This is a genomic window from Scytonema sp. NUACC21 (assembly GCF_054684315.1).
In genome coordinates this window covers 57672-115342 of sequence record NZ_BAAFZH010000094.1, presented here as the reverse complement: position 1 = coordinate 115342, position 57671 = coordinate 57672, and the positions used below count along the sequence as shown (strand labels likewise).

Sequence of the window (57671 nt, the reverse complement as noted above, 5' to 3'; positions counted from 1 at the left end):
ATTTTCTTGAGTGCTTCCTTCAGTTCCAAGTCCATCTAGACTAATGAAAGCACAAGCAAAGTTTTCATTTTCTAGCTTTTTTCTAACTCGTACTTGTAAGCTGGACTTACCCATTTGCCGTGAGTTGAGTACATAACAAAATTTACCAGCTTTCAGTCCCTCATAAAGATTTTTGTCAGCTTGTCTTTCTATATAACTAGGCGCATCTGATTTTAAAGTTCCTCCAACTTGATAGTATTCCAGTTCTTGCTCCATTATTGATGTTCTCCTAGCAATTATTATCTTTAATACTAAAGCCCTTAGTCTTGAAGATACATACGGAAATACTGACGGTACAATTCGCAACGAGGTTTGGCAAAATGTCCGTGTAGCGTCACTAGTCCCAAACGTTGCAGAGATTTTACCTGCATTGGATTTAACTGAACCTGGTTTTCTTCGTCTGACTTGACAACTTTACTAAAGGCTGTTTTCAATTCTGAATTCTTTTCCAAATTTTTCCACAGTTCGCGCAAATGGTCGCTAAATATTCCTGATGCTGTAGGTGCAGCCTGTAATATTTCTTCAAGGGTTTTTTGTTGAAGCTTAATACTATCAAGAGCTATTCTGACCAAAAGAGGATGCCCTCCTACCACAGCCATTAGTTGTTCAACCCTATCTAACGTCCAATCCAGCCGATGACGTTTAACTAAACGCTGCACTTGGATAGGTGTAAATTCAGGTAAATCAATAACAACCCCAACATTAGCAAGAGGTGAACTATTAATATCTAGGGAGGCATAAACTTCGGTTGAATGAACAATTATCAGACGGAGTTTTTCCCAAACTATGCTATTTGAATCACCTCTTTTTGCTAAATCGTTCCAATTGCGGAGAAGTTTACAAAAGTCAGGAGCAATTTTTGGATGTTCAAAAACCAAATCAACGTTATCTAAGGCGAGTACTATGGGACTATTAATGTTTGGCAATAGGTATTTTTGAAAGTAGTACCTGCTGTTGTAGTTGCAACTCGCTTGATTGTCCCAATACTCATTTAACTTATTAGGTAAGCCTAGCTCATTACCGACAACAACACAAAATGACCGTAAAAATCTTTTTAAATCTGTTGTTACTGTACCATCTACTAAATTCTGACAGCTTAAAGTCAAGGTTTGATAGTTACAGCCTCTGGCATAGCGAAGAACCTTATTCATAAGTGATGTTTTGCCCATCTTCTCAGGCGCTTTAATCCGAATCAAGGCACCTTGCTGTTTAATTGCTTTGTAACAAAGTTGTTCGATAGGAGGACGTTCAATATAGAAATCAGTGGCTGCTTTGTCTGCTTTTTTACGGATAATGGGGATTAGGTTTTCTGAAAGACCTTGCAACTGAGTTTCCACACACCCAAACTCATAAGCCTCCTCAATTGAGCGATTTGCCCCTAATGCTTTGTAAAAACCAACAGCAAAAGCAATTGCTGCTCGATCTTCAATTTCTTTCCTCATGCCAATGATAAAGGGTATATGCTTGACAATAGCCTTTGCTTGAGCATCTGAATAACAGGCATTTAAAATTACGCAACGCACACTATCAGCTACTAATTCAAACAAAGCAGCAAGAGCTTTAGGTTCTACAGGATGGGCTTGACCGAATTCATTTTCAAAGCACAGCTCGCCATGACTTGTACCATGCCCGGAAAAATGTACAATCTGGGGAGTAAAATTTAGTATCGCTTGGCTGATATCTCCAGGACGTGCAGAGAAGCTATACTCAAGCAGAAATCTATCCCGCAGGTTAGCTTGTTGAATTTTTTCTTTGATATCTCGCAACTCCTGTGTTACGCGGAGGCAACTAGTGTCGTTTGGTTCGGCTGTCAAAAACAGAATTCTAATATTGTCATTCTTCATTTAGAATTACTCCATACGCTAGATGACTGACAGCGTTTTCCAAAAAATATTTAGTACCGATCGCACTTAATTATCAGGTCACTAACAGCAAAATTCTGCAAATGAATCTAAGTAAAAATATTTACTAGCTAAGTAGATACACGGAGATACAAAAGTATTTCTCCTTAATCTAACGACTTTCCGGATACAAATCAAATCGTTTCTGCATTTACCCAAGCTTACTATCGCATCATGGCTCAACTGCAACGCATCGCGATCGCACTCTCCCAACTCCAAGAAAATCGAATTTTGCTCACACCCCAACAACAACATTACTTGGGGCGTGTTTTGCGTTTGCGTCAGGGCGATCGCTTTATTGCAATGGATGGTATGGGACAATGGTGGCTGGCGCAGTTAGAAGGAGAAAACGCGCAGGTTTTAGAGCGGATAGAGGTACAAACCGAGTTACCCGCATCCATAACACTAATGCTCGCCTTACCTAAAGGAAATGCATTTGATGATGTGGTACGCAGTTGTACTGAGTTAGGAGTCGCTGTTATTGCTCCGGTAGTGAGCGAGCGTACCTTACTCAAGCCCAGCCCTCAAAAACTCGAACGATGGCAGCGAATTGCACAAGAAGCCGCAGAACAATCTGAGCGTTCCTTTGTTCCAACTCTTTTACAACCTGTTTCTTTTACTACAGGTTTGTCATCAATTGTGGATCGCTCTGTTAACAATCAGCAATATATTTGTGTTGCCCGTGGTGATTCTCCCCATTTACGAGATTGTTTGCAAAACAAGGAACAATTAACACATGACACCGGACAAAAAACAATTGTCGTTGCTGTAGGACCAGAGGGGGGATGGACAGAAAAAGAAGTGGAGTGTGCAGTTAATGCAGGGTTTCAACCAGTTTCCCTCGGACGCCGCATTCTAAGAGCAGTGACAGCGCCGATTGTAGCCTTGTCTATTTTGGCGGCTGAGTTAGAATCGAGTGACTTCCGCTCACGCAAAGACGCAAAGGGGCAAAGCAATTTTTAGCGTGTTTGTGGGCAACGTATTACTAGAGAAGTCATAAATATTTGATATTGAGCCATGCTTGAGCAAGTTGCTGCCGCCCTAGAGCACAAAGATTACCCCACCGCTGCTAAATTTCTCAAACAGCTACTGAAAGAATCGCCAGACAATCCTTGGGTGCAATTTTATCTGGGACGGCTATATGAAGGCACCGGAAAGCATCAGGAAGCAGAAAAAATTTATCGGCGTTTGTTACGCGATACGACGAATTCTAAGTTATTAACGCAGGCACGCCAAGGTTTGCAGCGCTTGGAAGATATTGTAAAACAGGAAAGACAGCAGGCGATCGCTCAAGCAACAGCAGACCCCGGCAATACTGAACTTGGCGTTTTGATTTTAGAACCTCTGAGCAATGAGTTCAAAACTCAAGCAGCACAAAAATTTGCTCAGATTATGCATCTCGATCCCTACAATGCAAGATTATTGTTACCAAGCCGTGGTTGGCGATTATACCGTGCTGGGGCAGTAGGAGAACTCAAATATTACGGTGAACAGTTACGCAACGCTGCAATTCCTTGTTTTTGGACAACTCTCGCTGAAATTAAAAAAATTCAAGTTTTTCAAGTCAGTCATTTCCTAGAATCTACTTCAGGTGCAACTGCTGTTTGCAGAAATGATGCAAATCAACTTGGTTCTCTCAACTTTGACTGGTCAGAAGTGAAAGGGCGCGTGCAGGGTTTGCTACCTATATTTGAACAAGTTGTAGATCGGGATGCACGGCGCAAGCTAGAACGTAAAATACAAACACAGGACTACTTTCAATTTTGCGATTTACACTTACCAAGCAGAGGCTGCATTCTGCGACTGTATGATAACGGCTATCAATTTCAGCAAGGAACAGAAATTGCGGATAACGCCAGTCAAAATACAATCAGAATCAATTGGAATAGCTTGCTCAGTTGGATGGATCGGAAACTTCCACAAGTTGGGGTTTCCTCTGACTTTGCACATTTTGTAGAAACAGCTTTAGATCGGACAGACCTACTGAGTCAAATTCAATCTCACATGCAGTTATTTCGCAGAGAACCCAGTTATTGGGACCAAGCTTTTCATTTATATAGTAGTCTGGTTTTCGTGCAAAACCTTAAAAATTGAAGATGGCAGATGGCATTCCTTCTGCCGTCTGCCCTCGTAGTTCTGCCTTTTCTTAAACGGTTGGTTCCTGGTATTTGACTCCTCGTTTTTTATGGCGGTACTCAGCAACAACAGGATAAACTACGCCGCGTAACCGATTTATTGCACCGACAGGACGATGTACTGCTAGACCATTCCAAGGGGAGAGGCGAAGATTTTCCCCAAAGTCATCTTCTAGGGGAGAACGAACGTTTTGATGCTCAACTGTCAGACGCCCAACTGTAAAGAAGGGTGCTTTCTCTTCATCCCAAGCAGTCGTGGTATCATCAATGGACATTTCCGGGCTAGTTTGAAATTGAATTTGAAAGTCCCAACAGTATTTAGCATCGGGCTTTGCTAGAGATTGAATTATATCCTCTCGGTAGTAATTGTCCGCTGTACCTGAAGCTTTGGCACGCTGAAGATCGCTTTCTGGTCTGGGCTGAAATGGAAGTTCTTGATGAGGTGGTTGACTGGAAATCGGAGTAAAACCATATTTAATCACAGCCGGATATTCCACAGGAACTCGACCTGGTTGAGATGGGTCAAAATCAGATTTGAGCCCCATAGAATAGGCTGAAGCACTCCAATAGCGTTGTGTGAGCAAACTCTTGGGAACCCGTTTGAAACCGTATTTGAGAAATGAGCGTTCCTGGGGATGCAACAGTAGCCATAAAACCGGGGACAGCTTCAGGAATGGAGACAGTCCCGATTGATAAACCGCCGAAAAAAAGCTGTAGAACCCTTTAATGGTTTTAACAAAAAAGATTTCGGTATTGTGTACGATAATGTCGTGGGTTTTTAATTCGTGACTTTGCGGTAGTCGTTCTCCTTCCACCCCATAACCGCCAGTCATTTTCACGCCGACGGGGTCTTGTATCAGATTTTTTTAGAGCCTTGGTATTATTCATAATATAAAAATTATATTAATTTTTACAATAGCAAAGGTAGACCCTATTCAATGTAGTGTTTTCTTTTCTACCACAACACCATGCCAGAGATTGAAACTTGCTCTTGTGGTGCGGGCTTCTAGAGAGCCAATTGTAAAGAACGGTAATACATCGTTAGAGAGCGATACCTATAGCAATGGCGCTTCGCGATCGCGTTTTAGAGTCTGCACTCAAAGCATCTCGGCAATCTTCTCGTTAAGAAACCGTGTATTTGCTCAGATAATACGATCTACGATTAAAGATAGAGAGATGATAACCTATGGTTCAAACAGTTGGGATTACCAAAGCGATTACTAACCTGAACGAGGCGCACGCAAAGTTCAATTTAAGCCAGACTGGTGAAAGCGAATTTTTCACAGAATGGTTTGAGGATTTACCAGAACTGACTGATAGTGAAAAAGCATTTTTGGATCGGCTGAAGAGACGCTACCTCTACTATGCAGGAGATGGTTCAATAACAGAAGGAACTGTAAATATTATTATGCGATCGCCACTGCTAGAATTAATGGATTTGTGCGATTGAAAAGCGTGCAACCCAACAATTCTCGCGATCGCCAATGCATTGCGTAGGTTGGGTTGAGGAACGAAACCCAACTTAAGATAATTTTTGTTTGTTGCGAGCTTGCTTTTCGATTACAGTAGTCATCCCGATCGCACTTTTGCTAAGAGTCAAACAATTGTTGCTTGGATTGATGACAAACCTTAAGAACGTGATAAAGAAGCGATTACGGAGTACAGCCGTATCGCGCTTTGTGTAAAGTTAAGAATATTTGATTTCTAAGTATTGCGCTCCTCCTAAAACAAATGTCGCAGGCAATAATGGTAGTAGCTCTACCAAATCATCTATGAAACAAAACTGGTTGCAAGAAACTTATATCAAAGCCTATAGATTTGCAGCACTTGCACACTTGGGTCAAAAAGTACCGGGTACAGAAATCTCATACATTCAACACCTAAGTTTTGTGAGTATGGAAATCATTGCTGCTTTGAATGTAGAAACAGAACGGGACGGGAATTTAGCCGTGCAATGTGCCCTTTTGCACGATATTATTGAAGATACAAATGTGACTTTTGAGCAAATAGAGTCTAAATTTGGCTTAAGAGTAGCGAATGGTGTCCTTGCACTTACAAAAAATTCAAGCTTAGAAAAATCTCTGCAAATGTTGGATAGTTTGCAGAGGATAAAAGAGCAACCCCCAGAAATTTGGATGGTCAAGTTAGCAGATAGAATTAGCAATCTACTACCACCACCACACCATTGGACTCAAGAGAAAATTATTCGATATCGAGAGGAAGCTATTGTCATTCATGAAGCTTTAAAAGATGCAAGCCCTTTTTTAGGTTCACGACTAGCTGATAAAATTGAAAACTACAAAGCGTTTATTTGTTAGGTGGTTACACGACCGATTGTTGCAGCGTTTAATATTTAGAATCTTTGCACGGATGCAGCTTTATGACCGCAAATTTACAAGCAGGAGATCGCTTTATAGATGCCGAACTGCCGAATCACAAAAATGAACTGGTAAAGCTACACCTGAAGTCAAACAAGTCCGCATTCCCCAGCAAGAATGGTTGAATGGTGGGCCACCATTGGGAGCTAATGGAAGAACTGTGGTGCAAGGAACTGTACGTTGGTTCGATCTCAAAACGGGGAATGGTGCAATTGCCAGAAATGACGGTGGTGAGGATGTCTTCTTCAACTTCACTGCTATTCCAGGAGAAGGTTACCGCACTTTGAGCGCTGGTACGCCTGTCAAATTTGAGTTAGTTCAAAGCAAGTTTGGTTGGGTAGCTCGTAATGTGCGATCGATGTAGAGTATGGCTTGACTGAGAAAAGGAAATCCCATTCATGGTGCGGTGCGATAAGGCAGTAAGCGCCGTAATCGCTCGCTTATCGTGTTGATAGAGTTGCAACAGGCACGCAAATCATAAGTTGGTATAGTTGCGGCGGCGCAGCCAAAGACAAGCTCCAGCAAGAGCACCAACGATCGCTGTGGTAGCGCCTTGTTCTGGAACTAATCTTGGAATAACTTGAAACGAGCCGATGACTGTAGCTCGACTGTTTATAGGAGCAGTCGGGTCAGAGTTAAATGTATTATTCTCAACGAAAGTCAGTATGCCTGTAGCATCTGAAAATCTTCCTTCTCCACCCGTAATAGTGATATTTCCAGAAATGTTGCCGACAGATGCTTGAAAATCAAGTACACCAGAGCCACTAATAGTTCCAAATAGGCGATCTAGACCGTTTCCAAAAAATACCGCTTCGCCAATTGGCAATCCTTTCAAACCAAATGTTGCTGCGTCTGGGCTAAATCTAATTGCACCAGTATTGGGGTCAAGCTCGCCATAGTTAGTGTTTATCAGTTGAGTAAGACCGTATGGTGCATCAACACTTATACCTATATTAGTAACCTTGGAAATGTTTCCTTCAATAGGTACTAAAGTCGTTTTATATTCTTGAACGGTTTCAAATGGGAATTCTGGAAGTGCAAAAGCTTTTGCATCAAGCATAAAACCTGAAAGTGTCACAACTACTGGAGCCAACCATAGAGCAGAGATACGTTTGAGCATACCCGAAAAAACCCTTGTCTATAATGAAAATCATTGTGAATAGTTTACTAGAAATATTAAAGATTGTAAAAATGATGTTTTTGATTAAGTGCCTTTAAGGGAAATACGCAACTGAAATAAGAAAACTCACTTTCACACTATGGCAACCGCTCCACTATGGCGGGCGATCGCATAAATATCCCTCCACAGTTTTTATATATTTATCTGGGAAAGGCATGAGGCATACTGGGAGTGCAGAAGGGAAGAATAAGTCTTGAAGGTAACAATTACTACCCTCTGTTCCGTCTGCTCTCTAGTCTTTTATACCGTTCTCATGACTAACTTAGCCGGAAAATCCGTTTACTTAAATCACAATCTGTCTATCTTATCACTCTTGTATGAGATTTTTACTTAAATTGCATCCAGACATTTGAGCAACTGTTTTTCCCGAAAAACCTCAGGAGCGTTCCCGATCTTCTACTTACTGCCACCAACTGCTTCCATACAATTTGGCGCGTGAAGCGCTCAAACCCTTACCTGAACTTACATTCTACTCTTTGATTTCATGTATCAATTTCTACATTTTTCTGAGCGATTTTGAGATTTTTTTCATCTTTTGTACTATACAATTTGAAAAATTTAGTAATTTTGTACTGATTTCACTGCCATTGTTGCTTCCTTTTTCTGTATGCAAGCAACGCCAAATCGCCTGAATGCTCAATGATATCAAGCTCACAAACCATTGCTAGATCGGGGAAACCCCTATTTGTCTATCTCTTACATACTTACTGCCATTTTGCTGCTTCCATTCTTATACTTACTGCCATCAACTGTTTCCGTGATTGTCACAATTGCCTAAGAAGGCTCAACCTCATCATCAGCATTTCAATCTTTTTTACTGCCATCAACTGCTTCCACTTTACTGCCATCGCCTGGGTAAAGTGACATACGTCCCCGGAACTTACTCTTTGTTTCCATTAATTCGCCTCCACAAAATTAGTGGAGACATAAACAAAAGTGTTATAGCAAGATTGAGTTCTGTTTCCATTAATTCGCCTCCACAAAATTAGTGGAGACTTCAATTTTCTCCCACCAATTTAATATCTGAAGCCCAGTTTCCATTAATTCGCCTCCACAAAATTAGCGGAGACTGACCGCTTCCGAGTTCCCTCTGGTCAAAGAGAGTTTCCATTAATTCGCCTCCACAAAATTAGCGGAGACAGGAGTCAGTCTGGCTCTGTATGTATCTTGTTCTTGTTTCCATTAATTCGCCTCCACAAAATTAGCGGAGACTCCTAAGGTCTAGAAGCCTTGAAATTCAGGTATCCTAAGATTCGATTCCGCGAACCTATAGTAAAAGTACTGTTTCAGCATCTGCTTGTCAAGTTGCCCGTTCAACAAAATTGCCTCAAAACTTTATCTGGTAAGGTTTTCAGACTTTTCGCGGATGCCCTTTTCGCTCAAAATGCCTCAAAACCAATATAGGTAAGGTTTCCAGGCTTTCAAAAGCACTGTTGTTCAAAAACAGCTAGGGGCTGGAAACTGTAAGCTAATTCTTGCCCATCTTTACCCATAGCTACTCATTTTTGGGGAAGTCTGAAATAAGTTGGTCAACAAACTCTCTGAGCCGTTCTTGCCAGTCGGGGACGGCTTTAAGCTTTTCCTTCTGTCCCTCGTACCCTTTAAAAGCGATTACTTCCTTATCCAAAGGACGCTTTAGTCGTTTCTTAGCTCCTAGTTGGTTCCCTTTCTGAAAAGGCATTGACAATCCTTGTGTGTGTAAGTTAACTTACATACAAAGCATAGCATAAGGTCGAATCAATGCTTTTAGGATTCAAAACCGAACTCAAGCTTAACAATTACCACAGGACGCAACTAGCCAAACATTGTGGGGTAGCACGCCACGCTTGGAACTGGGGACTGGCTTTAACTAAGCAGATTTTGGAGCACAACGCTCGCCATCCTGATTCCAAGATGAAATTTCCCACTGCCATTGACTTGCATAAATGGTTAGTGGCACTAGTGAAATCAGAACATGAATGGTACTACGAATGCTCTAAATCTACTCCGCAACAAGCGTTAATGGCTCTGCGTGAATCCTGGAAGCGTTGTTTCAACAAAACGGCTGGTGTACCGCGTTTTAAGAAAAAAGGTAAGCGAGATTCTTTCACGCTCGAAGGTTCTGTAAAAATCCAAGGTAACAACAAGATTCAAGTACCTGTAATTGGGATTCTTAAGACTTATGAGCGACTTCCTCAAGTATTAATAAAGTCCTGTACAATCTCTCGTCAAGCTGATAGATGGTTTATCAGTTTCAGATTTGATGTAGAACAACAAAACTTAAGCAATACAAGCATTGTAGGAGTTGACCTTGGTGTCAAAAACCTGGCTACATTATCGACTGGCGAGGTGATAGCAGGTGCGAAGTCTTACAAAAAGTACGAAGCAAAACTGTCCAGAATGCAATGGTTGAATCGTCATAAAATCATCGGTTCAGCTAACTGGAAGAAAGCGCAAATGCAGATAGCTAGACTGCATAGAAAGATTGCCAACATCAGAAAAGATACGTTACACAAACTCACAACACTACTAGCCAAGAACCACGGCACAGTAGTGATTGAAGACCTCAGCGTATCTGGAATGATGGCGAATCATAAACTGGCTAAAGCTATTGCTGATATGGGATTTTACGAATTTCGTAGGCAGTTGACTTATAAATGTGAACTGTATGGTTCTAAGCTCGTTGTAGTTGACCGTTGGTTTCCTTCCAGTAAGACCTGTTCTCACTGTGGAACCAAAAAAGAAGCACTCACCTTGGATGAGCGAGTGTTTGAGTGCGACCATTGCGGTTTCGCCATTGACCGCGATTTGAATGCAGCACTCAATCTTAGTTTGTACGCATCCGGCAGTTAGTCGGTGAGAGCCTGTGGACTGGTGAGTCCAGTCCTGAAGGCGGGTTTCCCGCCGTAGGGAACTGGCGAACCCGTAAGGGTTGAAGCCGACTTCTCCAGAATGAAGCAGGAATTAAACGCCAAAGTCCAAAGATGTATATCTGTGGGTAGCTTTGGGTAAGTTTTATATAACGGTTCGCGCAACTACTCTTATTTTGAGCAGTTTATGACTCTTCTATTATCGCTTGTGGAATTTTTCTTAGCTAGTACTTTTACTCCAAGTAAATATATTTAGCTTCTTCAGAAATTACCTAAATCATTAAGCTCCATAGACTTACTTTCATTATTTGGTAAAGTTTTCGTCATTCGCACCAAATCTATTGCATAGGCATAAGGTCACTATGTTAACTTAAATCAGCTTCTAGATTAAAGCTTGTAAGCAACCTCCGAATTTAATTCGGAGGCTTCAGCTAGACTCAGTTCTAACTTGTTGCCCAGCTTACCAGACTCCGTACCGTAAGGTACTACGTTATCAGCAAGCGTTGAAGTTCTCACTCCGGGATGTGTGATGCCAGTCCCGTGAACGCCAGTCGCCTCAAGTCGGGAAACCCGCCCACGGCGCTGGCTCCTCTGAAACCGAGCGATTAACCAGATGTAAGGGTTCTAAAGTCAGTGTCGCTTGGAAAGTACCGACTGATAACATTGTCGAGGCTCACATCACCCCAGAAATGGGAGGCTCATTTGAGCAAACATTATGCGTACAGGGTGAACGATATCAGCTCGTAATTGTCCGAGCGAGAGTGCATTACAAAAGTACACGGTATCAAGTAACCCCAAGGCGGTAATGAACACCAAGATATTTGGACTGCGCTTAAAAGCGCTTGTGTCGTGTTTCCTTCTTGGGCTAAAGCCACAAGGTTTCCACACTCCCAGAGGTTTTTAGATGAACTTTTACTACCGCAAACTGTATGCCCTACTGTCCTCTCCGGAGATTTTAGGGCAAGACAGTGCTATCAGCCAACAGTTGCAGAAGCTACATAGTTGGTGGCAACAAGAAGGGCATTTGTCAGAAGAAATTGCCAAATCCTCTGACGGAATGAACCTAACACTTAGTTCTCAAGCTAGCAGGAATCACAACGAGGTGGAAGTACGCCATCCTATTAGTGGTCAGTCTCAAAAGATATCACCCCCCACAAGCTTAGATATCGGTAACATTGCTCAAGAATGGGATGTGAAAAAAGTCTTTTTGTGGTTCTGGCGCTTTTATCCAGAATTACTGGCAAGACAACAATCCCAAGCACTGCTACAACCTGCCAATAAAATTATTCCAGATTGCCCGTTCCACAGCTACAAAAGCACGGTTTCGGCAATTGTCGGTGCTATGTTCCCTCAAGATTGGGAAGAAGGACAAGAGCACGAGCACCCTTATTTGCTTCTGTTCACCTTTTCGCCAGTACAGGAGTTTATCAAGTCTTCCCGCAAGTTCTTGGATTTTTGGGCGGCTTCGTATCTGTTGCACTATCTCAGTGCTAAACTCTGCTGGCACATTGCTCAAAAATATGGTCCTGATGCGGTCATTACTCCCTCTCTTTGGAGTCAGGAAATTATCGATGCGTTGATTGTCCAAGAATATGAAGATTTTGCTGTTTACTTTCCAGACAAGTTAGATCCAGTTGCTCGCTTTAAAGAAAAGACATCCACCAGTCTGAGTACAGCAGGGTTTCCCAATATCATTACTGTTCTGATACCTGAAAAAGCGGCAAAAAATTTGGGTCAGGAGTTGGCACAAGTACTGAAAGCAGAATGGGCAAAAATTGGGGTACAGGTGCGGGAAGATATTAAGAAACGGGTTATTGAATTACTCCAAAACTCGCCTGACAAGCTGAAAAAGTTGATTGAAGATGCTTTTCCTAAGAATACTGACCTTAATCCCTACTTTGAAGAATTAAATTATTTGTTACAGGGTGGCTGCTGGGAATGGAATAAACTCTGGGACGCTCAGTTAAACCATACTTGGGAATGTTACTGGACGGGTGTACCTTTAGGCAATCCAGAAAAAGCTTTAACCATTGAGGTGAACAACGCTGGCTTTACAGACTGGCAAGACGCTCAAAACAATGTATCTCAAAGCCGCGACCAAATTCCTTCGGAGCCAGAAAAATTTGCTTACTCCCTGTTTAATGTGGGGAGTTGGTGGGGTAGCCTGCAAAACCGCTTGGGTAGGTCAATTCAAGCAGTCAAAAATACCCGCACCTGGCTGATTCCACCTGCACCAGGGGAACGTTCGACGATTTCCGGTCAATTGAGCGCTGTCCATCCCCGACTGCATTACCAGGGAAAGTTAAAGGAAGGGGGCGGTTTGCCTGCTAGTTCGATGCGTTTGTTTTGGCTGGTTATGGCTGAAGCATACCCCGGACTTTTTAATGGTTCTGAGCGACTCAATGCTCTTGAACTGACGAAACGCATGGCTTGGGTTTATGGAGGTGTTGCTCAATCGCTTGGTCTTGAAGTAGACCCTGAAGACCCAGAGTTTGACTATGAGCTTTGGATTCGCTTTCCCAATTTAAGTTCTATTGCTGCTGCACGATTTGCTTGCGATCGCCACGACTTGGTTAAGAAATACTGGGAGACGTTAAACGATTTGGTTCACAATGCCGAACATACGTTTGATGGCGAACAACTCAAAGCTTTTCGTAAAAAAACACGGCGTCCTTTTCACGTTCCCAAAACCAATGGGGTAATACCGCACTATAACGGTGTGATGTTTTCCAGTAGGTGGCTAGCGGATGACATGAGCTTGCAAAGTTCAGATGCGATCGCAACTTTGTCAGGCTTAGTAGAAAAGGCTCACAAACATATAGGTTTTGGTGATGGTTCTCCGGCTGACTGGTGGGCAATTATTCTTGCTGATGGCGATGGTATGGGGAAATATGTTTCCGGGCAGAACTTAGACACATATTGCAGCTATATTGTCAAGGATTTTGTTGACGAAAGTATTCCAGGATTGGATGATTTGCTCAACAAGACCAGAAAGCGCATGGGACCAGCAACCCACGTAGGGCTTAACCGGGCTTTGTTGGATTTTTCCAATCGTCTCGTACCGCACCTTACCGAGGAACGTTTTTGCGGCAAAGTCATCTACAGCGGTGGTGATGACGTGATGGCTGTGCTACCACTAGAAGATTTGCCACAGTACCTGCTTTCGTTACGAGCCGCTTGGTGTGGTGGAGAAGACCCAAAAGGGGAATTTTACACTGAAGGGGGGTACTGGTATCGAAAATCAGATAAGTCTCGTCCCTACTTCACAATGGGTGCGGGCGCAACGATAAGCATGGGGATTGTTATTGCCCATAAAAGCGTACCACTCCCAACAGTCTTAGAGAAGTTGTGGGACGCGGAAAAGGAAGAGGCAAAAAAGTTAGATGGAAAAGATGGGTTGTGTTTCCGAATCGTTTATGGTTCGGGCAATACTTTGGAAGCAGTGATGAAAGGACATTTACTGGATGGGTGGTGGGAATTTATCAAACTCTACGAGCAACAAGATATCAGCCCGCTTTTGTATCGGTTAGCTGAGGAGTTACCCCGCCATGCTTGCGTGACGCCAAATTATCACCTGTTTAAGAAAGCAGCTAAAGTTGTGTTGAATTCACGAGACCAAAAACTAAAGAACCTGCAACCGTTATTAGATTGGCTTGAAGCTTGGGAAAGTTGGGCTTGGAACACAAAACAACTTGCTGGGGATAATGCCAAGGGAACCCAAGAGCAAGATTTGGCTAATTTGCTGCGGTTTAGTGCTTTTTGGGTAGATAAGAGGATTCAACGCCATAAATGGAAGGAACTGAAGCAGGCGGAGGTTCGGTCATGAAGTGGTATGCGATCGCTCCTATAGATGTGTTGTTATTCCGCGAGGCAAAACCCTTTAGTCCTGGTGAGGGTGCTTGGGCAAAGGGACAGTTTCCTCCCATGCCAATTACTGTTTTTCAAGCATTGCGTTCTACCTGTGAAAGCTACCAAAATGATAAAACCAACCAAAGGCGCGATTTAGAATTTCTTGGTTCTTTCTTGCTAGACGCAGACAATTGTCTTTGGTTGCCCACACCCAAGGACTTGCTGTGTGTGGGGTTAAGAACAGATAAATCCAATGCTAACGACAAGGACGAAGTCTCTGCAACCTGGCATCGAATTGACCGTCTGATGTCAGTTGAAGATGTCACCTCAGCAGGTTGGGAGTACCTGTATTTTAACGACTCCCAACTCAAACCAATGGTGCCGCCATTGTTGGGTGAGAACGAATCCATCGCCGGACGACCGCAACCTTGGATAAAAGCCACTGCTTTGATGCGGTATCTCCAAGGGAAAAATGATTTTCAGCCAACGGACTTTCACGAAGACCCTTGGAAAGTTCAAGTTTTGCCCCACATTCAGATGGAATCTGGTAAACGTCAGGTCAAGGATAAAGACGGATATTTTACGGAAGTGGCAATGCGCTTGAAAACAGGATGGCGCTTGGTAGCAGCTATCAACGGACAGGCGATCGCTGAAACTGTGGTGCGCTTGGGTGGCGAAGGTCATCGCGTGCTGGTATCACCGATAAGTTTACCTGAGTGGCAAGAACTGGAAGGTTATACCTCTGCAAAACAAAGTGGTGATTTTGCATACTTGCTAACACCGGGACTGGCGCAAGTTGGAAGCGAACCGATGTATGGTGTTTATCCCAGTATTTGGCAAGAATCTCTGAAAGGATGCGTAAGCGATCGCGCTCTTTTGTGGGGTGGTGTCTCGACCATCGAACGTAAAAACCAGCAAGGAAGAGAATTTGCGCTACTTCCCCAACGGGCATTTGTCCCACCGGGAACAGTGTATTTATTTAACAACATCTCAACTGTATCTTGCGATAATTTATTGCCGCACGGAGACAGTAATTCGTTGAAAACATTTAAACAATTAAATTACGGAAAATTACTGTGGGGAACAAGATGAAAACTTATTTGACATATCTATATTTGCTCTCTCCGTTACATACTGGAGGTGCCAGTCAAGAAGGTAATTTAGTTGGTCTTGCACGAGAAGTTCATACAGATTTGCCTTATTTGCCTTCTAGCACGATTCGCGGTCGCTTGCGTGCTGCTACTCCTGAAAAAGACCGTACAAGATTATGGGGTAACACTATTGAAGATGTAACTTCAGGCACCGATGAAAATTTGAAACAAGGTACTTTATGGGTAGGGGATGCTGCTATTCTCTGGTTTCCAGTTCCCTCTTTGAGTCATGGTGTCGTGTGGGTAACTTCACCATTTTTACTGCAACGCTGGGCACGTTGTCTGGATAAAAAACCTACCAAAATACCAGAGGTGCTGAGTTTTAGTGGGGGAAATAGCAAACATCTCTATTTGAAAGATGCAATCTTCAAAAAAGATAAGCTGAAGCTTTGGTCAAAAGAAGAATGGTCGCAGTTTCTTCCTAATGGTAGTGAAGAAATAAAAATCATGACTCAATTCCTGGTTTTATCAAATCAAAATTGCCAGGTTTTAATTGAGTCAAGTCTGTGGAGACAGGTAAAAGTCAGGCTAGATGAAACAAAAACGGTAAAGGGCGGATTTCGTTATGAAGAAGCTGTTCCACCAGAAACTCTAATGTATTTTCCCTGGAGTAGTACAGTCTCTGCAAATGGTCAAAGCACAACAGCTATCAACGATTTTAAATCTGTCATTTCTGGTTACTCTATGTTGCAATTAGGGGGACAAGAAAGCTTGGGCAGAGGATTTGTGCGGCAATGGTTATCAGAATAAACAGGAGTCAGAATCATGCTTGAGGAAATATTTGACCCACGCACTATTAGTAAATCAGTCTATCGAGCTTTACACAATTTACGACAATCTCACACAAACAATCGCAATCGCTTAAAGGAACAATACAATCAGTCAGTTGAACTCTACACTTATCTGGCTACTTGGGGTATGTTACGGCTAAAAGCAGAGGAACAAGCGCTCAACCAAGATGGTAAAAAAGACGTAGTTATTAAATATTTTGAGACGCTGCAAGACCTTTCTGGAGTAAACAACTTAGTTGGTGAAAGAGGGCTGAATACTTTAAGTAGCGATGATATGAAACCAGAAGATTACTTAGGGCTGACTGGTTTGGGTTTGCAGGTTGCTCGTGAATTTGCTTTTTGGGCTGGTGCTGTCTATGCCGATGTCAAAGCTGAAGCAGAAAACGCATAAATTCTCATGAAATAAAAATAAAAAATCGTGTATGACAAATAATCATCCAGTCTCCAGAAATAGTGGCAAAAAGCAACAGCCAACACGACCCCAGCCTTCTGTTTGGCTCAGTTCTCATCAACCCCAACCAAATAAAACAGCAAGCTTTGTTGAATACCTGCGGTGGATGCGATCGCCGAACACTGAAGCAAAAGATGGCACTAGGGTCGAGTTGTTACAGAACGCTGAGGAAAATGCCGACTACCGGGAGCGTCTGAAATTACTTGTCCAACGTACTAGAGACCTTGCAGGAGAAGGAAACACTTTTCGCGTTACTTGTCCTTGGCGAATTCGAGTAGGAGGGATACGGGGACCAGAGAGCATTTTATTACCTGCCTTTGATAATTTGGGAATGCCTTACATTCCTTCCAGTACGTTACGGGGTGTTGCTCGTGCTCAAGCAATTCAGGAAATTGCCACAAAAGACAACGTAAGTTGGGAAGAGGCAGAGAAAAAAATTGCTCCCTATTTTGGTAGCCTCGATGCTGCTAAAGAACATCGCACTGGTAAGGTAATATTTTTTGATGCTTATCCCCTACCTACAGCTACAGAAAAAGCAGGTGGTTTGTCTGTTGATATGGCAAATAAAATTTGGGGATGGAAGGAAGATGAGCTGGAATACAATCCTAACCCTAACGCCTTCCTTTCGCTAGAAAATCCTACTTTTGTCATTGGTTTGCGCCCAATGCCTGGGTGCGATGAAGAAACGTTTAAACAAGTCAGCAAATGGCTAAGTAAAGGACTAACCAAAAACGGTGCTGGTTCTCAAATTAATAGTGGCTACGGCAATTTTATCCTGAGCAACAGTACCAAACCCATCAAAATATCTAGAGAATTTTTCCGAGTTGAATTTACTTTAGAAGGTCAACTCATTCATGGCAACCAAAAATCTACTAGTCATTCATGGAAATGGAATTATAACAAGACAACACGACAGTGGGAATGGCAACATCGCGGTCAACCCAAGGCGGAAGTACGCCCTATAGCTTTCAAATCTATGTTGCGCTATTGGTTTCGTACCTTTGCTTTAGGTGTGATACCTCCTGCACAAATTAAACAACTGAATGAGTGGGAATCTAATATTTTTGGAGGCATTAATCCGAGAAGACTTGGATGGATAAGTTGCAATATACTTAATGGGGAAGTCGTGAAATTAGAACCTTATTCCACCGAGCAAGGTAAAAACGAGCCTTGTGGAAAACAAGTAGGAATTTTGGTATTGTCTCATACTTCTCAAACTCCAGAAAATAAAAAAGAAGCAATTACTAAATTGCTCAAAAATCTAACTTGGATAATGTTTCATTTAGGAGGTGTTGGACAAGGTGCTAGACGCCCCTGCTATTCACGGCAAAACCGAGACAAAGCTCCTTGGTGGCGTGGTTCCACTCTAACTCCAGATCCCGAGGGTGAAAATGAATTTTGGAATCTTCCAGATGACCTGCAACAGTTTCAGCGTTTATTTCGACAGCATATAGCAGAGTTTTATCAAGCTTTGAATGAATTGTTTCAAACTTCAATCAATCCTTATAATCCTACGATTCACTCTATAGTTAATGCAGATAAAGAAAAATGGATTGACGCAGTTGATGCTAATTGCAAGATTGTAGTTTGTCAGGGTAAAAAAAATCAAGAAAAAGTTTATCCTTTGGGAATTTTGCACAGTTCTGAACTTAAGGACAATGGCGATTATGATAAGAGTTTGTGTGGTGGAATTAATCCCCCTCAACCATCGCCAGTTTGGATTAAGGATATAGATTACGAAGGGATAACATACCAAGTGGTTACTGTTTTTGGGGTAACTCAAGGTTCCCAAAATCCTCGCAATCTTTATCTCAAGCAATTACAAAAAACTGGTAAAAAATCCTATTTTCAAATTTTTCCTTTTACTGAATCATAAACCCTCCAATTGTAAAGTAAATATGGCAATTCTAATTGCAAATCTTGGCACTTCTGACCTAGCGATTCAATTACCAATCCAAGGCAGGCACTACTATTTACCTATTGACTTTATACCCAACGAGGCAAATATTAATAAAAAACTAGCTAAATTGCCTCCTAACTTAAAAGAAATTTGGCATAACCAGCGCGGTTATATTGAGCAGACGCTTTACGAAGAATTAGGATTACCCATTGGTGTTAAACAACCGACTCGAAAATTTACACAAGTCTTACTTGATAGATACAGACAAAATTCAAGTGATTGGCACCCACGGTTAAAGCCTGTGAGGCTTTGGGGAGCAATTCAAAAATCTATTAGCCTTGGTGTAAATAAGGCTTATTTATTTGTTACCAATCAGGAAAGCCTTGAAATGCCTGATGGACATGACAAAGATACAATTTATTTGTATTCTATTTTAGAAAAGTGGTTGAAAGAAGAAAAACTAAATTTTCAGTTGGAAAAAAAAGTAATTCCTGCTGATGTAATTGGTAACGAATTAGAACCGATGCTGCGATACTATTACAAAGCGATCGCTGAAATAACTCATGCTGAGAAATTTAATCAAGCACAACTTAATGACGATTTGGCATTAATCAGCATTAAAGGCGGAACGGGAGCAATGCAAACAGCTTTGCAAATCCAAGCAATTGATTCTAGTTTTAGTAAAATTGTTTTTATCGATCCAGATTTGTCACTTGAAAAAATTTTATACGGTCAGCCTTCTGAGTGCCAGTTAACTTTATACTGGCGTCATCTACGTAGCCAAAGATATCGGACTGTTCAACAACTGTTAAACCGCTGTGATTTTGATGGTGCAATCCAACTCCTTCGAGATTGGCAAACAATGCTAGCATCTTTGCCGGAAGGTGTTGTAGATAGGCAAAGTATTTTAAGTAGCAATCATGTTGTTGAGCAAGTTATTAAGATACTTACTCTCGCTGTATATTATTTAAATCTAGATAGTTTAGGGGCTAAAAACCTGATTAAGTCCAGTAAAGCACTAAATGAGTTTGAAAATTTTCTGACTAACTATGATAAATTACTAAATTTATACACCCAGTGTCGGATCTATTGGCAACTTAACCAAATTGCAAATTTTTTAGCTCGCCTAGGTTCGTTTTCTGAAGAAAGTTTACATTATTTAATAACTCATTTAGGAGGATTAAAATATTTTGATAAATTGAATTACCCTGATAATTGGTATTTAGATAAAAGTAAAGTAGAGCCTACTTTATGGCGCTATTTTGAGCGATCGGAAGGTCAAAAGTGTAATGCTAAACAAAAGTATCGATTGCCAGGAAGGTTTAGTAAATGGAACTTTGTTAGTGCTCTCATACAATATAGAGATAAGATAAAAGAAAAAGATGCTTGGGAAAAAATTACTAATTCTTTAGATAAACTTGATTATTGGATTGAACAAAGAAATTACCTGATTCATAGCGCTACAGGTATCTCACAAGAGAGCATGTATAAAGCTTTGGAGCGAGATAAAAATAATTCCGGCGTTCGAGATTATGTAGCTAAGGCTTGTGAACCAGACCAGATTCTTGCAGAAATTACCAATATCAGTAATCAAATGTTTCAAATTTTGAACAAGCCTGTTAACAAGTATATTGGTCTTAACGATACTCCCTACTACATATATTCTGATGTAACGAAACTAGTTGTGCAAAAATTGATGGAGGACGAGTAAGAGATCTAACCATCTCAATAGACTTCTCCAAAAATGAGATAAGGGCGAACCACCGTATGCCTACGAGCGTCAGCACACTACGTGTTGGCGCAGCCTGTCCGCAGGACATACGCCCTTACAAGGGATTTAGGCGAACGCATAATTAGGGACTTCCAAATAAAAAAATACTCAAAAATTTCTTGTGGTACCCAGAGCAGCGCCGTGCGGTTCCCAGAGTTGAGGCGACTGCGGGGCGTCTCGCCTGTTGTAGGTGGAGGGTGAGGACGCCCACCCCACAATGTTGGTTAACTCATATCTTGCACCACCGTTTCCCAATCGAAAATAATAGGCTGAAAAGCTTATTGTTACGTAGGGTGGGCACCGCCCACCACCCCTTTATTGAGAAGGTGCAAGATGTCAGTTAATTTATTTGTTGGAAATCCCTTAATTTCTGGAGATGTCTAATACATCAAGAAAATCCCCGGTAATTCGTCTAATTGCCGGGGAGCCTTGATAACAAGGTCGTTAACCTTAAAGCAGTTGTTTCCATTAATTCGGCTTCTAATGAAGCCAGCCAGTTCAAAGAGTCATTTCAGGTGATTTTCTCTTTAAAATTGACTGTAGATTAGCCTAACTGAGTCAGTATTCCTTTAAACAGGTCTAGTTGATATTGACAATTTCGTTAATTTGTGGATGGAGGTTCTACAGCTTTATTGGGAATTCGTAAGACACAGCAAGTACCGAAGATGTTCGGGAATCTCTTCAAAATGTTCTAGTAAGAAATCCATTAATGCTAGATGGCGCAAATCATTATTAGTGGGGTATCGTCTGTAACGACCTCGTTTAAACCAACCTCTTACTGTAGAATCCGAACGGGAGCAAATAAGGGCGATTTGTTCGTAGCTGACAGCCCATTTCGCATAAAATTGTGCTGGTGTCATCCCGAATTCCCAGTGACCGTATAGTGAAATTAGGTGTAGTTCTTTAGCATTTAAAGGACGGGGATTAGACATTATCAAACCTCTTGTTTCGTTCCCATGCCCTGTGTGAAATGTATTTGTTAAAAAACCGGGGTTTTTAACGAAAATAAACCCTTTAAAACGAGTTCACTGCTAAAAACCCAGTTTTGAATACTAGGACAAGATTTAATGCGAATCCAAACCAGTTACCAAAATGGTTCGCTTCTCCAAATATTGCCAATAGAATCTTTTAGCCATAGAAGCAGAAGAACCCCAGGTGCCGCTATCTTTGTGTTTGTACCTATGAGTTCTTAAACTTCTGTAAATGGGTCCTGATTCTGCTAAAATTTGGAAAGCTTTGTCGTATTGCTTGCGGTCTTTATTAGATAGAGCGTCAAGCTGTTTTTGAGCTTTTGCCGTAAGTGTAAGATGGAACACAACAAGCACAAAGGTAAAAGATAAAACCAAAGACGCAACAAATCTTTTAACTTTTGGCTAGTAAAATGGGAGGGGAACGCACTTTCTCAAAAGCGCTCATTAGAGTATTCTTAATTAAGTGGAAACTTTACTAAAAATTGAAAATTAAACGATAAACGCTGCGTCATCCACTACAAACTTAGGTTGTGTGCCTAGCACCACTACCTTACAACGACAGTGCGCGGATAAGGGATAAAACCGAATTTGGTCTTCCCGTTTATTCAGGAGTTTGAGTAGGCGTTTGGAGAGGTTTTCGTACTGTTTTTCATCCAAAACGCATTCAAAAACTGACTGTTGTACGCGCAATCCGTAAGCTTGGAGTAATCGGGCAATTTTTTGGCGGCGGCGATCGCTTATAATGTCATAGCAAATCAGGTAAAACATTACCGTTTCACCATTTCTAACAGTCTCTTTTCTCGGACGCCCGTGTTCGTAAAGTTGGACTGTGCAAGCTTGAGTTTTACCAACAATGGACGATAAAAGTCAATATCACCCAACAAGCAAGCAATATATTCTTGCACTTGCCATTCCAAACACTGGCGGTAGCTAACTTCTCCAACCAGGGGATGCACGACTAAAGTTTTGAGCTTTTCTTCCCAATGGTGGAGAAAAATCTTCAACAAATTACAGTCAAACTGCGTGTTTCTCTGCTTGCCTGGTAGCGTATAATTATCCAAAGTCATAGTACGCTTCTTCAGCAAATTGACCACTAAATCATCTACCAATGGTGCGCGAAACTCAGCCATCAAATCACAAGCGAGAGGCGAGTGATGGTAAGCTTCTTGGTGAAGACTTGCCCAATTTGGATGCAGCCCCGAAGATTTGAGAAGAGTATGAATATGCTGGTGGAGTAAGGTATAACCCAAATTTAACAAGATGTTAACGACATCAGAAGGTGTGCGGCTGTATCTCTGTTTAAATTTAAATTTCTGAGGAAGGAAGGAACTCAATGCAGGGTAATAAAAGCTAGCTGCACTGGTTTCATATTCCCGCAGTTCTTCAAGAGAATTTGCCATTGGTAAATCCTCGATTAACAGGGCTAGAAAATTTTGTGCTGTCTGTATCCTTGACAAGCACACGTGATGGGTGAAATGTTGCAAAAGTAGCAGTTGGTTGTGTAATTGCGCTCCCATGCAGCTTTGGGCAGTGTTTATGATAAATTCAGTATCTTGGGAACGTTTAACTTGTTTGGCTAAATATTTTGGTTGATGTGGTGAATCATTTTCTAAACGTCCTAAATACTCTCCATGTTGACTGAGAAATAGAACTGAAATATGATGATATAGTAAAAGTTTGATTGTTTTGGATGATAGGTGATTTTGTCCAAACAAGATGATTTGACTTACATGAGGAATGGGAAGTGAAATGGATAGTTGTTGTTGATGGAAGACTTTTACGTGATTGTCTTGTATCTTCAACAACGTCCCAGCTTCTGTAATATAAATTGTAGACATCTGATTTACCTACATCAATGATGGAAATCGATTGGGCAATGTTTGAACTTAAGTTTTTTCTTTTGCCTTAATTCCATCTTCGCAAGGGCGTATATGAGTATGTATATGAGTATTGAAGCGTCGTATATGACTTTGGATATGACTTTGATTTTTTTCTCATATATAGTTGGGGCAATGCTCCTACCGTCATCAATTTCAAGACGGTTGTAAGCAAGTCAGTGCAGTATGTAAGCAAAACGATTCATTCAAATCCTTACTTGATAAGACTTTCAAAATATTATTTTTTAAAATTTATAAAAATAAAAAACCCGGCTTATCTATTGATTGGAGCCAGGTTTTATTTACTTCATTAATTCAACTTCCGAAGAAGTTTAAAGCTATCAAAAACTGTTTTAGTCTGAGATCTAACGCTTAGAGTTTCCATTAATTCAACTTCCGAAGATTACCCATTACCCATTACCCATTACTTATAACCAGATTAGCAAACACAGTTAATCTCGTTAATCCCTATAAATGGAATTTTTTATTAAATTTTTCTCAGTAATTTAATTTTAATTTTGACAAGTAAATAAATATTAATTAAAGCTAAAAATTAAACTTTTGTGACTAAAACTAAAGGTAAATTAAATTCTTAACTACTACTTTTTACATATACCAAATGGCAGAAAGCGCGATTGTAAAGATATTGATTATCAAAGCTATTTGATTGTAATATTCTACTTATCCTAGCTCCCAAGGAACTTGCCTGCCTAAAGATCGTTAGTTAGGTTGCAAAACCAAAGGTCGTGATGAGTGAGATAAAACCAGGTTTCAATAATCGCAGATAGGGTGGGTAAAACTTGCTATTCACCGAAAAAATGATGCTTTTATGTAGTTATTGCCCGGTTTGGCATAGGAAAAGCAGCAAGCGGTTATGTTAAGAAATACAAATTGAGCATGGGAGTAAATAGGTAATTTTCAAAGCATACATAACTGGGATCGTTAATTTCTTTATTGGGCTCATCTTTAAAGATTTGATTTATATATCTAAAGTTGGATAGTACATAACTTAAAAATAAGGATAATAAACAAATATAGATGAGTATGAACACTTAGTTTATGTTAACTTAAGCGATGGATTATATCGCTTTTTGAATTTCTGTAAATCTCTAAGATTTATCAGTTTTAATCTGCGTTTTTTTCAAAATTAATGAAATTTAGAGGTTTTTAAAATGCAACTGGTACAGAAAATAGTACAAAAAATTCGCTGTCCAAACTGTGGCAGCGAAGGAGAAAGGCACTATATCTCTCACAATCAACAAACTCAGACCCAGTGCCCAATGTGTGACTACTTATTAATCAGTTGTATGCGTACCGGCAGAGTTATTGAAGCCTATGCCCCCGGTATTCATGAACGGCGTTAATTAAGCCCTACTTTTTACTCGATCGCAACTGTCCGCAAGCAGCATCCGCTTCCAAGCCACGGGAGTAACGAACACTCACAGCAATTCGTTGCTGCTTGAGGACTTTTACAAACCCTTGAATGCGATTTTCATTGGGGCGTTTGTAATCCGCTTCTTGAATGGGATTGTAAGGAATTAAATTGACATGGCTTTGGAATCCCCGCAGGTGATGTGCTAGTTCCATTGCGTGTTCTGGCAAGTCATTCACTCCAGCAAGGAGGATGTATTCAAAGGTGACACGCCGCCCGGTGATTTTTACATATTCCCGACATTCTGCCAGCAAATCATCTATGGTGTAAGAGTGAGCGCTGGGAATAAGTTGTTCCCTTAGTTTTTGGTTGGGGGCGTGAAGGCTCACGGCAAGAGTCACTTGCAACTTGTGCAGGGCAAACTGGTGGATGCGCGAGCGAATGCCAACCGTTGAGACTGTTAGGTTACGCTGTCCAATGCCCACATCTTGATTCAGGGATTTGACGGCTCCTATAACATTATCGGTATTGAGCAGGGGTTCGCCCATGCCCATAAATACTACATGGCTGACCCTTTGCTGGAAATCTTCCTGAACTGTCAGAATCTGGTCTACAATTTCGTGACGTGCCAAATTGCGCTTGTAGCCTCCTTTACCAGTAGCGCAGAAATCACAAGCCATTGGGCAACCTACTTGACTGGAAACACAAACAGTCAAGCGGTTTTCTGTAGGGATACCTACACATTCTATAATTTGACCATCTGCGAGTTTTAAAAGATACTTTACTGTGCCATCGGGGGCAACAGAGCGGTAGTGTATTGTTGAACGTCCGATGGGAGTTTCTGCAACTTCCCCACGCCATTGCTTGGGAAAGACGGAAATGTCAGATAGCGATCGCGCCCCTTTATGATAGAGCCAATCGTGGAGTTGCTTTCCCCTATATGCTGGTTGTCCCTGCTGCTGCACCCAAGCAGTTAATTCCTCCAGACTTGCTCCGACAAGAGGGGGAATCGGGATAGAGGGTTGTTGTGGAGTAGTATCTGTGGCGGAGGAAACTACAGAGACAGACTGAGCAGACATAATAATTACGAATACGCCTTTAAAACTCTATGGTAGGCGATCGCTGCTGATATTGTTTGAGAGGACTATATTCGGTTTTCCCAATTCCTGGAGCGTGGGAACATCACTAGTACAAGTCGGTGTAAAGGCGGCTCACAAATGTAAATCGCTCCAAAGTTTACAGTGTAAGCCTTTTAATTTCATCCTTTATCCTTCATACTGAGCGCCTTTCTGTACTAGAGTAAGCGCCATCTTCCCACAAACTCATTTGGCAAAAGAACTGTTAAGATTTTTTGGGAATTATAATCTTTTTATAAAGATACTATTTTTATAAAGATTTAGTGAAAATAGTACTCAAATTCGGGAGCGTTAATTTCCGTAGGCTTCTCATTTACTAACTCAGTTAAATTAGTTTATAAAATTACAAGGTTAGTCAAGGCAACAGTTAATAAAAGTAACGGTTGAGCAAAGGACTAAGCGACCATACATCTTGATAGAGAAGTGCAATTGGTTTATTAACATGACCGAGGTTGAACTCGACAGTTAACAGGAAAAATCTCCGTATAACCTGTCTATTAAGTTGACCCTTCTAATTAAACAGTCATCAGGGAAGAAAAAATGAATCAACCTTTAGTTCTTCAAGAAGCCGCAATTCTCATAGTTAAAGAAAATAACTCCGCTAACCTTAGCGAAAATTTCCTCAAACAAGTTACGTTCTCTCAAAACAGTGGCGGTTGGCTTATCTCGACATCAAGACCAACCGTTTTTCTCAATTAACTTTCTCTAAACCTGATGAAGAAAATTCATGAACCTAATTAGGAAAATTGAATAATTCTTGAAATATTTTTCTACCTTTGTACTAGGGAGAATCAATTCTTCTAAAAATAAATGCGGTTCTAACTAATTCTTCAGTACCAACAACAACCCGATTACCAGAAATAGCAACTTTGTGTCCATACCTTGCAAATCTCTGATAATCACGGGGTTCGAGCTTGAGTGACTCTGACCAGCTGCCTGTCCTGCTGTCACGCACAAATACGTAAGCTCCTGTGTTATCCCAAGTAAACCGCAAGATTGCCATAATAGCTCTTCTATCAATACCAACAACAATGGTATTGCCATCAATTGCGACGTTGCCGCCAAAGGCATAAGTAAAAAAAGGCGAGTTTGCTTTACTATCAGGAAAAAGCTGACCCTCTTCAAGCCAAACTGCAGTTTTGTGAAACAGGTTAAAGGTAAGAATGGCGACTTCTACAACAAGTATGGCTATTGCTGCTATGAGGTAAAAATGTTCGTTCAACATGAGTGTGAATAATCTCTGAGAACCTCATAGACTGCATTGTATGCGATCGCCCTTTCAGGTGAGCGCATATCGGAGGGAAAAGCACTGCCGCTAGGGCGATATAGCGCTTACCAGTCTGGTGAGTTTGTGATAAGATTTAGTCGCGAACCTAACAAGAGATAATATTACAAGTTTATATTTGTACGGGCAATTATCAAATCCTACAAATCTTGTAGATAGTAGTTTGATTTGACCGGAAAATGCTTTTACTGAAGAACCATGTAAATTGCCACAAATACAATGATAAACCGTACCTTTCTTTTACCTGGTTTCCTTTCCATCGGAATACTATTAACCGTTATAACCGCCTACTTTAGCTTAAATTATTCCGGATTTTGTTTTGCCAAAATGCGTTATCTAAGCGATAAAGAGAAGTTCCAATCCGTTTTCGATTTTCAAAATAATCGAAACAAAATCTTTGCAACAATTCCCGGAAAGAAAGAACAATTCTATGACTACATTAAGTATAAAAACTTTGATGAATATATTAAAGAAAATCCAGACTGCTGCTCTATAAATTCTGGTGGGGCTTACGATCTTCCACGACCTCACTATTTAGATCGTATATTTGGATTTGATTCTGGCGATGCCATAGTTATTAACTTCAAAGCGCGTTATTTAGATGAAAACGGCAAGCAAAGATTAAAAGAATATCAAGTAGCACACGTTGTCCAAAACTGTGGAAAAGTCAAGTGGTAATTTTAGCTACTAACAAAATAGAATTCAAGAGTCAAGAACCAAAATTCAATTAGAGAATTCTGTGTGACTGGCAGATGAGAAAATAGGTTTAAGTTATCCATTAAATTTAGATTTAAGTGTTCTTCGATTAGTAGTGTGTTTAAATCACACACTAATTAATTATAAATTCTGCATTCTTCTTGAAAGAACTCAAAAACATCGGAGAGAAATAATGACACAGTTAAACAGAAATGATATTACAAATTTGTACTTGTACGGGCAATTATCAACTCCTAGCAATCTTATAGATGCTAATTTAATTCGACCTAAAGATGCTATTAGTGACGTTCCTGTAGATGTAAATGATTTTATGAAGACAGGTGCTGGTAGATTCGCTGTCGGAAGCCAATTCGAGCTTGTACAGAGATTTTTCGCACTGCCACAGCATGTTCCACCTGGAACCTATACAAAACTTCAAGTTAAGGATTTTTTCGGACTTGCCTTTGTAGAGCGTTCCATTGCTTGGGATATGCAACAATTCAATTATGATGATGGAGTTAATGATTATCTAGATCGAGTTTGGGTATATAACTCGATGGCATTTCAGATTTCCGATGATGCAGTATTTATTGTTGAAGAGAATGGAGAAAAACGGATAGAAAATTTTGCCGTTTATCCTCGGAAGAATGTTCCAGAAAATTTTGACTTTGAAACAGGCAATCCTCTTACAATTGTTGCTAATGCTGCTGTATTACCGAGGGTAGATCCTTCGGGTATTGGTCGAAAAGTAAATATTCAATTTAGTGATTCTAGTTCAGTTCCTAGAACTATATACACTAAAGAGTCTTTTTTCAATGATTTCCACAGAAGCCAATCTTGGTACGTTAACACAGTAGTAGCAACAAACAGATTAATATCAAGCCGTGGTGAATTTGTTAATGGACTATTCAATGACGGTGTTACAAAATTTCTTGATGGGAATAAACCGATTATCTATGGAACAGTAGAAGATGATTTGTACTTTTCTGCTGCTTATGTATCTAAATTTAGTTATCCAACTCTATATAATTATAAAAAGAATGGTCTTGTTATGATTGGTGGAGGAGGATCGGACACCATTGTCGGACACGTCAATAACGATAAACTACTTGGTGGACAAGGAAAAGATATCCTTAGAGGTAATGGTGGTGCAGATACTCTAGAAGGAGGTTTAGGTAACGATACTCTTGATGGAGGAGATGGAAATCGAGATGTTGCTGTTTTCTCCGATAAATTTGAAAACTATAAATATTCCATCTCTGACAGTGGGATTTTCGGTCTTGGAGGAAAAATCATAACCTTTGCTCATAATAGAGGAACTCAGGCTGATGGTACAGATACACTGCAAAATATCGAGTTCGCCCGATTCAGCGATCGCACTGTTCCCCTACCGTTAAAAGATGGACCAAAAAACACCACAAAGTCAGACATTTACGATAATAACGGGCAGTTATTTGCATCCGCTTCGTTAACCTTGCCAACTTTTATGTTTGATGGTGACGCCGACTATACGTTAAACCTATCTTCAGCACAAGGTACGCAGTATAATTTCGCTTACATCATTGACGTATCAGGCAGTATGTCTGGTAATCCGCTTCAGCAAGCTAAAAATGCCTACATCAGTTTAACTAATTCATTAATTAGTAGTGGTATTGCAGATACCAGTCGTTTTGCGGTTATTGCTTTTAGCGACAGTGCTTCTTTAAACGGTCCAATAAGTCCAACACAAGCAATTTCAACAATTCAAGGATTAGGTGCAGGTGGTGGTACTGCCTTTAGTAACGCTCTGGATCGAGCTTATCAGTTTTTCTCAGGATTGCCCGAAGGCGGAACGAATGTTGTTTACTTTCTTTCCGATGGAGAAGCTGGCGATAGCTTTAGCTCCAATGCTTTGGCGCTTCAATCCATAGCTGATGTTCGAGCTTATGGCATTGGTGAGTATGTAAATCTCAGTCAGTTAAATATAGTCGATTCTGACGATGCGGTATTGCTATCTAATCCTTCCGATTTGTCATCTGAATTTAATAACTCAGGTTTTTCTGCCGACGATATTGCGAAAATTGACATTCTTGTAGATGGTATTGTAGTCGAAACTATCCAATCAGACCAATTAGTAGATAGCGCATTGGGTTTGAGCTTTAGTGGTTCTATAGAAAATTTAAGCGTAGCCCTTGATGCTCAAAATAAAGTCACGGCTGAAGTCTTTTTTACCAAAGGTACTCCATCTGCTAAGGTAGATTTTATAGTGGGAAGCGGCAACGAAACATATATTGCAAGTCTTGATGGAGGAAATCCTGCTGCCTTGGCTGTAAATTCTTTGGTAGCAAATACTTTCTTGGCTGATGTGAGTATTAATAGTTCTGCACAAAACTCTACCATTGCATCTGTTAATACCGATCCTTTTAGTAAGATCGCTGAAGGCACTTCTGGCAATGACCTGATTATCTTAGGAGCAATCGATTTAGGAGCAAATGCTGGTGCAGGTAACGATAAAGTAGTTGGTAATAATATAGATAACATCCTCAATGGAGGTGTTGGTAACGATTCTCTATTTGGTCATGATGGAGACGATCAAATAATTACTGGCGATGGCAGCGATTTAGTTGATGGTGGTGAGGGTGTTGATACTGTGATCTATGAAAATAGATTGTCAGTAGATAGTCATATTCAAAAAACAGGGAAAGTAATTACTATAGACAACAAAGACACCCTGCTCAACGTAGAATTTATTCAATTTTCTGATACGAGAATCAGTACCGAAAACCTAGTAGCTGTGCCTATTTTAAAAGGGTATGATGTTACTTTTGTTGAAGGTGATTCAGAGAATACGATTGCTCAGTTTAAGTTAGCTCTTTCATTTCCAGCACCAGTTGACATACAGTTTTCCTACAAAACTGTAGATGGAACAGCCCTAGCTGGCTCGGATTACATCGCCACATTGGGACAAGCTACCATTGCTGCTGGTAAGAGTATTGCGACGATTGAAGTTGAGTTAATTGGAGATACTGAATACGAGCCAGACAAAATATTTGCTTTGAGTCTGTCTGAGCTATCTGGAGCTACCTTTGAAAACAATGAGGTAGAGTACACTCTGATTGGCAACATAGAGAACGAAGATCTACTCAATACCCCACCTTCAACTATTGGTATAGATAATACTACAGTTACGGAAAATGCTCCCAATGCTAATATAGACATTTTTGCAGCTTTTGAAGACGCTGAAGAAAGCGATACCGCTCTTACCTATTCAATTGAAGGTAATACAAATAATGGGCTATTTGATAGTGTCACTATTGATGGAGTTACTGGAACTTTAACTCTAGACTACGCTGCCAACAGCCAAGGTATTGCCGACCTTACTATTCGCGCTACTGACAGCGAAGGTGAATTCGTTGATACCACTTTTTCTGTCTCAGTGATTACTGCTAGTAATAGCAAGGATATTCTTCTTGGTAGCAATGGCAATGATTATCTTGATGGAGGTAATGGTGAAGATGAAATATTTGGGTTAGGAGGGAGTGATACTCTCATCGGAGGCAGTGATAATGATTTATTGCAAAGCGGTGAAGGTAATGACATTCTTGATGGTGGCAGTGGTAATGACTTCCTTGATGGCGATGCAGGTAACGATACCCTGATTGGCGGTACTGGTGATGATACCTATATCCTTGATTCGCTCAATGATACTATTGTTGAGAACGCTTTGGAAGGCACTGATACAGTCGAAGCTAGCATTGATTTCTCGATAGCTGGATTGACCAATGTAGAAAATCTGATACTGACGAGTAATGCTGTCAATGGTACTGGTAACTCTCTCAACAACTTAATTGAGGGAAATGCATTTGACAACGTGTTAGATGGTGGTGCGGGTAACGATATTCTCAATGGCAATGAAGGAAACGATACCCTCAATGGTGGAGAAGGCAGTAACACCTTAATTGGTGGTGCGGGCAATGATTCCCTGTATGGTGGTGTAGACGATGACACATTAAATGGCGGTACTGGTGATGACAGAATGTTTGGTGGCAGTGGTAATGACACTTACATTGTTGATTCGCCTAATGACACCATTGTTGAAAATGTTGATGTTTTTGGTTTTGATACGGTCGAGGCTTCTGTTGACTTTTCAATAACTGGATTTGCCAACGTAGAATATTTGATACTGACGGGTAGTGCTGTTAGTGGTACTGGTAACTCCCAGCGCAATGGCATCTTAGGAAATGCACTGAATAACGTTCTGGATGGGGGAGAAGGCAATGACACCCTTATTGGAGATCTTGGCAATGATACCCTAATTGGTGGTGCTGGTAACGATTCCCTCAATGGCGGTACTGGTAATGACACCCTAATTAGCGGTGTAGGTAACGATTACCTGTATGGCGGTACAGACGATGACATATTGGATGGCGGTACTGGTAATGACAGAATGGAAGGTGGTACTGGTAATGACACTTACACCGTTGATTCGACTAACGATACCATCGTTGAGAATGTGTTGGAGGGTACTGATACAGTCGAGGCAGCTATTGACTTTTCAATAGCTGGGCTTACCAACGTAGAACATTTGACACTAACTGGTAATGCCATTAATGGTACTGGCAACTTCTTAAGCAATCGCATCATAGGCAACGTCTTAGATAACATCTTAACTGGTGGTAACGGCTACGATATTCTTGATGGAGGAGAAGGCAACGATACTCTGATTGGCGGTATTGGTGATGACACTTACATTGTTGATTCGCTTGGCGACACTATCGTTGAGAATGCGTCGGAGGGTTTTGACAAAATTCAGGCTTCTATTGACTACTCAATAGCTGGGCTTGCTAATGTAGAACATTTGACACTAACTGGTAATGCTGTTAGTGGTACTGGTAACTCCCTGAATAATCGGATTGTCGGAACCGCCTTTGACAACATTTTGACTGGTGATGCTGGCGATGACACTTTAGACGGCGGTACGGGCAATGATACCCTGGTTGGTGGGACAGGCGATGATATCTACGTTGTTGATTCGTCCAACGATACTATTGTTGAGAATGCGTCGTCAGGTACTGATAAGGTCGAAGCTGCCGTTGACTTTTCGATATTCTTGCTTACCAACGTAGAACATTTGACACTAACTGGTAATGCCATTAATGGTACTGGCAACTCTCTTAACAACCGACTCAGAGGAAACGCACTTAATAACATTTTGAATGGGGGAGAAGGCAACGATACTCTGTATGGTGGCGATCTGGGGAACGATACCCTCATTGGTGGTCACGGCAACGATATTCTGTATGGCGGCGATCCTGGGCTTGGGAATGATACCCTCATTGGTGGTAATGGTGACGATACTTATGACATTTACAGCATAGTAGACACAATCATCGAAGAGTTAAACGCCGGGACAGATAACGTTTGGTCATTTGTTAGCTGGACACTCGGAGAAAATCTAGAGAATTTAACGTTGTTTGGTTTCAACTCCATTAACGGCACAGGCAATCAGCTTGACAACACAATCACAGGTAATGCTGCTAACAATATATTGTCTGGTGGTACTGGTTATGACACCCTCAATGGAGATGCTGGAGAGGACACCCTTGTGGGAGGGGAAGACAGCGATACTCTAAATGGCGGTGATGGAAATGATACATTGGATGGCGGTGCTGACAACGATTATCTCTATGGCAATGCTGGAGATGACATACTCAACGGTGGGAGTGGCAACGATTATCTCTATGGTGACGCCGGCAATGATACCTTAATTGGTGAGAGTGGCAACGATCTTCTCAGTGGTGGCGCGGGTAACGATGTTCTCTCTGGTGGCGATGGAGATGATAGTTACTATGTTGACAGTGCTAGTGACAGCATTTTTGAAGCAGCGAATGCTGACACAGACACTGTCAATTCCTCAGTCAGTTGGACTCTGGGAGATAACTTGGAGAAATTGATCCTGACAGGAAATAACACCGTTAACGGTATCGGCAATGCCCTTAATAACACGATAACAGCCAACAATGTCAGTAACAACCTTTTCGGTCATGACGGTAATGACAACCTGACTGGAGGTGTTGGTAATGACTTGCTTGATGGCGGTACCGGAGAGGACACTTTGGTTGGTGGCTCGGGTAATGACACTCTCATTGGCAATTTCGGCAATGACTTATTCACAGGTAATGCTGGCGCTGATATCTTCGTTCTCAACAATTCAAACCAAGGAGTTGATAGCATTATCGACTTCTCGTCTATTGATGATACACTCCATGTTTCTGCTGCTGGTTTCGGTGGTGGCTTGACTGCTGGTGCTGCCATTACCGCAAGTCAAATCCTTATCGGTAGCGGTGCAGTAACAGCGACTAGCTCTAGTCAGCGATTTATTTATAACACTTCCACTGGCGCTCTCTTCTTTGATGGTGATGGCAACCAGACTGCATTTGTCACGTTACAGATAGCGACGTTATCCAATAAACCAACGATTGGCGCTAGTGACATTTTTGTCACCACTTGATGTAAAGCATCGAATGCGCTCGCCCGTCTCGGGGGGAAGGACACTCAGCTAAAACACGTTTAGTTTGCAAGAACAATTTTTTAAAGCTCTTTTGGGATGGGCGTCCCACCCGTCCTTAGAGTGCAATTTAAATGTGGAACAGCTTACCACTAGAGCGTCGATCCAGTAATCCTAAAAACCCGGTTTTTTTAAGTTTAAACAACGAAATCTCGGTCTTGTTAGGCGAAGAAACCGGGTTTTTTCGCCCTCATTGTCATTAATGGATCGGTGCTCTAGCGCGATCGCATCTTCAACTCCCGTCGCCTTGAAATTTACTCGCTCAATCAGTTTTCCAAAGCTCCCTATACTTCAGACCTGCTTCTTGATTGAGATGAGAGTCACTTAATGAAACAGGCACTTTTGCTGTCCTCTCAAAAGAAGTTTTTCAGTGTAAATTCTTCAGCTATAGCAGTCCTAAATGATACGTGAGAATGAATAAAGGCTAGAATGCTTATAAACTAAGGTTTTTATCTCAGTATTTTCTCATGAATGATTCTGGATGTATAGGCGATCGTTTGCTGGGTATTCTCATATCTATTGGTTTTTCTTAACAGCAGAGGAAACAGGTAATTGCAAATCCTGGTCGTAGACAAACTGATTCCGAATATTTATCTCCCGTTTGGGCAACGTATCGTTGGGGTTGAGTGAATCTTGAGGAGAAACCCTTAAGGTATAGACACCAACAGGAACTCCATCAAGGCGATAAAGACCAAATTCATCCGTTACACCAGACATAACTCGTGCGCCAGCACCATTGATAAGTTCGACTCGCACTTTTCCTATTGGTTGATTGGCAAGATCGGTAATACGTCCGGCTACACCAAATTCCGGTCTGACTGGAAAATCTAAACTCGTGACTGCAGAGGTAGCCACCTCGGCAACAGCAGAGGTTTTCATCACAGAAAGTTCTACTGGCAGTTCTTCTGGTTCAAGTTGAACAACATAAGTCCCTTCCGGCAGATTGCCCACAAAGAAGTTACCTTTAGAATCGGTTTTTGCCACACCAACTTCTTTATTACGCTTATCGTAGACTCGAACAATAGAATCACCTAAGTCAAAGCCTTGGTTTTCTCCTTCTATGACAAGTCGCCCAGCGATACCCCCGCGTTCCTTACCGATGCCAATAGAGTCAGCAGGGGCAATTCTTCCTCCTAGAAAAGACAAATCTGATACTAGGGATACCGTCAGGCGATCGTCACCAAATCCGCCGTAGCCTTTACTTCTAGAGGGAATACCTTGATAATCAACTCTTGCAAGGAGACCTGGAAGTACTCGCATACTAGCACCAACAAGCGGTCCTACTTCGCCATCACTGTAGGCTAGCCCTAAATTCCAACTGAGTTTGCTGAGGCTACTGGGTTGATGACCGATACTAACAGAGTAGCGAGGAGCCAAATCGCCTCCAAACTCAGTCCCGAAGGACATTCGATAATTATTGCTGAAGTCATAGCTCAAATCGGAAATATACGCATCGCCATAACTACTAAAAGACAACCTTGTTAAACGATTTGGTTGATAGAAGGCATTCAATAAATACCGCCCATCAATATCAGGTCTGCCGTTTAAAGATACATTAGACAAAGGTCGTGCATAAAAAGTAGGCAAAATGTAATCCGTCGAATCGTTACTGCCATCTTTACGGCTACGGGCAATAAACCCCAAGCTTAAATAATTACCGAAACGGTATTTAGCTTCCAGACTGTGGTTATAGCGCTCTGTAGTATTCTTATTTGTATATCCTTCTGGAAAGGACTGAGAATTGGCAGTAATGTCCAAACGATTTAGCTGGACATCTAAATCTGCGGAATAACCGATTTGTCCCTGAGAACTACCAACACTTGCAGATAAAATAACTGGATTTGCTAAACGCCAAATCAACCCTGCTTGAGTTTGAAGTGAATCAGGGACGGCTTGAACTGAACCTTCAAAAGTTAAATTATTTGAAAGCCCTTGTCGTAACTGATAAAACCCAACAAGTTCGTTATCATTGGAGGAAGTGGAATCGCCGAAGATATTTTGAGCTAAATTTCCGCTTATCCCCAAGCCAGCTAGCTGTACATTGCCTCCTGCTGGCAGTAATAAATCAGAAGCATTAATTCTAGCAGAACGAATTTCAAGAGGCACACGTAAATTATTGCGGTCAAAAATGACAATTTCAACTTCGCTGCTTTGAGAAACAGGTAAATTGACATCAAGAAATTCGTATTGTCCATTAAATCCTACTTGCTGTTGAGCAACAACAATTCCTCCTACTCTCAGTTGTACAAAACTTGCTGCAGGAGCTTGACCGCGAAATGTTTGTAAAGGTCTAGAACGTCTTGGCAAAATCTCATTTGCGCTATAACTCGAGTCAAATGTTTCAGGAGACAAATTGCTATAGCCTAGTTGAAATCCAGTCAGATCTAATCCATTAAGTAGGGGATGTAAACCAATTTGTTGCCGACCTAATTGATAGCGAAATTGACCACTACGTTTGTATATATAATACTCATTAATATCAGGATTATCCTCAAAGTTATTCTCCATACGCAAACGATAGGCAAATCCTAAAAATCTACCTCCTAGAGTGCTGGCGCTGCGGAAAGTTGTATCTCCATCACTGTGATAAATATTGAGGTCTTGCCGAAAATTTGAAATGAGGTTGCTAGGAGGTAGAAAGTCTGGTTTGAGGTCAGTTGCCGAGGCTTGATATTGCCTATTAGTTCCCCGCCAAGGTAATGTAGTTAGCAAAGTTAAGTCAGCAGTGTTTAACTCCAAACTGATTTTTAATTCTTTTTCCAGCTCGGTATTAGTAATGTAAGTAACACCGTTAATTTGCTTTAGGGAATCTGGTTGTAGCGTTACGACTCCCAATGGAGTCTTTAATTGTAAGGTGCTTTCGGCTGTTTCAACAGTGAATCCGGCAATTTCAGCAAATCTTTCTAAAGGAATTAGAAGAGTTTTGTCCTCTTGAAGGATATCCAAAGTACCAATTTCGCGACCATCAACAACCACCCCTACCAAAAAAGCTTCACCTGGTCGTCTTGCTAACTCAATACCACCGCTAATGGCACCATTTTCTGTGTTAGAACTATCAGCAGCATTACTTGTGCTTTCTTCTGAAGAAGACACTTGAGGAGTAGATGTTGGCTCGGATGCTGAACTAGCGATTTGCTGAGAATTTTGGGTATCGGTTTTAGCGGTATCACCAGGAGAATTTTTGAGGGAGACAGGTAGAGAAAGATTTATCAGTTCTTGTACGGCTGCTAAAATCGTCTCAAGGGTGTTTTTCTGAGATACCTGGTTTAAGGCGTTCGTCAGCTTCTGATTATCGGATTGCTGTCCGGAATTGCTGTTGGTGGTGTTTGCAGGACTAGGCGTGTTAAGGGGTGTAGAAACACTGGCTTGGTCTTCAAGTGTTGAACTTTCGGCTGCAGGTAAATTGTTTTTGTTTGAAGTGGGTGCGATCGCGACTGGTGAAAACCCTACTGCTGGCTTCTGTTTCCGAAGGTTTGCCTGCAAGTTAAGAATTGCAGATTTTTTCTTTTGGGAGGTGCAATTTACTGTTGTTTCTTCAGACTTAGCCGATATTTTCCTAATTAAATTATCAATCCGCTCTGATGTTTGAGGCTGCAATGATGTACAAACTAGGGGTTGTGCTGTTGCTGCTCTAGTCACACCACTGTCTTGAATTGAGGGTTTTGTTAGCTTAGTTATAGCCGGAATTTTTTCTGCGGATGGTTGTTCAGCCACCCTCTCAGGCGGTAAGGTAATGACTATTGGCGGAGGTATAGGTGGTAGAGCTAGGTAAAGCATAAGCACAAAAGTTCTAATATTCAGCACATATATAGGTAGTGAACTGCAGTTAATAAAAATTCATAACCTATGAAATTTTTCGGCAGCAAATTAACTCAGGAGTTTAGCCCAATCAACTCCTCCTGAAAAATAAAGATTTTTGCAACTGTAAAAGTTATTTTTTAGTAGTAGTTACAGGCTTAGCTGTAGGTTGGCCACTAGCGGATGAAGTTGGAATCGTAAAGGGAATACCTTGATCGATGGGAACTCCACTCAATTCACCGTTAATATCTAACACGTAATTACCAGGAGGTAATTTTTCGTTTATGGGCAACAATAATCGACGACGAGTACCAGCCAATACAGCAGGCAAGTCTATCTCCGCCGCGCTTAATACACTCTCTGGAAGTTTTGATGACGCGCTTCCTACATTAGTTATAGCTTTTGTTGCTGAGGCTCCAGGATATTTTGCAGCAGCCCAAATCGCATACTGACCCTTTACGCGTACATGGGCATTTCCCGAACTAGAAATATCAAATACAGCCGTTGCTTTATTAGGTTTAGTGTCTACAGTCAGAGAATTTAGCTTTCCAACTCTTTTTATTTCTCCTGAATAGCCATAGATAATCACACCCAAACGACCAACAGTCATCACAAACGGCGAGTCTTTATCTCCAGGTGGAACTTCTTCTAAATAAAGCACAGCGCGGTGTTCGCCAGGAGTCGGTTTAACTTTAGGACGAATTGCAAAGCGTACAGTCTGAGAACTACGGGGAGGAATCGTAAATCTAGAGGGGGTAAAGATAATCCATTGATCCAACGATTGCTCTGTAGATTGTGCTAATTCCAGTTGATTGTCTTCGTTAGTTTTCCAAGTCCGTATGTAAGCTTTTATTTCTACTGGTTGTGAAGACAGGTTTGTCACATTCAGTGATTGAGAGCGAGTTTTGTTATTGATTTCTACTTCAAAGCGGGGTGGACTGACGCCTACTTCCATCGCGGTGGTCATTGGCATCCCCAAGACTAATGCCCCAATTAAGCTTATTGCTATATTTCTCGTGGTTTTAAACATTGGTCTTTTTACTTCCTCACACAGCTAATAGAAAAAATATCAAAGCTTTATTGGCTTCAAATTAACTAATTGCATACTTTTACATACACGCGTCGTCTCGATCTTTCAGGCATACCGATAACATCCCGGTATAAGTATCTGCACTGGTCAAGTTTTCAAGATTAAGGAATACAAAGTTAACTTTTCCTTGCACTATCGCTGTATTAGTCATTGCATCTTGGGATATCAATTCAACAGTATCATCTTGAAATTGAACGTTAGCAAAAGGATTACCTTGAACTACTTGCCGAGGTATGACTTGATAATTTGCCTTAAGAGGTAACTGCAACTTGTTTAAAGGTACTCGCATTTTCCAGAGGAATTGGCGGGTAATACTTGGATTAAACTGAGGGAGTTCTAATAAACTTTGCAAATTATTGGCTGTTCCAGTTTGTTGACTATTAGGGAAAAATTCTGGAGACTTTAAGGTGAAAAATACTACTGTGTCGGGAGATATTTTATCGATTTCAGTAGGATCTTTAGGTTGTGGCATGTGTTGTGCCAAAGCTTGAAGCTGTGATATGCTAATTGTTAGTACAATTAAAGCAAAATATCTTATCATATTGCTTTGCCAGCTCGTTATTACTAAACTGACCTTTTGCAGATTGTGTTTGCCAAAATTTGACTGTCTAATGATATAGATTCTATTTTTGAGAGAAGGGATTGGAGACTTGTAGCTAGTAGCGCTAAAGCCTGCTTAAAAGTCCAATCCCGTAATTTCTGTCTACATTGTAAGGATTTAAAATCCTTTTTTTCCACAGTTCTTGCCTACTTACTGATATCTTTTACCTTGGAGTGGGAGAGAAAGGTGAGCGTTCCCCACTCCAGAAAATAATAAGCTTTTTAGCCTATGATTTTCTCAATATGACTGTGGTGTAAGATATTAGTTAATGCTAACAGGCATTGCACTTAGTCCAGAAATTATAACCTCTAAACATTGGTTAAAAAGTTGGTAGTGCTTCCACTGTTATAGTACCCCCCTTATACAGACCTGCTGTAAAAGTAGTGAAGTCAAATGTCAGGTTAGCACCTCCGATCAAAGGTCTGGATAAAGTAGGAACTGCTGGAGTGGCAGGCAGAACTGGAGTGGCGGCTGAGATCATTACTGTTCTAGTACCCCCGTCAAGAGTGAGCTTGGGTTGAGTCAGTTTAAGATTGATAGTAGGTACTTTACTAGCGTTAGACCAAACGGCGAATAATTCGCTAACTGTTTTTGGAACTGCCTTAGGATCGGGAAGACCAAGAGATGCAGGTGCCTCTGAGTTAATTTTTGTACTACCATCTGTTGTCTCTGTAATAGGATTGTAATCCTTGTCTGCAGCACCAAAATCTGCATTAGTAATTTGCAAACTAATATTCTTGAAAGTACGTAAGTAGAGTACTGGAGATACTGTAACTTCAACGCTTACATCTTGCTGAACTGCTTGAGCGGGCACCGCAAAAAGGGAACTGCTCAAAGCAGCAGTAGCAGCTAGAATTGCAACAATTTTGTTTTTCATAATCGAATTTGCTCCTCGCTGTAATTTTTGTCAATTTTGGAAGTTTGATTAACTCTCGTTTCCTTACGCATCCAAATAAATTGGATTTAAATAATGGCTGATTGATAGAAATTCCCTGGTAAGCCCGAGAGTAAACTGAATCATGAAATTAGAAGATTTTTTACAAGATGCCTACACCCCACCTCCTGGTTTAAAAACTAAAATTCTGTCATTACGTCTCGTTCAGGCATTTAAGAACAGTTTGCTCGGGTTAGCCATGTCCCTTTTCTTTTTCTCGAAAGCTGTGTCTTTGCTGTTCTATAACCCCTAATATTTCTCTATCATTGAAGCGATAAAATACAGCAGGTATCGCCAAAATGCACGAGACAATGTAGAAAATTTTTTGATGATTCTAGAAAAATGCTAGTAACACTACTAAAAGCACTATTGAATTTAGGATTCTCTTTCTTTAAAGGATTGTTATCTGGATAGAAAAACCCTAAAAAAATTGCCATAGTAGTTCACTCACTCCTGGTAAAATGCATCTTTGTAGATCGTCATTATTATTTATAAACTTGTAGGTTCAGACAATTTGTCGATCGCTACATACTCAGTTCAAGAATCGACTCAGAGTTCTTTGTCTTTTTCTTGATTTCTGTTTTTCAGGTTACCCAGGGAGTGACAAAAACATATCATGATTCAAACAAGAATTTTGATGGGGTTTTTGGCTGTTGTTAAAACACTCTCCAAGCAACTTTACAAGAAGACTTTAACCTCTGAAACTCATAGAACACTTCAGTAAGAATATGGAATTCTGCGGAGCCCAGTGCCGAAATAATTAAGTAATGGCACTTAAGTGATGAATGATTAAGTTTTACTATGAGAAGTAGGGAACATTAGATTTCTTCCATGATGCCAGTTAGTGGTTAGTCGTTACTTGTTAGTAGTGGAAAAAGACTTAATATTTATTCATATTGTTGAGTTTTATTTTCACCAAAATCCTGAATTTCTAGCCACTATCTACTAATAACCCTTCTACTTTTATGTTTCAAATTACTCGTCGCCGTCTAGCCCTCTGGTACACTGCTGTCACAGCTTTACTGCTGCTGCTGTTTGCAAGTGGAGTGTATTTGTACGTCCGCAATACCTTAATTGAGCGGATGGACGATACCCTAAATCACGTAGTGGAAGTTGTAGAGCGATCGCTCGTCATTGAACCGCTCAACTCAGACTCAGGTCAACTCCGCGTTAACATAGAAGCCAGTTTTCGGAACAACGCCGACACTGTAGAAGACGATCGCATTGACCTAGAGTGGTTTAGTCCTACAGGTGAACTGCTGTGGTCTACTTTATCCCAACCCCTAAATATTCCACTACACCCAAATATGACGGGTGAGACTGTCAAAGTTATTAGAAATGAAGACAAGGGGACAAGGGGACAAGGGGACAAGGAAGACTTGGGGGACAAGGTAGCAATTGCTCCCCCCTCTCCCCCCTCTCCCCCACTCCCCCTCCCCCACTCTAAAGACTTATCATTAAGGCAGATGGGGAGATGGGGAGATGGGGAGATGGGGGGCGGGTTTTCCGGTTTTTGCACAGATCGTTTAATAATAACTAATTAACCGAACTTAATATCAAAGATTATGGGTCAATACGGTTGTGTTGGTTTTGGTTGCTCAACTCAACCTACGTGGATGGTGTTGGGTTTTGTTGGTGGATGGTGTTGGGTTTCGTTCCTCAAACGCCACATCGCTCAACGGGGGAAACCCCCGCACGCGAGTGGCTCCCCAACCTACGGTACTGTATTGGATTATGGGTGGGAACTGTAGTTCACATTTCTCTTCAAGCGGGAAGTATCGTAGGGTTGTTTATTTATTTGAACCATATTGGTTAGTAACTGTACTAAACTGAGATCCAACGGTGCTTGAGCGATCGCTTTTGCATAGGATGCACTTAAATAGGATTGGTATTCTGGTTGATTAGCAACATAGGTTTTTGCAAAAGCAACACTGAATACCTTTAGGTAACGCTTGGCTAAGGCTGGTTCTGGACTTTTCAACTCTGGTGGAAGAAGGGGTAAACCACTCTTAGACACTGCTTCGTTTAGCACGGAAAAGTGGGTGCCCCTTTCGACTAAGACTAAATATTTATGCAGATTTGTCAACTGCATGAAGGGGACAACTTGTTCTGGTACTGCTGGTGTAAAAATGTCTTTTTTACCTGCAATTAGCATCACGGGGACTTGAATTTGGCGCAAACCCGTTGAACCCACGACACCACTAATGACGGGATTAATGGCAATGACTGCTTTAACCCTATTGTCCTGTAAATTGTAGGTTGAAGATGGTAGTTCCGTGGCTTGGCACTGAACCAATAATGACAAATTGAGAAATATATTGCTAGGTTTAAGTTGAGTGCAATCTGCACGTAACTGTTCAAGATGGAGTGTTGCACCAGCCATAGCAAGAGCTGTATAACCACCCATAGACTGACCAATCACCCCTACCTGATTGAGATTTAGCCGACCTTGCCAACCTCGAACAAAAAGAGACCGAAGTTGAAGTTCATCCAGTAAGTACTTGACATCTAAAGGGCGATTGATGAATTCGGATGGTTGCGGTGGTTTTTCAAAGCCGGCAAAGAATTTCTGAAATCGCTGGGCGTTATCTGCATGCTCAAGCACAGCTACCGCAAAGCCATGCGATGCAAGGTGTTGAGCCAAATACGTAAAGGTATTGCGGTCTGAAGCCATACCATGAGAAATGACAATCACGGGTGCTGATTGCTTAGTTTTTTCTTGGCTTGAAGTTTCGGGCAGGTATAGGTCAGCAGGGAAAACGCGCTTCCGGCTACGGTCATGGAGGGATAGCGTTTGCTTTTGCCAGGTAAATGGTCCCAAAAGCGACAAATCTGGCGTTGAAGAAAAATCCACTTCCCTTGCAAAGCTCACCTCGGCATTTGACTGTTGTACAATTGCCTGGATGATAGCTTCTCTTTGCTTTAACAATTGTGCCATCTCTGCGGTCATTCGGAGACTGCGGTTGATATCAATGCGGATACTATGACTGGGAAAGTGACGTAACAGATTTAGTATTGTCAAGCCTTGCCTATCGCCAGCTGCTAAAATGCAAGCGGCTCTAAGTGCATAAAAGCCATTTTGACCGGATGGTGATTGCAAAATCTGTCCTAAAAGTTCTAAGGACTTTACTCCAACAGGCGAGTAAGTAAACTGAGCAACATTGGTAGGACTGACCTCTACGCGTCTGAGTAAAATATCTCGCAGTACAGCCCGTTTTTCCGGATTGACACGCTTAATGTAAAAGGCAAATTCATTCGTTATTTTGCCTTCCCTGGCGTATAACTCCAAATGCTCAATTGGAAGAGAAAACTGCAAGGCACCACTTACGAAAGAAATCTTTTCTGCACTAAAGGCTGGAACCTCTGCCACCGCTGTAGCAACCAGGCAAGACCCCAAGCAAGCCAGTACTATATTCATCTTCATTGATTGTCTACTCACTATGTAGAATTTCTGGCGCAATCAAGAAGCACGCTGAGCAAACGACGATTAACTTTAGACTCCGCTCACGGTCATTCAGGTTTCTGTTTAGAAAGAATGGCAACAATGTCTTTATGCCCACTTTTTTTAGCAAGCTCTAAGGGAGTGTATCCATCCTTACCTTTGATGTTTAACTTTGCACCTGCATTTACCAACAGCCTAACTCCTTCAATATTGTTTTGCCAAACGGCATCGTGTAAGGCAGTGTAGCCGTTATAAGGACCCTGAGCATCTATATCAATATCATGCTCAATTAAAATTTTCATCACCTCCGGATGTTTGAGATAGGCAGCAGCGTGGAGTGCAGTCGCTTTCATACTTGAGTCTAGCGCATGAATATCAGCACCAGAGTTAAGAAGTAGTTTCACCATTTCAGTTTGACCGTTAGCAGCACTGACGATTAAAAAGCTATTTCCACTGCTGTCTGTTTGATTAACATCTGCACCCTTTTCAATTAATTTTTTCACCAATTCAAGGTCGTTATTTTTTACGGCAGTAAATAGACTCGTACTCATATCTGTTGGATTTAGGATTGACTCATTGCAATTTTGTGAATTCTGCATTCTTTCATGAAGCGGACAGAAAAAAGACGTTTATTCCTTCAGTTACTCCTCAATTAAAGTTTCTATATTAAGAATATTAAAGAGTGTGGGTTTGCGATCGCAAGGGTTAATTTTTCTTTTGTATGTTTGTATTCTTTCAGTATGCTAAGTATCTTTTCTATAAGCGTCATAAAGTCATGGACGTTAGTGCATAAATTAGGTCGTCATTAGTCATTAGTTATTTGTAAGTATTCTAGCTATTTTTACATTGCCTAACTTAGTCAAATTCAAACGTAGGGTGGGCAGTGCCCACCACAATCCAATTGTCCTAACTTAGTCAAATGCAAGGGTAGCCACAACCCACCAAAATCCAACTTGTACGGCAGCACACCAGACACGTTCAGAAGCAGTTGCCGGACAATTGTAGCTGAACACCGGGAAGTAACACCGTTTGGTTAAAAACTCTTCATCTTACCATTGCCTCGTATCAATAGTTAAAGCAGTTAGAACGCTAGCCCAATATTGAATAATCAGGTAAAAAAACTGTTTCTTCGGCTAAAAAGAGCGATATTGCGTTGGAAAAACTCAAATAAACCGGGCTTTTGCGATTATTGAACCAACACTCACTCAATCTCGTAGCTTGAGGTGCCAAAACATTGCAGCAATTTTAGTTATTGTCTAAATATCTTTTCAGGGAGCGAACCATCTCCCGAATAACATCGCTCTTCGTTCGCTGCACCTTTTTACAATACTCCTCCAATATTCTTTTCTCCTCCTGGGAGAATTGAATCGTCAAATTAGCAGCATTTTTCCTTGGCATGGTCATTGTTTTTCAAGGACTTCTCAATTATAATAATAATCAAATAAAGTCATGAGTGTTTCAGTCAGTTAGACTGCACGGCTATCAGTGGTAGGTAGTATTTGCTTGGGATTAAGTAACATCAGTCCGGCAAACTAAATTGGAGAAATCATGAAACCGCAGACAGCAAAACGCAATCGTGGGCTTATACTTACTCTCCAAGGCTGGCAAAAGCTGCAGAATGCCAGACTAGAGTTGGAATTTCAGGAGAATTCCGGTTCTAAGATGACGCTTGAAGAACTAAGCGAACGGGCTGGAATCACTCCTGTCACCCTCAGGAAAGTACTAACTCGCGAAACAGGGGTTGATAAACACACGCTTGTTCGTTTGTTTATAACGTTAAATTTGGAATTGGAGAAAGGTGACTGTACAAAGCCAGATTCAGGTTTAGTGAAGCAGGAAAGCTTGAAGGTTTCCAAGCGGGTTGACTTGGGAGAGGCAGTTGATACATCGATTTTCTACGGACGCACAGCAGAATTGGCTTTGCTAGAGCAATGGCTGATTAAGGATCGTTGTCGAGTCGTTGCTGTGTTGGGAATGGGGGGTATAGGTAAAACCTCTCTGGCTACCAAGCTAGTACAGGCAATTCAGGAACGATTTGAGTACGTGATTTGGCGCTCGCTCTCCAATGCCCCACCCATCTTCGGTCTGTTGGCTAACTTAATTCAATTTTTCTCCGACACTGAGGTTTTAGAAGCTGATTTGCCAGACAACGTACACGAAAGAATCTCGCTACTGGTTAGTTATTTGCAACAACAGCGCTGTCTTATTATACTCGATAACGTTGAAACCATTCTGCAAAGTGGCGCTATTGCCGGAACTTATCGAGAAGGATATGAGGAATATGGTGAATTGATCAAACGGGTAGGAGAAGTTGCTCACATAAGCGGCTTGCTGCTGACTTCTCGGGAAAAACCCAAAGACGTAGCGTCACTTGAAGGACAAGTACTGCCCGTGCGATCGTTACAATTATGTGGTCTGGAAGCGGTAGACGGGCAAAAAATATTTGAACGAAAAGGGTTTTCTGGCTCGGAGTCAGAATTGAAAAGACTGGTTGAACGCTATACGGGTAATGCCCTAGCCTTGAAGATAGTAGCGACGACGATACTAGATGTCTTTGATGGTAATGTTACCGAGTTTCTCAAAGAAGACGCCGCTGTTTTTGGTGACATTCGCCACCTTCTAAACCAGCAGTTTTCGCGCTTATCAGATTTAGAAAAGGATATAATGTACTGGCTGGCAATCGAGCGCGAGCCAGTTCCGCTATCAGAGTTACGAGAAGATATCGTATCACCGATACCATCACAAAAATTACTGGAAGCTCTGGAGTCTTTGGTACGGAGATGCCTGGTTGAGAAAAGCACAGCACTCTTTACACAACAACCTGTCGTTATGGAGTATGTTACCAATAGATTGATAGATCGAGTTTGTGAAGAGATTGAAACTCAGAAGCTTGATTTGTTCAGGTGTCATGCTCTGATAAAGGCTACGGCGAAGGACTATATTAGAGATATTCAAATTCGACTTATTCTTAAACCAGTGATAGATGGGCTGCTCACGGTTTTTAGAAGTAAAACAGTCATTGAAAAGCACCTAATTCAAATTTTAGCAACGCTGCGACAGACATCTCCGCTACAACAAAGTTACACGGCGGGAAATCTCCTGAATCTGCTTTGTCATCTGGAAACTGATTTAACTGGCTATGATTTTTCTCATCTGAGTGTTTGGCAAGCAGACCTGCGAAATGTAAAATTGCACGATACGAATTTTGCTTACGCCAATCTAGCTAAGTCTGTTTTTGTTGAAAACCTTGTCGGTATTCATTCGGTGGCCTTTAGCCCAGATGGAAAACTCTTGGCTTTGGGGGATAATAATGGTGAAACTTACCTGTACCAGGTTGTGAATGGGAAAAAACTTTTTACCTTTAAGGGGCACATTGGTTGCGTTTGGTCAGTCACCTTCAGTCCTGATGGTCATCTTCTTGCCAGTGGCGGTGATGACCAAACTGTGAAACTGTGGGATGTCAGTACTGGTGAATGCCTCAAAACTTTGCAAGGTCATAGTAGTGTAATTCGGTCAGCTGCCTTCAGTTCGGATAGTAATATGCTGGCGAGTGCCAGTGAAGACCAAACTATGAGGTTATGGGATGTGAACACAGGTCATTGCCTCAAAACTTTCGAGGAAAGTGGTAATAGGATGTTATCAGTCGCCTTTAGTCCAAATGGTCATTTATTGTCGATTGGCAGTGATGACCAAACGGTAAGCCTGTGGAATGTCAGCACTGGTCGATGCCTGAAAATTTTACGCGGACACACGGGTTGGGTATGGTCAGTCGCCTTCAGCCCAGATGGTCAAACCCTGGCTAGTGGTTCTCATGACCAAACGGTAAGGCTGTGGGATGTGACCACTGGTCGATGCCTTCAAACGTTACAGGGTCATACTAACTGGGTACATTCAGTTGCCTTCAGTTCGGATGCTCAGATCCTAGCAAGTGGTAGTGAGGATCAAACGGTAAAGCTGTGGGATATCAGCACTGGTGAATGCCTCAAGACTCTACAGGGATATGGAAATAGGGTGTGGTCAGTTGCCTTTTGTTCAAATAGTCACATACTGGCTAGTGCCAATGATAACCAAACTGTAAGTCTGTGGGATATCAAAACTGGTAGTTGCTTCAAGACCTTGCAGGGTTATAGCAATCGGATATGGTCAGTTACCTTCAGCCCGAAAGGTAGGATTCTTGCTAGTTGCAGTGAGGATCAAACAGTGAAGTTGTGGGATACCAGTACTGGTCAATGTCTCAAAATTTTGCGGGGACACAGTAATAGGGTTGTATCAGTTGCCTTTAGCCCGAATGGTACGGTTCTTGCTAGTTGCGGCGAGGATCAAACAGTGAGGCTGTGGGATACTAGCACTGGTCAATGTCTCAAAATTCTGCGGGGACATAGTAATAGGGTTTCATCAGTCACCTTTAGTCCAAAAGGTATGATTATTGCTAGTTGTAGCGATGACGAAACGGTAAAACTATGGGATGTCAGTACTGGTCAATGCCTTCAGGTTCTACAGGGTCACAAGGGTTGGGTATGGTCAGCCGCCTTCAGCCCAGACGGTCAAACCCTGGCTAGTGGTTGTCATGACCAGAAGGTTAGGCTGTGGGATGTTAGCACTGGTCAATGCCTTCAGACTTTACAGGGTCATACTGGCTGGGTATGGTCAGTCAGCTTTAGTGTAGATGGTCGCACGCTTGCTAGTGGCAGTGGTGACCAAACAGTGAAGCTGTGGGACGTCAGCACTGGTTTGTGTCTAAGAACTCTGGGAGGGCATACCAATTGTATATACTCAACTGTCTTCAGCCCCGACGGTCGCACACTAGCAAGTGCTAGTGGTGACCAAACAGTGAAGTTGTGGGATGTGAGTACAAGCAGTTGCGTAAAAACTTTGTCTGAACATTCCAAATGGATCTGGTCGGTCACCTTTAGTCCCGATGGTCAAACTCTAGCTAGTGGCAGTGAAGATGAGACGATTAAACTTTGGGACATAAAGACGGGTGAATGCCTGAAAACTTTGAGGTGCAAAAGGCCTTACGAGGGCATGAACATCACAGGCATAGTCGGTTTAACAGATGCGACTATTGCTTCTCTGAAAGATTTAGGAGCGCTTGAGTATAAAAAAGACAAGTAATACAGCTACAAAAGCGTACATTTTTGAAGCAAGTACTTCCAAGCTACAACCAGATTGGCAAAAAAATGTCATTGCTCGTAAAGTGAAGGAAGTTCCAGGATACTTTGCTTCGCAAGCAGTGACTCTTGCAACAAACCTTTACCACCGATCTCCAGGTAGCTGCTGGAAGAAGAAACAGTTAACCGAATTCGTTTCTCTCCAGCTTACTTGCCTCAGCAATAAATCAACTTAACGGTTCCACCGCATCCCACTCAAGGAGCAAGTGTTTCGGTCCACGAAGAACAACATTTGGCTCGTACTGCACTACAAAATCCTGCTGAAATCGCAAGGAGGGCAACCGTTGGGCTAACACCTCAAGAGCAACTTGACTTTCAAGCCGCACCAAAGGCGCACCAAGACACAAGTGAATGCCCCATCCAAAGCCCAAATGCTTTTGTAGATTTGGTCGATGAATATTAAAGCAATCTGGATTAGGAAAGTGGGTCTCGTCACGATTGGCTGACGCAAACATAAGTTGGAGCCGCGCTCCCGCAGGCAGTGTCACCCCTCCAAGTTCAACCGCCTCCGTGGTTGTCCGGAACATACCTTGCGCCGGAGAATCAATCCGCAAGGTTTCTTCAACCACATTGACTGCCAAATGCAAGTTCTCTTGGAGCAAACGCCACTGGTTTGGATGACGTAACAGCACCAGCAAGGCGTTAGCAATTAATTTGGTGGTACTCTCATGACCAGAAAAGAGAAACCCCATTAGCAGGGTTGCTATCTCTGAAGTTGACAGCAGATACTCATCTTCTTGGAGCGCGTTAAGCAGCTTGGTGGTTATGTCGTCCTGCGGTGTCCGCCGACGCTCCTCGAGCATCGCGGAAGTATAGTTTTGGAAGGCTATACAGCCGTGAGCACATTTGACTTGTTGCTCCAGAGGTTGGTTCTCCCACATTAGCATTGCCCAATCGTCTGACCACTGCTTAAACAGCTGTATGTCTGTACGCGGTACACCCAAAAGAGCAGTCATCACTATCATGGGCAAGGGGTAGGCAAATTGGGCAATCAGGTCAGCACGACCATCATCAACAAAACTATCTACCAGTTCATGTGCAATCGCCTGAATGCGTGGTTTCATCGCTGCAATCGACTGTTGCAAGAAAACTTTACCGACAATACTTCGCAGGCGTGTGTGGATAGGCGGGTCATGGTTGACCAAGGGCAAGTCTAGGTTAAAACCTCGCATTATCTCCTGCACCTCGGGAGGCAGGTCGGATGGTATCTGGACAGAATTCTTTGAGGAGAAACGAATAGGGTCTTTCATGACAGTGCAAATATCGTCGTATCGGGTGACAATCCACGCATTTAGCAACGGGCTGTAGAACACGGGTGTTTCTTGACGGGCACGGGCATAAAAGGGATAGGGATCATCAATCTGTGGAGATGTAAATGGGTTGTAGTCGTTTCTGCTAAAAGGACATTGCTTCAAAAATACATTTAAGGACATACTACCTCTTATTAATTTTTAGAAAGAATAAGACTACTATCAAAAGACGATTTACCGATCGACTCAGGTTTGCTTATGGGAGTGGTACCTAAAGTAACGTTACCCCAGCGCATCACGTTTGCACAGGCAGCTCCTGCTGTACCAAAGCCATAGACGAGAACCAGGTTGTTTTCACGAATCTTGCCTAGTTGTGCAGCGTGGTATAGATTGGCTACGGTAAGTACCGGACCAATATTCGCGTAGTGGGGGTAAAGGTTGAGTGTGCGCTCTGGGTCAATGCCCAACACGCGCGTAGCAAAGGAGGCAAACCAAGCAGTTGCTGTATTGAACAGGAAAAAGTCTATTTGTTCGAGGCTGACACCTGCAACAGCGACAGCGCCAAGGCAACATCTACGCAGAAGCTCTACTGCCGTTGTGCGTGTTACCTTGTTACCATCCTTGCATGACTTCATGCGAATCTGGGGATTGCCCTGTGCGTCGTTCCTCAGTTGAGGAGCAACCAAATTACATAAGGCACCTCCATGAACTGTCTTTGTGCCGAGTATTCCTTGGTTCGATTCTAATGAACTGACAACAATTGCACCGGCACCGTCACTTAGAAACCACGACATAGTATCGTCCTCATCAAAAAAGCGAGAGTATGTGCATGAGATAACAATTAATACATTGCGATATTCTCCTGCTCGCACCATAGCACAAGCAGTCTGTAGTGCCACCGGAGTACTTCCGCACGTTGCATCGAGATTCCATGCAGCACCTTGCAAGCCCAGTTTCCGGGCAAGAAAAGCCGCATTGCCAAATCCAATTTGTTCAGGCCAAACTGAGGAAACGAGCATGAGATCGATATCTTCCGGAGAAAGCTGTGCCGCATCCAGGGCATCCCTTGCTGCACGCTCTTCCAGGATTAGCGAAGACTCGCCTGGACCGAGCACCCGTCGTTCAACAGTGCCGCGAAAGGGGTCTGACAAATAGGGCATCATCTCTAAGTCAAACTCATTGATAGGGGTGGAGTCATTTAGTGAAAACAGCCTTGCTAAGGTTTTTTGCTCGGACTGAGCAACCAAGTTTGGGTATTTCTTGCAGTAGTAATCGTTTGTACGCCTAATACTTGGCAAACTCAATGCCAGCGAGCGAATACCTACTGAGTGATGCACCATGAAAACGATCCTCCGAGTAATTTGTAGCACCTTGCTTTATCAAACTTTCAATACGACTCCCAATCGGTACAGGCTGTGTCGGGGCGATGACAACGTCAACCACAAACGGCTCGGTCGCTGCTATCGCTTTTTCCAACGCAGCCCGAACATTGGACTCCTTCTCAACACGGATGCCGTTTGCTCCCATACCGCAGGCAATCTTGACGAAATCTGCCTGCGGAATCTCTGCATCCACCCCCTTGAGCCCCAGCAGCGCCATCCCCTGGTCACACATATTGTAGCGTCCATCATTGAGCACAATCCAAACGGCGGGGATTTGATATTTCACAGCCGTGCTTACCTCGCTATTCATGAGCATGGCACCGTCACCAACAATAGCAACAGCTTTACCCTGGTATGCCAGTGCAGCACCTACAACACCTGTGACGAAATGACCTAGAGACCCGAACCCTGGGCTGACCCGGTAACGACCAGGTTTAGTAAATCGCAGCATATAATTTCCCCAAGCCAACGAGTTACCTGCTTCCGTCATCACCACTGCATCACTTCCCTCAACAATGACTCTTTGAATCACGTTCATAAGAACCTCGGGACGCACCGGACCACTTGTGCTGGGATTCATTACCATGCGGTAGGGTCTTGGCAAGGATTGGAGCTTGGATTGACTTCGACAGTTTGGGAAATGCTTCAACAGCGCTTTCACAAACATTTTTACATCAGACTGAATAGCAAAAGTCTCAACAGATGGGTATGCGGTTCCTGGCACTTCCGGGTCGATGTCAACATGCACAAAACCTCCCTTAGGAATCATTGCTGCGTTCCAAAATGAGGTGAGTTCACCAAGACGTGTTCCCAGTACCAGCGTCCGCAAAGGACAATACTCTTGCATATACCTCAAAACCGACTCATGCCCAGCAAACCCCGTGACGCCAACAAACTGAGGATGATCCTCCGGAAAAATACCTTTGCCACGCGGTGAACACATGACTGCGGCTCCCGTGCTCTCAGCCAGCTGGCAAATTTCTTCAGCTGCAGAGCGCGCACCAAAGCCAACCCAGATAGCAAATGGACCTTCCGACAGCAACCGCACACATTCTGAAATCGTTTCCTCACTTGCGGTTGTGGGAGCAACAGAAAGACTTACTCGTGGCAACAAGGTCTCGACTGAACTTGTTTGGATGCTGGTGGGAATACTCAAATGTCCTACAAAGCCACCAGGTCGGTTTAAGCCCAGAGCCAGCCGTCTTTTGACCTCTGGGAGTTCATCACTGCATTCGAGAGTAATTGCGTAATGAAACAGTGTTTCTGAGGTAAAAATTCCGGTGCTGGGCATCGTGTAAGTGCTCGTTTCTTGGCACGCCCACCGTCCGCGTTGTGATGTTGAAGTGGAAGCCGACAGGAAAATCACCTTAGCGCCTTCCCAGCGTGCGGCGAATAATCCAGTTAGTGCGTTCGTGATCCCCGGACCTGTTGTGGTAAAAACTACAACGGGACGACCACTTGCAAAGTACGCCTCGGTGGCTGCAAAAGCTGCTCCTGCTTCATGACGAAAGTGAAGAACTTTGATTGAACTGTGTTGCAGTGCGTGCCATATAGGAGCGATCGCACCTCCTGAAACACCAAAGGCGTATTGCACTCCCATATCCTCCAGCATTTTGACCACCGCCTCAGCTACTGAGACAGGTGCAACTTGCTGCTTTGTTTTAGGAGGCTCAATATCCAATTGTGGATCTGGTTGAATATGTGCTGGTGAGGCGATCGAAGAGGGCTCAGATGGTAAGAAGGTGCTATGTTTGGATTTCTTATCAACGTGTACGAGCTGAATTGGGTTGAATTGCCTATTAATATCGTTCCGTAACTTTTTAGCTGTATTTCGTTTTTTGGGAAAGGATTTAGAGTTCATAAGCCAAAGTAGATGCGTATAAGTTGATAATGGTCTCTACTTATGCACGGAGTATGGGATTTTAGGAGGAATCTTTCATTGTTAACTGATACAACGGCTTCCATCTGTATGAATTACGACTGATGTAGGGGTGAAATGCCTTGCGCCCTTACAGACGTACTCATTGAATAGGAAGTCGCTATAAATACATTGCAGCACAGTATATTTTTTAATACCATCCTGCACGATCGACTAAAAGTGCAGCTTCAAACGTAAAAAGAACTGACTTGTTTTACAGCAGTTTTCAAGTTGTATAGAATACCCCATGCCCAAAGGTTGCCCAAGTATCGGGGAGAGTACCCTATGCCCGGAGAAGTCCATGCAAGAGTTCTCCCGTTGAGCGAACTAGCCCAAAGGACACGCTTACGGGAACTGGGTAAAGTCTTGCGTGTATTCCATGCAATTGCAAAGTGCTGTAGATAAAGATAATCAAAAATTGCCGAGGGTCTTGGTTATGAAAATGGGTAACCTTACTTGTACGCGGTTCCTGATTGAAGTTTGATTGTGTAAGATGTCCAAACGGTTCTTTTGTTGCTACGTTGGCACAGAAGTAGAGCGCTAACATTGCAACAATAGAGCAGGTAAGACATCACCCCAAGGATAGTTCATACTTTTCTCTATTATCTGCCAGAAGGCTAAGTGAATCTCCTACGAGAGGAGCATACCAAGGCAATCTAGAACAATGTAACATTTTACACAATTACTATTGCTAGTAGGTTACTTTATGCAATCTAGTCAATTTAGTCGATTGATAGATGCTTGTTGCAATTTAGTTTGCTACTTTCACAAATCCCAGGCAACTCAAGATAAGTAACTTAAGGAAAAGTTAATTTTGTTATCGGCAATTATCTCATTTCCGTTGACCTGATTAACACTTGCAAATGGACTCAAAATTGCCAAAATGCTTGATAATCAAAGATTCCAATGGATGTGTACAAGAACTTGCTGAACCAAGAGGTTGTTTTATCCGCTCTTTTTGTATTACAAATGTATGCTCTTAAACTTCATAGTTATTAGAACTTAGGCATTTAAATAATGAAGTTAAGTTTTAGGCAACATTTCCTACCTAGAGTATACTTTAAATAAGTCTAAAGATAGAGGTTTATGAAAAAAAGTTTGTTTGCAAACCGAAAATTTGACAAAAATTGTATTAAATGCGACTAAAAAATAGCAATACAATTGTTTAGGTAGGCGTGAATAAAAGCAAATATGTGTTCTGGAATGTAAAAATGTCTAAAAGCCCGACAATAGGTACTTGACAAATTACGGTTTTCACCCATTAAGGTTTAGTTAAGTATTTTTGATGAAATTTGGTGATGTGTCCAGACGCTTCAAACAGCTAGTCTCTACTTTGCTGCACTTGGTCTTGGTCAGCTAACTTTATTTGTGACGACATAAGTATCACTGACCAACCTGTAGCTTGAGCAACCGCAATTTCCCCCTACAAGGTGCAACTTTGTTTAAGGTTATAGGGAGGAGTAGAACACAAATGGTATCGAGTTAAACTTAGCAAAGACAACTTCAGCCAGTATCTAAATTTGCCACTGGCTAAACATGGCTTCAGTTATACCTTCGCATAACTTACACCAAAAAAACGTTAACTTTTTTCCCTAAGTTTTCTATCTTAACTAGCTAAAACCTGAGTTGTAGATAGACAATGATACAGAACCAACCAAAGAGAAGCAATTGCTCTCTAGGCTATCTACTCAATTGTAGTGTTTGTTCCCCCAGCTTATGCACGGGGGCTTTCTCACTTTTTCTGTATTTTGTGTGTTTACATTGAGGACAAATACGCTCTTATTAGCTCGGTCTTTGCCAATATGAGTTTTACACTTACAGAAAGTCTAACTTTTTTAGTATCATAAAGTTAAGCTCAATATGAGTATAACATATTCAGAAAAAAAGTTAAAACTTTCTAAAGAACTTTGCCAGTCCGTGTTGATGTTTCCCTCAAGATTGGCAACAACTTACTCGCCCTGGTGGATCGTTGGTCTGACAAGTGGCTTTCTTCGGGGTCAAACCTGTCCCTGCCTGTCATTTATTCCGTCTCCAATGCTCATGAGTATTAAGTAGGACTTCTAGTGGTTCAAGCTAAATAGGGTGTTATCTCAGTACGACAACATTCTGCTAAGACTTTTGTAGAGGTTTTAAATGACCAAGCAAACCAACTACTACAACGATCTGTCCGCAGATTATTCCAAATCAGGGCTAGTTTCTCATGAACTAGCAGTAAGACTGCTTATAAACGGGGAGACATATATTTCTCTAATTGAAGAAATTTTACCAAAAATTAACTCAGAGTATACCTTAGCGCAAATAGAACAAGAAAACAAACAGTGGTGGCCGACCCACTGTGAAGCACTGCGACAAGGACGGGGGGATATTCTAGCAGGTGAATACGCCAATAGTTTTGTCTATTTCTGTGCTGACGGACCTTTTTATGGTAAAGTCGCAGCGATAGATAGAGAAATACATTGGTGGGCGATTCTCGCTCAACCAAATGTAACGATGGTTTGGCCCCTTGTTTTGTTCAATGGTGAAGCCGTTTACAGTGAGTGGCATTGTATGGACGATGTCACCAAGGAAGTTATCGCTAAAGGAAACCAAACTTTCCTTCGACGCGGGCATAGAGGTGCGTGTTACTTAAAATGCGAGCAACTTAACTTTTATCGTGATATTTATGCTTCCAATGAGTTGCTGCATTGGATTAGGCGTTAACAGAGAAATGTAGCAGTTTCCTAGTTAAGCGTTTATGCATTTGGCGTTGCATACTGACTTCTGAGAACAGCCCTTTGTCATCGATTGTTAGTTATGGATAGCACAAAGGATTTTGGACAAATGACAAACGGCACCGCTTGGCAATCAAGTTTGCAAGTTGTACGCGCATTAGCTTAACAAGATTCACTAAACAGTTTTAAAACCCTAATCTTGATAACCTCAGAAAAACTGTAAAACTACAATTTACATAGCTTAGGTCGAAAGATAATGTCGAATGTATCGACCTGAGAAAGATATGTGCGTTACTCAAGTCTAGGTACGTCTAATTAAAGAGTTTCAGTCTGTTTATCCAAATGAATGGGAGTAATGTGATGAACTCTAATTATTTGCTTAATGCTTTTGGCTCTTATAATCTGAACATACCGACTGACATAGCGAGAGTGCCAATTTCTGAAAATTTCTTGCTGCAGTCCCAATCTCTGCTGAATCGCGTCTTCAAATTTATTGAGACAAATTATCAACAATCCATAAGTCTTCGGGAGGTAGCTAAGGCAGTTGGTCGTTCCCCTGCTTACCTCACGGACCTTGTACGGCGAGAGACTGGAAAGACTGTACTTAGATGGATCATTGAGCATCGTATGGCAGAAGCACGGCGTTTGCTTCTTGAAACTAACCACTCGGTCGAGCAGATTGCCGAAGCGGTAGGCTATTTTGATAGACGTCATTTTAGTCGTCTATTTCTCCGGTTCCACAACATAACCCCAAACGAGTGGCGAAAGAGACATCAAAGCAAGAGCATTCCTCTTTGGCAAACAGACGTATACAAAGCAAGCTCAAGCAAATTAATGGACCAGAAAGTCAAGAACATAACAGATGCAGAAGCTCAAAAACTACAGGCTTGTTGTGAAGAAATTGCTGCAATTCTTAACAAGAATTGTGCAATTGGTGAAACAATGATCCTAGAAGGCAAAAATAGCTCCATTGCAAAAACAGATGATGGTTCGATATATATAACCTTAGCTTCATCTTCCAAATTGCATTGAAATCATTCTCAAGCTTGCGAACGATGAACGGTCAAGCTCTCAGCGATCGCTATCTTAAATTTT

The 57671-nt window shown here is 41.9% G+C and carries 43 protein-coding genes and 1 pseudogene (1 of these 44 only partly in view); 23 read left to right on the top strand and 21 right to left on the bottom strand.

Annotation, left to right across the window (positions count from 1 at the left end):
- Together ACYRY3_RS27055 and ACYRY3_RS27050 are read right to left on the bottom strand one after the other, a co-directional pair.
- Positions 1 to 255: the start of an ABC transporter substrate-binding protein gene (locus ACYRY3_RS27055; protein ID WP_460204719.1), read on the bottom strand. 2457 nt of this gene lie to the left of the window's left edge; only the first 255 of its 2712 coding nucleotides appear in the window; its start codon is at positions 253 to 255; its stop codon lies off the left edge, out of view.
- A gap of 44 nt (positions 256 to 299) precedes the next feature.
- Positions 300 to 1883 (bottom strand): AAA-like domain-containing protein, encoded by a 1584-nt coding sequence (locus ACYRY3_RS27050; RefSeq protein ID WP_460204717.1) that lies wholly within the window; start codon positions 1881 to 1883, stop codon positions 300 to 302.
- Between the two features lie 231 nt (positions 1884 to 2114).
- On the opposite strand from ACYRY3_RS27050, the gene ACYRY3_RS27045 reads away from it, so the two are divergent.
- Positions 2115 to 2903: a 16S rRNA (uracil(1498)-N(3))-methyltransferase gene (locus tag ACYRY3_RS27045; RefSeq protein ID WP_460204716.1), complete on the top strand. Its 789-nt coding sequence runs from the start codon at positions 2115 to 2117 to the stop codon at positions 2901 to 2903.
- Between the two features lie 54 nt (positions 2904 to 2957).
- Positions 2958 to 4034 carry a tetratricopeptide repeat protein gene (locus ACYRY3_RS27040; RefSeq protein ID WP_460204714.1) on the top strand — a complete coding sequence of 359 codons (1077 nt, stop codon included), beginning with the start codon at positions 2958 to 2960 and terminating at the stop codon, positions 4032 to 4034.
- A 52-nt stretch (positions 4035 to 4086) separates the two neighbouring features.
- Here ACYRY3_RS27040 and ACYRY3_RS27035 read toward each other — a convergent pair whose 3' ends face one another.
- Positions 4087 to 4914: a catalase family protein gene (locus tag ACYRY3_RS27035; protein ID WP_460204713.1), complete on the bottom strand. Its 828-nt coding sequence runs from the start codon at positions 4912 to 4914 to the stop codon at positions 4087 to 4089.
- Positions 4915 to 5261: 347 nt separating this feature from the next.
- Here ACYRY3_RS27035 and ACYRY3_RS27030 point away from each other — a divergent pair, with 347 nt between their 5' ends.
- The 4 genes from ACYRY3_RS27030 to ACYRY3_RS27015 all read left to right on the top strand — a co-directional run bounded on the left by ACYRY3_RS27030 (position 5262) and on the right by ACYRY3_RS27015 (position 6817).
- Positions 5262 to 5525: a hypothetical protein gene (locus ACYRY3_RS27030; RefSeq protein ID WP_460204711.1), complete on the top strand. Its 264-nt coding sequence runs from the start codon at positions 5262 to 5264 to the stop codon at positions 5523 to 5525.
- A gap of 322 nt (positions 5526 to 5847) precedes the next feature.
- Entirely contained in the window at positions 5848 to 6393 is a 546-nt protein-coding gene (locus ACYRY3_RS27025) for an HD domain-containing protein (protein ID WP_460204710.1), read from the top strand.
- 62 nt (positions 6394 to 6455) lie between these two features.
- On the top strand, positions 6456 to 6578 hold the full coding sequence (locus tag ACYRY3_RS27020; protein ID WP_460204709.1) for a hypothetical protein: 123 nt from the start codon (positions 6456 to 6458) through the stop codon (positions 6576 to 6578).
- Positions 6575 to 6817, top strand: coding sequence for a cold-shock protein (locus ACYRY3_RS27015; RefSeq protein WP_460204708.1), 243 nt, complete (start codon positions 6575 to 6577; stop codon positions 6815 to 6817). The genes ACYRY3_RS27020 and ACYRY3_RS27015 overlap by 4 nt, the downstream gene beginning before the upstream one ends.
- A 111-nt stretch (positions 6818 to 6928) precedes the next feature.
- On the opposite strand, the gene ACYRY3_RS27010 is transcribed toward ACYRY3_RS27015, so the two are convergent.
- Both ACYRY3_RS27010 and ACYRY3_RS27005 read right to left on the bottom strand, forming a co-directional pair.
- Entirely contained in the window at positions 6929 to 7573 is a 645-nt protein-coding gene (locus tag ACYRY3_RS27010; RefSeq protein WP_460204706.1) for a hypothetical protein, read from the bottom strand.
- Positions 7574 to 9128: 1555 nt separating this feature from the next.
- Complete coding sequence (locus tag ACYRY3_RS27005; RefSeq protein WP_460204705.1) at positions 9129 to 9314, bottom strand: hypothetical protein; 186 nt, start codon at positions 9312 to 9314, stop codon at positions 9129 to 9131.
- A gap of 59 nt (positions 9315 to 9373) precedes the next feature.
- On the opposite strand from ACYRY3_RS27005, the gene ACYRY3_RS27000 reads away from it, so the two are divergent.
- From ACYRY3_RS27000 to ACYRY3_RS26970, 7 genes are all read left to right on the top strand, one after another.
- Entirely contained in the window at positions 9374 to 10465 is a 1092-nt protein-coding gene (locus tag ACYRY3_RS27000) for an RNA-guided endonuclease InsQ/TnpB family protein (protein ID WP_460204704.1), read from the top strand.
- Between the two features lie 921 nt (positions 10466 to 11386).
- A complete protein-coding gene (gene cas10 / locus ACYRY3_RS26995; RefSeq protein WP_460204703.1) occupies positions 11387 to 14308 on the top strand; it encodes a type III-B CRISPR-associated protein Cas10/Cmr2 in 2922 nt (973 codons plus the stop codon).
- Positions 14272 to 15423 (top strand): type III-B CRISPR module-associated Cmr3 family protein, encoded by a 1152-nt coding sequence (locus tag ACYRY3_RS26990; RefSeq protein WP_460204702.1) that lies wholly within the window; start codon positions 14272 to 14274, stop codon positions 15421 to 15423. The genes cas10 and ACYRY3_RS26990 overlap by 37 nt, the downstream gene beginning before the upstream one ends.
- On the top strand, positions 15420 to 16232 hold the full coding sequence (gene cmr4, locus ACYRY3_RS26985; protein WP_460204701.1) for a type III-B CRISPR module RAMP protein Cmr4: 813 nt from the start codon (positions 15420 to 15422) through the stop codon (positions 16230 to 16232). The genes ACYRY3_RS26990 and cmr4 overlap by 4 nt, the downstream gene beginning before the upstream one ends.
- Positions 16233 to 16247: 15 nt before the next feature.
- Positions 16248 to 16664: a hypothetical protein gene (locus ACYRY3_RS26980; protein ID WP_460204700.1), complete on the top strand. Its 417-nt coding sequence runs from the start codon at positions 16248 to 16250 to the stop codon at positions 16662 to 16664.
- 31 nt (positions 16665 to 16695) lie between these two features.
- Positions 16696 to 18600 (top strand): type III-B CRISPR module RAMP protein Cmr6, encoded by a 1905-nt coding sequence (gene cmr6 / locus ACYRY3_RS26975; RefSeq protein ID WP_460204699.1) that lies wholly within the window; start codon positions 16696 to 16698, stop codon positions 18598 to 18600.
- A gap of 22 nt (positions 18601 to 18622) precedes the next feature.
- Positions 18623 to 20335 carry a hypothetical protein gene (locus ACYRY3_RS26970; RefSeq protein ID WP_460204698.1) on the top strand — a complete coding sequence of 571 codons (1713 nt, stop codon included), beginning with the start codon at positions 18623 to 18625 and terminating at the stop codon, positions 20333 to 20335.
- Between the two features lie 689 nt (positions 20336 to 21024).
- Here the strand turns inward: ACYRY3_RS26970 and ACYRY3_RS26965 are convergent.
- The 4 genes from ACYRY3_RS26965 to cas1 all read right to left on the bottom strand — a co-directional run bounded on the left by ACYRY3_RS26965 (position 21025) and on the right by cas1 (position 23204).
- Positions 21025 to 21327 carry a hypothetical protein gene (locus ACYRY3_RS26965; protein WP_460204697.1) on the bottom strand — a complete coding sequence of 101 codons (303 nt, stop codon included), beginning with the start codon at positions 21325 to 21327 and terminating at the stop codon, positions 21025 to 21027.
- Between the two features lie 132 nt (positions 21328 to 21459).
- On the bottom strand, positions 21460 to 21711 hold the full coding sequence (locus ACYRY3_RS26960) for a hypothetical protein (RefSeq protein ID WP_460204696.1): 252 nt from the start codon (positions 21709 to 21711) through the stop codon (positions 21460 to 21462).
- Between the two features lie 144 nt (positions 21712 to 21855).
- Positions 21856 to 22134: a CRISPR-associated endonuclease Cas2 gene (cas2, locus tag ACYRY3_RS26955; RefSeq protein ID WP_460204695.1), complete on the bottom strand. Its 279-nt coding sequence runs from the start codon at positions 22132 to 22134 to the stop codon at positions 21856 to 21858.
- Positions 22134 to 23204: a CRISPR-associated endonuclease Cas1 gene (gene cas1, locus ACYRY3_RS26950; protein WP_460204694.1), complete on the bottom strand. Its 1071-nt coding sequence runs from the start codon at positions 23202 to 23204 to the stop codon at positions 22134 to 22136. The genes cas2 and cas1 overlap by 1 nt, the downstream gene beginning before the upstream one ends.
- 1211 nt (positions 23205 to 24415) lie before the next feature.
- On the opposite strand from cas1, the gene ACYRY3_RS26945 reads away from it, so the two are divergent.
- Entirely contained in the window at positions 24416 to 24607 is a 192-nt protein-coding gene (locus ACYRY3_RS26945) for a replication restart DNA helicase PriA (protein ID WP_460204693.1), read from the top strand.
- A gap of 7 nt (positions 24608 to 24614) precedes the next feature.
- Here ACYRY3_RS26945 and rlmN read toward each other — a convergent pair whose 3' ends face one another.
- The gene (rlmN, locus tag ACYRY3_RS26940; RefSeq protein ID WP_460204692.1) at positions 24615 to 25694 is read right to left on the bottom strand and encodes a dual-specificity RNA methyltransferase RlmN; all 1080 of its coding nucleotides are present in this window, start codon (positions 25692 to 25694) and stop codon (positions 24615 to 24617) included.
- A 597-nt stretch (positions 25695 to 26291) separates the two neighbouring features.
- Here rlmN and ACYRY3_RS26935 point away from each other — a divergent pair.
- Positions 26292 to 26450: a hypothetical protein gene (locus ACYRY3_RS26935; protein WP_460204691.1), complete on the top strand. Its 159-nt coding sequence runs from the start codon at positions 26292 to 26294 to the stop codon at positions 26448 to 26450.
- Between the two features lie 82 nt (positions 26451 to 26532).
- Here ACYRY3_RS26935 and ACYRY3_RS26930 read toward each other — a convergent pair whose 3' ends face one another.
- Positions 26533 to 26976 carry a hypothetical protein gene (locus ACYRY3_RS26930; RefSeq protein WP_460204690.1) on the bottom strand — a complete coding sequence of 148 codons (444 nt, stop codon included), beginning with the start codon at positions 26974 to 26976 and terminating at the stop codon, positions 26533 to 26535.
- Positions 26977 to 27255: 279 nt separating this feature from the next.
- Between ACYRY3_RS26930 and ACYRY3_RS26925 the strand changes: the two genes are divergently transcribed.
- Complete coding sequence (locus ACYRY3_RS26925) at positions 27256 to 27714, top strand: hypothetical protein (protein WP_460204689.1); 459 nt, start codon at positions 27256 to 27258, stop codon at positions 27712 to 27714.
- 211 nt (positions 27715 to 27925) lie between these two features.
- Complete coding sequence (locus ACYRY3_RS26920; RefSeq protein ID WP_460204688.1) at positions 27926 to 34222, top strand: beta strand repeat-containing protein; 6297 nt, start codon at positions 27926 to 27928, stop codon at positions 34220 to 34222.
- A 573-nt stretch (positions 34223 to 34795) separates the two neighbouring features.
- On the opposite strand, the gene ACYRY3_RS26915 is transcribed toward ACYRY3_RS26920, so the two are convergent.
- The 4 genes from ACYRY3_RS26915 to ACYRY3_RS26900 all read right to left on the bottom strand — a co-directional run bounded on the left by ACYRY3_RS26915 (position 34796) and on the right by ACYRY3_RS26900 (position 40645).
- Positions 34796 to 38056, bottom strand: coding sequence for a carboxypeptidase regulatory-like domain-containing protein (locus ACYRY3_RS26915; RefSeq protein WP_460204687.1), 3261 nt, complete (start codon positions 38054 to 38056; stop codon positions 34796 to 34798).
- A gap of 154 nt (positions 38057 to 38210) precedes the next feature.
- The gene (locus ACYRY3_RS26910) at positions 38211 to 39107 is read right to left on the bottom strand and encodes a fimbrial biogenesis chaperone (protein WP_460204686.1); all 897 of its coding nucleotides are present in this window, start codon (positions 39105 to 39107) and stop codon (positions 38211 to 38213) included.
- Positions 39108 to 39186: 79 nt separating this feature from the next.
- Positions 39187 to 39708 carry a hypothetical protein gene (locus ACYRY3_RS26905; RefSeq protein WP_460204685.1) on the bottom strand — a complete coding sequence of 174 codons (522 nt, stop codon included), beginning with the start codon at positions 39706 to 39708 and terminating at the stop codon, positions 39187 to 39189.
- Between the two features lie 379 nt (positions 39709 to 40087).
- Positions 40088 to 40645: a hypothetical protein gene (locus ACYRY3_RS26900; protein WP_460204684.1), complete on the bottom strand. Its 558-nt coding sequence runs from the start codon at positions 40643 to 40645 to the stop codon at positions 40088 to 40090.
- A gap of 142 nt (positions 40646 to 40787) precedes the next feature.
- Between ACYRY3_RS26900 and ACYRY3_RS26895 the strand changes: the two genes are divergently transcribed.
- The 3 genes and pseudogenes from ACYRY3_RS26895 to ACYRY3_RS26885 all read left to right on the top strand — a co-directional run bounded on the left by ACYRY3_RS26895 (position 40788) and on the right by ACYRY3_RS26885 (position 42453).
- Positions 40788 to 40955: a hypothetical protein gene (locus ACYRY3_RS26895; RefSeq protein ID WP_460204683.1), complete on the top strand. Its 168-nt coding sequence runs from the start codon at positions 40788 to 40790 to the stop codon at positions 40953 to 40955.
- A 712-nt stretch (positions 40956 to 41667) separates the two neighbouring features.
- A pseudogene (locus ACYRY3_RS26890) lies at positions 41668 to 42057 on the top strand (sensor histidine kinase); the annotation flags it as partial.
- A 210-nt stretch (positions 42058 to 42267) separates the two neighbouring features.
- Positions 42268 to 42453 (top strand): hypothetical protein, encoded by a 186-nt coding sequence (locus ACYRY3_RS26885; protein ID WP_460204682.1) that lies wholly within the window; start codon positions 42268 to 42270, stop codon positions 42451 to 42453.
- On the opposite strand, the gene ACYRY3_RS26880 is transcribed toward ACYRY3_RS26885, so the two are convergent.
- From ACYRY3_RS26880 to ACYRY3_RS26870, 3 genes are all read right to left on the bottom strand, one after another.
- Positions 42435 to 44120: an alpha/beta hydrolase gene (locus ACYRY3_RS26880; RefSeq protein WP_460204681.1), complete on the bottom strand. Its 1686-nt coding sequence runs from the start codon at positions 44118 to 44120 to the stop codon at positions 42435 to 42437. The two genes, ACYRY3_RS26885 and ACYRY3_RS26880, sit on opposite strands and share 19 nt — an antisense overlap.
- Positions 44121 to 44212: 92 nt before the next feature.
- Positions 44213 to 44743, bottom strand: coding sequence for an ankyrin repeat domain-containing protein (locus ACYRY3_RS26875; RefSeq protein WP_460204680.1), 531 nt, complete (start codon positions 44741 to 44743; stop codon positions 44213 to 44215).
- A gap of 646 nt (positions 44744 to 45389) precedes the next feature.
- Positions 45390 to 45542, bottom strand: coding sequence for a ribbon-helix-helix protein, CopG family (locus ACYRY3_RS26870; protein ID WP_460204679.1), 153 nt, complete (start codon positions 45540 to 45542; stop codon positions 45390 to 45392).
- A gap of 150 nt (positions 45543 to 45692) precedes the next feature.
- Here ACYRY3_RS26870 and ACYRY3_RS26865 point away from each other — a divergent pair, with 150 nt between their 5' ends.
- Entirely contained in the window at positions 45693 to 49259 is a 3567-nt protein-coding gene (locus ACYRY3_RS26865; protein WP_460204678.1) for a WD40 domain-containing protein, read from the top strand.
- A 223-nt stretch (positions 49260 to 49482) separates the two neighbouring features.
- Here the strand turns inward: ACYRY3_RS26865 and ACYRY3_RS26860 are convergent, their stop codons facing one another.
- Genes ACYRY3_RS26860 through ACYRY3_RS26850 form a run of 3 tightly spaced genes read right to left on the bottom strand, consistent with a single transcriptional unit; the run spans position 49483 to position 53808 of the window.
- The gene (locus ACYRY3_RS26860) at positions 49483 to 50748 is read right to left on the bottom strand and encodes a cytochrome P450 (protein WP_460204677.1); all 1266 of its coding nucleotides are present in this window, start codon (positions 50746 to 50748) and stop codon (positions 49483 to 49485) included.
- An 11-nt stretch (positions 50749 to 50759) separates the two neighbouring features.
- Complete coding sequence (locus tag ACYRY3_RS26855; RefSeq protein ID WP_460204676.1) at positions 50760 to 51905, bottom strand: 3-oxoacyl-ACP synthase III family protein; 1146 nt, start codon at positions 51903 to 51905, stop codon at positions 50760 to 50762.
- Complete coding sequence (locus ACYRY3_RS26850; RefSeq protein ID WP_460204675.1) at positions 51850 to 53808, bottom strand: ScyA-related TPP-binding enzyme; 1959 nt, start codon at positions 53806 to 53808, stop codon at positions 51850 to 51852. The genes ACYRY3_RS26855 and ACYRY3_RS26850 overlap by 56 nt, the downstream gene beginning before the upstream one ends.
- A 2190-nt stretch (positions 53809 to 55998) precedes the next feature.
- Between ACYRY3_RS26850 and ACYRY3_RS26845 the strand changes: the two genes are divergently transcribed.
- Together ACYRY3_RS26845 and ACYRY3_RS26840 are read left to right on the top strand one after the other, a co-directional pair.
- On the top strand, positions 55999 to 56565 hold the full coding sequence (locus ACYRY3_RS26845; RefSeq protein WP_460204674.1) for a hypothetical protein: 567 nt from the start codon (positions 55999 to 56001) through the stop codon (positions 56563 to 56565).
- Between the two features lie 371 nt (positions 56566 to 56936).
- A complete protein-coding gene (locus tag ACYRY3_RS26840; protein ID WP_460204673.1) occupies positions 56937 to 57608 on the top strand; it encodes a helix-turn-helix domain-containing protein in 672 nt (223 codons plus the stop codon).
- Positions 57609 to 57671: the final 63 nt, after the last annotated feature.

Coding starts and splice junctions, on each gene's coding strand:
- ACYRY3_RS27040 (WP_460204714.1), top strand. CDS start 2,958: ATGCTTGAGCAAGTTGCTGCCGCCCTAGAGCACAAAGATTACCCCACC.
- ACYRY3_RS26915 (WP_460204687.1), bottom strand. CDS start 38,056: ATGCTTTACCTAGCTCTACCACCTATACCTCCGCCAATAGTCATTACC.
- ACYRY3_RS26905 (WP_460204685.1), bottom strand. CDS start 39,708: ATGATAAGATATTTTGCTTTAATTGTACTAACAATTAGCATATCACAG.
- ACYRY3_RS26935 (WP_460204691.1), top strand. CDS start 26,292: ATGAATCAACCTTTAGTTCTTCAAGAAGCCGCAATTCTCATAGTTAAA.
- ACYRY3_RS26875 (WP_460204680.1), bottom strand. CDS start 44,743: ATGCAGAATTCACAAAATTGCAATGAGTCAATCCTAAATCCAACAGAT.
- ACYRY3_RS26840 (WP_460204673.1), top strand. CDS start 56,937: ATGAACTCTAATTATTTGCTTAATGCTTTTGGCTCTTATAATCTGAAC.
- ACYRY3_RS26920 (WP_460204688.1), top strand. CDS start 27,926: ATGACACAGTTAAACAGAAATGATATTACAAATTTGTACTTGTACGGG.
- cas2 (WP_460204695.1), bottom strand. CDS start 22,134: ATGTTTTACCTGATTTGCTATGACATTATAAGCGATCGCCGCCGCCAA.
- ACYRY3_RS27000 (WP_460204704.1), top strand. CDS start 9,374: ATGCTTTTAGGATTCAAAACCGAACTCAAGCTTAACAATTACCACAGG.
- cas1 (WP_460204694.1), bottom strand. CDS start 23,204: ATGTCTACAATTTATATTACAGAAGCTGGGACGTTGTTGAAGATACAA.
- ACYRY3_RS27005 (WP_460204705.1), bottom strand. CDS start 9,314: ATGCCTTTTCAGAAAGGGAACCAACTAGGAGCTAAGAAACGACTAAAG.
- ACYRY3_RS26855 (WP_460204676.1), bottom strand. CDS start 51,905: ATGGTGCATCACTCAGTAGGTATTCGCTCGCTGGCATTGAGTTTGCCA.
- ACYRY3_RS26845 (WP_460204674.1), top strand. CDS start 55,999: ATGACCAAGCAAACCAACTACTACAACGATCTGTCCGCAGATTATTCC.
- ACYRY3_RS26945 (WP_460204693.1), top strand. CDS start 24,416: ATGCAACTGGTACAGAAAATAGTACAAAAAATTCGCTGTCCAAACTGT.
- ACYRY3_RS27050 (WP_460204717.1), bottom strand. CDS start 1,883: ATGAAGAATGACAATATTAGAATTCTGTTTTTGACAGCCGAACCAAAC.
- ACYRY3_RS27025 (WP_460204710.1), top strand. CDS start 5,848: ATGAAACAAAACTGGTTGCAAGAAACTTATATCAAAGCCTATAGATTT.
- ACYRY3_RS26850 (WP_460204675.1), bottom strand. CDS start 53,808: ATGAACTCTAAATCCTTTCCCAAAAAACGAAATACAGCTAAAAAGTTA.
- ACYRY3_RS27020 (WP_460204709.1), top strand. CDS start 6,456: ATGACCGCAAATTTACAAGCAGGAGATCGCTTTATAGATGCCGAACTG.
- ACYRY3_RS27010 (WP_460204706.1), bottom strand. CDS start 7,573: ATGCTCAAACGTATCTCTGCTCTATGGTTGGCTCCAGTAGTTGTGACA.
- ACYRY3_RS26865 (WP_460204678.1), top strand. CDS start 45,693: ATGAAACCGCAGACAGCAAAACGCAATCGTGGGCTTATACTTACTCTC.
- ACYRY3_RS27045 (WP_460204716.1), top strand. CDS start 2,115: ATGGCTCAACTGCAACGCATCGCGATCGCACTCTCCCAACTCCAAGAA.
- ACYRY3_RS26990 (WP_460204702.1), top strand. CDS start 14,272: ATGGAAGGAACTGAAGCAGGCGGAGGTTCGGTCATGAAGTGGTATGCG.
- ACYRY3_RS26925 (WP_460204689.1), top strand. CDS start 27,256: ATGATAAACCGTACCTTTCTTTTACCTGGTTTCCTTTCCATCGGAATA.
- ACYRY3_RS26965 (WP_460204697.1), bottom strand. CDS start 21,327: ATGTCTAATCCCCGTCCTTTAAATGCTAAAGAACTACACCTAATTTCA.
- ACYRY3_RS26885 (WP_460204682.1), top strand. CDS start 42,268: ATGGGTCAATACGGTTGTGTTGGTTTTGGTTGCTCAACTCAACCTACG.
- ACYRY3_RS26895 (WP_460204683.1), top strand. CDS start 40,788: ATGAAATTAGAAGATTTTTTACAAGATGCCTACACCCCACCTCCTGGT.
- ACYRY3_RS26880 (WP_460204681.1), bottom strand. CDS start 44,120: ATGAATATAGTACTGGCTTGCTTGGGGTCTTGCCTGGTTGCTACAGCG.
- ACYRY3_RS26900 (WP_460204684.1), bottom strand. CDS start 40,645: ATGAAAAACAAAATTGTTGCAATTCTAGCTGCTACTGCTGCTTTGAGC.
- cmr4 (WP_460204701.1), top strand. CDS start 15,420: ATGAAAACTTATTTGACATATCTATATTTGCTCTCTCCGTTACATACT.
- cas10 (WP_460204703.1), top strand. CDS start 11,387: ATGAACTTTTACTACCGCAAACTGTATGCCCTACTGTCCTCTCCGGAG.
- ACYRY3_RS26980 (WP_460204700.1), top strand. CDS start 16,248: ATGCTTGAGGAAATATTTGACCCACGCACTATTAGTAAATCAGTCTAT.
- ACYRY3_RS26870 (WP_460204679.1), bottom strand. CDS start 45,542: ATGCCAAGGAAAAATGCTGCTAATTTGACGATTCAATTCTCCCAGGAG.
- ACYRY3_RS27030 (WP_460204711.1), top strand. CDS start 5,262: ATGGTTCAAACAGTTGGGATTACCAAAGCGATTACTAACCTGAACGAG.
- ACYRY3_RS26970 (WP_460204698.1), top strand. CDS start 18,623: ATGGCAATTCTAATTGCAAATCTTGGCACTTCTGACCTAGCGATTCAA.
- ACYRY3_RS26860 (WP_460204677.1), bottom strand. CDS start 50,748: ATGTCCTTAAATGTATTTTTGAAGCAATGTCCTTTTAGCAGAAACGAC.
- cmr6 (WP_460204699.1), top strand. CDS start 16,696: ATGACAAATAATCATCCAGTCTCCAGAAATAGTGGCAAAAAGCAACAG.
- ACYRY3_RS26930 (WP_460204690.1), bottom strand. CDS start 26,976: ATGTTGAACGAACATTTTTACCTCATAGCAGCAATAGCCATACTTGTT.
- rlmN (WP_460204692.1), bottom strand. CDS start 25,694: ATGTCTGCTCAGTCTGTCTCTGTAGTTTCCTCCGCCACAGATACTACT.
- ACYRY3_RS26910 (WP_460204686.1), bottom strand. CDS start 39,107: ATGTTTAAAACCACGAGAAATATAGCAATAAGCTTAATTGGGGCATTA.